Source organism: Bacillus cereus group sp. Bce019 (genome assembly GCF_051781745.1).
Lineage (GTDB): Bacteria > Bacillota > Bacilli > Bacillales > Bacillaceae_G > Bacillus_A > Bacillus_A cereus.
This window is the reverse complement of the sequence record NZ_JBPWJX010000020.1, coordinates 1-57,671: the sequence shown is the minus strand read 5'-3', so window position 1 is coordinate 57,671 and position 57,671 is coordinate 1. Positions and strand designations below refer to the sequence as shown.

Here is a 57,671-nt window from a genome sequence, read left to right as displayed (position 1 = left end):
TGATTTACTAATTGTTGATCGAAGGAGATGGATGCTCCGAACTCTTCAACCCACGCTTCCGCTTCTTCTGTAAAACGTCCGCCCCAAAGTTTGCTCACGCTTCCACCTTCTTTTGATTCACTTGGCTGTATACTTTCGTCGGTAAACCGAATAATGAAATGAATCCAACTGCTGCATCATGATTAAATTCGTCCTGAGCAGTATACGTTGCTAATTTTTCATCGTATAAAGAGTACTCAGATTTACGTCCTTCTACAATTGCATGACCTTTAAATAATTTCACACGCACTGTACCTGTTACATTCTTTTGCGTTTCTTGTAAAAATGCATGAAGCGCTTGTTTTAAAGGTGAGAACCATAAACCGTTATAAATAAGCTCTGTTATTTTCTGTTCAATCACTGGTTTAAAATGTGCTACTTCTTTTACGTGTGTTAAATCTTCCAACTCTTTATGCGCAGTGATTAACGTCATTGCTGCTGGGCATTCGTATACTTCACGAGATTTAATACCGACAAGACGATTTTCTACGTGATCAATACGTCCAACGCCGTGTTTTCCAGCAAGTGCATTTAACGTTTTAATTAATTCTGCAAGTGAATATGCAGTGCCATTTAAAGTAGTCGGTACGCCTGCTTCAAATCCGATTTCTACAAACTCTGGTTTATTCGGTGTGTCTTCTAATGCCAATGTCATCTCATATGCATCTTCTGGCGGTGCTGCCCATGGATCTTCTAAAATTCCACATTCGTTGCTGCGTCCCCATAAGTTTTGATCGATTGAAAACGGGCTATCTAAATTAATCGGAATTGGTACATCGTTTTCTTTTGCATAGGCAATTTCTTCTTCACGTGACCACTTCCATTCACGTACAGGTGCAATCACTTCTAAGTAAGGATTTAATGCTTGAATAGAAACTTCAAAACGAACTTGATCATTTCCTTTCCCTGTACATCCGTGTGCAACTGCAGTTGCGCCTTCTTGTTCTGCGATTTCTACTAATTTCTTCGCAATAAGCGGACGAGATAATGCAGAGACAAGAGGGTATTTCCCTTCGTATAATGTGTGTGCTTGCATCGCCATCAATGCATATTCGTTTGCAAATTCTTCTTGAACATCAATCATATATGATTTAATTGCACCTACTGAAAGTGCCTTTTCTTTTACAAATGCTAAGTCTTTACCTTCCCCTAAGTCTAAACAAAGCGCGATAATATCATAATTCTTCTCTTGTAACCATTTAATTGCAACGGAAGTATCAAGACCTCCGGAATATGCTAATACAACTTTTTTCTTCTTCATTTTGCATCCCCCTAAAGAATAAATATTCATTTTCTTTTATAATAATTCACACTTTACCACCTTTCACAAAATGTATCAAGAGTCATTTTCAAATTTTTTCAAACAATTTCGTCGAACTTCTTTCTGTTTTTATGTACAATATAAGCAGAAAAACGGGGGTGAACTTATGGAAAAATATTTCTTATACGATGAACATCTAGGAATTGAAATTCCACATTTACAAGAAGACTGGGAAGAAATCCCCGAAAAAATGCAACATGCTATTTTATTGAAATGGGAACAAGTTCGCGGAAAGATTCCTGATCGAATAAAAGAACTCGAGCACTCTATTAATGCAAAACAGCATCTTTTAAATAACGAAGAAGACTTCGAAGTTTCTTGTAAACTAAATTCAGAAATTGCCGATCTTGCTTCCATCATTAATGACCTTTGGCTTTGGTATCGACTCACTCAAAATGTATCTGAGGGGAAAGCACACCAATGAAAAAAGCATGCCCCTCAATAACTTTGGGTCATGCTTTTTTTGTCATAACATGATTTACAATATATTTCTTGTGCTGTTTTCGCCAAACATACATCGAATGGACCAACTAATATACTTCTTTCTTTCGGCAACTTTACAAAAGCAACAAGCTCTTCTTCATATTGAATTTTTTTCTGACATGAAATGCATATTAATTCTTTTCTTTTGAACATGTCTTTTAGCATACCTTCACTCTCCCCTTCATCTATCTATATTAATATACTCTCATAATAGTTAAGACTTGTAAAAAAATGACACATTCTGAATCGAATGATTCATATACTATGTACAAAAGGAGGTTTAAAACTTATGCGTGCTTTCGTTATTATCGCTTTAACTTTTTTAAGTGTGATTAGTTGGGATGCGTTTTTCAAAGATAAAAGTGATGAAAAGAACACAACGGAATAAAACCCTTTTTTTCTTACTTATTGGACAAACCGTTATAAACTGTCCAATCCTCCGAAATAACTTAGGCTTTTCTACAAAAATATTTAAACATAACATTTTTTGTAGATTCCCTCCGTTTATTGTCGGTTTCCATCCGCATACATTTTTTAAAAGTATGATATAATAGTATAAATCTTGAAGGAAGGGATTTTGATATCATGATCGCTCGAAGGAGCATGTGGCATCGTATTGACGAATCATACACGTAGCGTATTTTTCAGCTCAGATACTTTAGTCTAGCGAAAAAAATACGAGAGTGGGGAAATTATGATTGCCCGAAGGATAATTTGGCAAAAAAAAGACTCTTCTTACACATAGCGTTTTGTTTAGGACTTAATTGTTACTAACTAAACAAAACAAAGAAGAGCAGGATTGCTAAATGACGAATCCTACTCCACGTTTTGTTTAGTCGTTTTAAGACTTAAACTAAAACGAAGGTAGGGAGAATTGATGGACGAGAGGATTATTCGTTATTTCTTCAGCGACATATAGCGTAGTTAGTTTTTTCGTAAACTAACTGAAAGCTACATGTGAGCTCGTAGTTAGTTTACAACACAAAAAGGACTACTAACTACGGAAAGAAGGAATAACGATGAGGAACATCCAAAGTCGGCAAATTATTAAAGAAATTTTTATGGTTTTAATCGGTTCATTTATTTTAGCAGCAGCGCTATATCATATTCACTTCCAAAACCACTTAACAGAAGGTGGCTTTGTAGGAATTGCACTATTCATTCAAAACTTTTATGATATTTCACCATCTATTTCAACTGTATTAATGGATATCCCAATTATTTTACTGTGCGCTTCATTTTTAGGTAGAAAAATGGTTGGTTATTCATTCCTAGGTTCAATTTCATTCGGAGTATTTTATTCCTTTATGGAAAATTATTCTCCATTTACGGTAGATTTATCAAATAACTTATTTATAGCTGCAGTAGTTGGCGGTGCGTTAGCTGGTATTGGACTCGGTTTTATATTGCGATTTGGCGGTGCAACCGGTGGAGACGATATTTTAACAATTGTATTAAGTAAACGAACTCGTTTTACAATTGGGCAAATTTTCTTCGTCTTTGACGCGATTGTTCTTGCGCTTTCATTATATTATTTAAATTGGACAGAAATTGCTTTTACTATTCTTTCGATTGCCGTACAGGCAAAAACATTGGATTTAATTTATTATCCAAAAACAGAAAAAACAGCAGAAAAGCAGCCAGTATCTGTTCCAATGTCCAAAAAACATGCAACGAATTAAAAAAGCGAAAGGCTTCGGCCTCTCGCTTTTTTTATGCTCTTTTTTCTTTCTCGACTATATGGCGCACTTGATAAAATCTATTTGCAAATTCAGTAACGTTTCTTGTTAAACGATAATTCACTGTAGATCCAATTGCCATTCCAATTACCGGTATACCTTGGAATAATTTACGACGAAGAGCATAAATCGAAAATGTCTTCAAAATTTGTTTTAACACAACCTCAGTAGAAGCTGTTTGTAGCACTGCTTCGTCTCCTTCGTAAAAGAACGAATCTTCTTGCTCCAGCTCTTGCAATAAATTGTACCATGCATATTGCTGAAGTCTTCCTGGTAGTAATGACGCATGAAACACCTTTAACGCAAGCATCATTTCATACGGCTTGTTCACATCATGTCCAAATGATGTTGCAATAAGTTGGACTGCCTTCACATTTAACGCGATCATAACCGGAAAATCCGCCGTTAATAATAATAAACCTCCAGCACCTGTTGCCCCACCTTGTACAAATGAATATAGACGATGACGTGCTGTTTGCTGCTCTGCTATGTATGTTAATTGATCAATAGATAATGCTTTCAAATCTTCAAGCTGTTCAATCGATTCATCAAATAACCTTGATGTTCCTAAAATCCGATTACGTGCATCTAACTGTGCTTGTGAACTTTGAATAAATGCATGCAAATGAAAGAGCCATCCATCTGCTTTCGTGAAGAATTCTTTTCGCTTTTTCTCAGGTAATTTCGCAACTGTAGCATGTAACCATTTATCAAACACTTTTTGAAAATCGGTCGCTTCTTGCTCAACTAATTGCGCTTCCCATTCTTTTATATTGTCTAAAATGGCTTGTTCTCGCTTCGATCGCATCGTAACAACCACCTCGTTCGATTTTTTTCTATTGTAACATATTTCTACTTATTCTTTGCAAATATGCTTGTCTATCTTTATTCACATACCATTTTTGAATGGCATAAAATATTAACAAAAAGGATGAGATAAATCACATGAATCTATCCGATATAAAAAAAGAATATAATGCGGTATTCAGCTTAGGACAAAACTGCTGGCCCGCTTGGGCATTATATCAATTAGAATTATCACCATTTTTTGGCGTTATTGATTTTATGCTAAGTCCCTCATTAGAAAAAGTGAATGTATTATTACAAAATCGATTTGACCGCTTTTTAAATTTCGAAAATTTATCCTTCATCTCATTTTGGGATGATGATGCAAAATTAAGATTAAGGGACAACCTTTATGAAATTGACTCCTGTCATGACTTTAAAACAGATGTAAACACACCAACTTCTTGGCCTTCTTATACAGAAATTAAGTTAAACTATGAACATCGTATTAATCGTTTTCTAGCTACAATTGAAACGGCAGAATCCATATTATTTATTCGAACTGGAGGAACATATGAAGAAGCATGTTCCCTAGAACAAATTTTATCTCAAATCGTTACACATACATTCTCTGTCCTGTTACTAATTCCTGCCGATATACCAACTATCACCCAAGAAGATTGGGGATTACAACGTATTTGCGTTATGAAATGTCCTATTATGGATGTATACCAATACAATGAAGCATTTTGGAAAGACTTATTTGATGGAATTACAGTTAGACCGCACACTTAAATACACGATACTTTTATCACACCATACATTATAATCGTCCTTATACAAAACAAATAAGGAGTGATTCTATATGTATCCACGTGCAAAAGCTTTCGGTCTTGCTGTACATCAAGATCGCCTTCTCGTACAAGAATATTATACAGAAGGCGAAATATATTATCGTCCTCTTGGCGGTTCAATTGAACTTGGTGAAAAATCAGCACATACTGTTATTCGGGAGTTTAAAGAAGAGCTTCATACGGAGATAGAAATCACCAATTATTTAGGGTGTTTAGAAAATGTCTTTCATCTCGATGGAGACATTGGTCATGAAATCATTCAACTATATTCTTTGCGTTTATTAGACACGTCACTATATGAAATGAAAATATTAAATATACAAGATGAAGAAACAGTAGCGTATGCGAAATGGATTCCTATTACGGCATTCATTCAGAAAGAAAAAATATTATATCCAGATGGAGTTTTAAAATACATCCAAAAGAAAAAAGACGAAATCCTATAGGATCTCGTCTTTCTTTTCATATATTAACCAATATCTCCAAGACGTAATACGTCACGAGCAATCATAACTTCTTCGTCAGTTGGAATTACGATAATTTTTACTGGAGAGTGTGGGAAGCTGATGAATGCTTCTTCACCGAATACGTTATTACGTTTTGCATCGAAGTATACGCCCATGTACTCAAGGCCTTCTAATACACGCTCACGAATAATCGCACTATTTTCACCTACACCAGCTGTGAAGATGATTGCGTCTACACCTTTCATACGAGCAGTGTAAGAACCGATGTATTTGTGGATACGGCTTACGAATACATCAAGTGCTACTTTCGCACGGTGGTCGCCTTCTTCTTCTTTCGCAATGATGTCACGTAGGTCACTAGAGTAACCAGTAAGACCTAACATACCACTCTTCTTGTTTAATACGTTAACTACTTCTTCTACTGTTTGGCCTGTTTTTTCCATGATGTATGGAATTAACGCAGGGTCAAGGTTACCAGAACGTGTACCCATTGTTACACCAGCAAGTGGTGTGAAGCCCATAGAAGTATCGATAGATTTACCGCCTTCTACTGCTGCGATACTTGCACCGTTACCTAAGTGACAAGAAAGTAAGCTTAAGCTTTCAATTGGACGACCTAATAATTCAGCCGCACGCTCAGTTACATATTTATGAGAAGTTCCGTGGAAACCGTATTTACGGATGCCGAATTTTTCATAGTACTCATATGGTAAGCTGTATAGGAATGCAGATTCCGGCATTGTTTGGTGGAATGCTGTATCGAATACTGCTACTGCTGGTACGTTTGGTAATACTTCTTGGAATGCTTTAATACCAACAACGTTTGCTGGGTTATGAAGTGGTGCTAAATCGCTTAATTCTTCGATATCAGCTAACACTTCATCAGTAATTAAAACAGAGTCAGCAAATTTTTCGCCGCCGTGAACAACACGGTGACCGATACCGCCAATCTCATCTAGAGATTTAACGATTCCGTTTTCAGTTAACTTTTTAAGAAGCATATTAACTGCTACTGCGTGATCTGGAATGTTTGTAATTTCTTTTTGTTTTTCGCCATCTACAGTAATAGTGAAGATACTATCTTCTAAACCGATACGTTCTACTAAACCTTTTGTTAATACTGTTTCACTTGGCATTTCAAATAATTGGAATTTTAAGGAAGAGCTTCCTGCGTTAATCGCGATGATTTTTGACATCTAGTCTTTCGCCCCTTTTTCTCTTGGTAGTTGTGTGGATGTTTCCACAAACCGCTCGATTTTATCTGATCAAATTCACCAAATATGAAAACGTTTCATCATTAGCAAATTTTATACTCACGATTTTAATTTAAACATCGTCCGACATATATTTCAAGTGAAAAAATTGTAACACCAAGAAAAAATATATATTACAGATTTCAAAAAAATTCAGTTAAATCTTGTATATATTTAAAAATATGACATATTATATAAAACTGTACTACATGAATCACTAATGCTGTTACATATACCCAGCTTTATTTATGTGTTGCAAACCAAGTATTTAATTGATCCATAATGTCTTCCATCGCCTTCATGTTAGAGAATTTAGGCAACTCCACTAATAACGCCTGTTTTGGCATTGTTACATTAGCGCCTTTCTTTTGGAGAACAAATATACTTTTTGCATTTTTCTCGTTTTTAAACATGGAAACAGGAAGCTGTAATAACCCTTGAATAAAGCATGTTTCTTTAATAAATGCATGTAATTTTGGTGCCTGGTCACTTTCAAAAATGAAGTTTGGTACTAAGAAGAATAAGTAACCGCCCTCTTTCGTATGTTTCACACTTTGTTCAATAAATAAGTGATGGGCATACGACATTCCTTCATCTGCTTTTAATTTATATTCACTTGCACCGATTTCGTTTGGATAATAACCAACCGGTAAGTCTGAAACGACTGCATCAACTGGATCGATATAAAGTGGTGCTAGTCCATCTTGATGGAAGAATTCGATTGCATGCTTTTGTAAATTTGCATTTACTAAAGCAAGTTTAATTAGCACTTCATCCACTTCTACACCAAACCCACTCATTGTTAGTCCTTCTTTGGCGCTATTAAACACTGTAGTCATTAAATTACCTGTTCCAATTGCAGGATCTAAAACTGTGATCTCGTTTTGACCTTGCATAAATTTATGGAATAAGTAGCTCATGAACATTCCAACTGCATCAGGCGTCATTTCATGATTCGCTTGTACGCCTTCTTTCATTCCTTTTAAGATGGCTAACTGAAATGCTTTACGAATTTCTTCACCTTTATATGTTTCTTCATTAAACGTACTATATTCACGATTCAGCCTTTCAATTGCTGATTCGGATAATTCCTCTTGTAAAATCGCTCCCTCAAACAAGTTATCACCTGTTTCTACAAGCGCCTCTAAATATGTTACATCTAATTCTTTACGTAAAACTACCGCAGAAGAATCAAAAATAGAAAATAATGTTTCTACTGTCTGACTCACGTACATTCCTCCTTCTCTCTTTTACACATAACTTATATCATACCACAAAGTGATTTTTTCCAAAAAGAAAAAGCGACCTCCTGTAAAGAGCTCCCCTTTAGTTATATATGATATAACGTTTTTTCTCATATATCGATGCTGTTACAGAGCAATATATGAGAAAAAACGACCTCTTTATAAGAGGTCATTTTCATCACATTACTTCGCAGATTTAGCTGCTTCTAATGCTGCTTCATAGTTTGGATGGCTTGTACCTTCGCTTACGTATTCTGCGTAAACTACTTTGTCATTGCTATCTACTACGAATACTGCACGAGCAAGTAAACGAAGCTCTTTCATTACTAAGCCGTAAGCTTCACCGAATGAAAGGTCGCGGTGGTCAGAAAGTGTTACAACATTTTCTAAACCGTTTGCTGCACACCAGCGTTTTTGAGCGAATGGTAAATCAGCGCTAATTGTTAATACTTTCGCGTTTTCAATACCTGCTGCATCTTGGTTAAAACGACGAGTTTGTGCATCACACACACCTGTGTCGATTGAAGGTACAACACTAATTAATTTTACTTCACCTTTGTATGTTTCTAAACTTACTGGAGATAAGTCGTTTGCTAATACTTGGAAGTTTGGCGCTTGATCGCCAACTTTAACTTCTGTTCCAACTAAAGTCATTGGATTACCTTTAAAAGTTACGTTTGCCACTTGAAAATCCTCCCTTATTTAAACAAAATATGTACAATGTAAATGATAGTTTGTCCCTATCGATAATGCAAATAAAATCGCTTTATTTACAAAAAAATTAAAGAAGCTAACCTATTGATTAGCTTCTTTATTCGTTAAATTTGAAATTCAGGATCATCTTCTTTTCGTTTATCCATCATTTCTTTCACTTTATCAACAGCTTGTGGCGCTAATTCAATTATTTTATCGATGACGTGTGTTTGTTTATCTAAGTGCAATACTTTCACACCATCTCCATTTATAACAAGAAAGGCAACAGGATTAATAGAAACTCCTCCACCACTTCCCCCGCCAAATGGATGACGGCCTGAATGTTCTACTTTACCAAATTCACTTCCACCAGCAGCAAATCCGAAACTTACTTTCGAAACTGTAAGAATTACGCTTCCATCTGCCGCTTTAATTGGGTCACCAACAATTGTATTTACATCAGTCATTTGTTTTAAATGCTGCATTGCTGTTGTCATTAAACCTTGAATTGGATGGTCCATTCTATATCCCCCCTATGCTTGAACAGATTTTTCTGTCATACCAGATCTTTGTCTTCTCATAAATACGAGTAATTTGACGCCAGTTTTTATAGCGCGGAATATACGAAAAGATGCTGTTAACTCGCATCTTGATGCAAATCCTTTCCCTTGAAAAACTGGGGTAATTTCAAATTCTGGTACGTCGACAATATGCATATATTGTCCGACAACTCCAGCAGCCATACCTTTTGTCCCCCATGCATATCCAGTGACAATTCCAGTACTAGCTGCATCGCCTGCTCCAATTTGTGTATGCCATTTCCAACCATTGATTTTCACTCGTTTGAGAAAATCTTTAACAATAGTATGAACTTCTTGAAGCTTTTTTATCAGTTCACCAATGCTGTCAAGTTGCGCCATAATTTTATTATCGAGTCCGCCGTCCTCTTCAGCTTTTTCGATTTTCTGTCCTGTCTTTTTCTGCTGTTTTTCAATTCTTTCCAACACATCAAATGTATATCGAATCATCCATATTTTCACTTGAAGCAAACATTGCTTTTCCATTTCTGAATATAAAAATGTCACCTTAAGCTTTATTTTCGACAATAGTATAAACAAAATAAAAAGAAGAAGAATTATTATTCCAATTACGAGCCACTTCATACGTATCATCCTTTCACTCCGTACCCATTATCGACAAGTTTATTCATCGTTAAACAGAGTTTTATAAGATTGAATATAAAAATTTTTCTAAAAATAAAAAGGTATTTTGACAATTTATATCGAAATATATTATTTGAACATATCATCAGGGAACGGACTCTAATGATATGTAGCACGAAAAACAGAAAATTTAACTGCAGTGGAGGGATACATAATGGCAGATCGTCGCAATTTATTTTTCTTTTATGGTGATGACAAAGCAACGCTCGTTGAAAAAATGAAACCAATCTATCGTATTTTAGAAGAGAATGGATTTACCATATTAGATCATCCAAAAAATGCAAACGCTATCGTCAGTGTTGGAGATGATGCAACCTTCTTACAAGCCGTTCGTAAAACTGGTTTTAGAGAAGATTGCTTATACGCAGGGATTTCTACGAAAGATGAAATTTCTTTCTACTGCGATTTCCATATTGATCACGTTGATACAGCCCTTCAAGAAATTACAAAAAATGAAATTGAAGTGCGAAAATATCCAACAATTCAGGTAGATGTAGATGGCAGTACATCTTTCCATTGTTTAAATGAGTTCTCATTACGTTCTAGCATTATTAAAACATTCGTTGTAGATGTTCATGTTGATGATTTATATTTCGAAACATTTAGAGGTGACGGTTTAGTAGTTTCTACCCCAACAGGAAGTACTGCTTACAATAAATCATTGCATGGTGCAGTTGTTGACCCGCTTATCCCATGTTTCCAAGTAAGCGAACTAGCATCTTTAAACAACAACACTTACCGTACGCTCGGTTCACCTTTCATTTTAAATCACGAACGTACATTAACTTTAAAACTAAGACCAGACGGTAACGATTATCCTGTTATCGGCATGGATAACGAAGCGCTTAGCATTAAACAAGTGGAAAAAGCTGTTGTACGCTTAAGCGATAAACAAATTAAAACAGTTAAATTAAAAAACAATTCTTTCTGGGAAAAAGTACAGAGAACGTTTTTATAAGATTAAAATAACCGCAGAATTATGAAATTCCATAATTCTGCGGTTATTTATTTCCCCCGATTGACGCGAACAATACTCTCTTACTATCCGGCCGTTATTCTTGTCAGTTTTTGTCGGTAATTCGATATATTCCGAAAACCGCTCATATATTTTTACGCATCTTTTCTATAGACAACTTGGCCATCTATTACGGTCATTTCTGCTTGTACTTCTTTTATTTCTTCTGCCTCAATTTCAAAAATATTGCGGTCTAATATTGTAAAGTCTGCTTCATATCCTTTTGTAATTTGCCCTCGCTTCGCTTCTTTTCCAATTGCATAGGCACTTCCTGTTGTAAATAAAGAAACAGCCTCATAAACCGTTAATCTTTCCTCAGGCATATAGCATATACCGTCAATAAAACTTCTACGTGTAACAGCGCTATATATGCCTAGAAACGGATTTACTTGTTCAATGGGAGCATCTGAGCCACCGTTGCAGTGTAATCCTGCTTCCAGTAACGTCTTCCAAGCGTACGCATAACGAAGACGGTGCTCGCCTAGTTTTTCAATGACTGACGGAAAATCTGATGAAAGAAAGACTGGCTGTATATCGATAATGGCTTGCAAGTTTTTCATTCTTTCAATCAACTCTTCACGAGCAAGCTGACAATGAATGATGCGGTCACGTAACCCTTCTGCTGGTGGATATAATTCGAGTGCATCAATGACATATTCAAGCGATAAGTCACCGATAGTATGAATCGCAACTGGCATATGTAAATATCGTGCTTTCTTTACTAATTCCGCAAGTTCTTCACGTGAGAAAATCGCAACTCCATTTGTTTCCTTCGCATCTTCATACGGTTCACTTAATAATGCTGTTCTTCCGCCAAAAGAACCGTCAGAGAAAATTTTCATTGCCCCAAATTCAATATAATGTTCATTTTCATATTCTTTTCGTTCATGTGCTACTTCATGGTGAACGAGCAAATGGGCTTTAAATGGCATTTCTTTTATAACGTGAGAAAACGCATTATATGTTTTTCTAAAACCACCATAATAATTTAAATCTTCCGTATGCCCGCCAACAAGTCCGTATTTCCAGCAATCTTTAATCGCTGTTTGCAGAGCTCTTTGTAAATAAGCTTCATCAATTTCTGGCTGAACATGTTTAATTAATTCTTGCCCTTGTTCATATAAAAGCCCTGTTAACTTATTTGATGAATCCCTACCAATTTTCCCGCCTTTTGGATCTTCTGTCGCTTCTGTTATATTCGCTTCTTGCAGTATGTATGCATTCACCCATGTAACGTGACGACAAACTCTCTTTAGTAAAATGGGATGTTCTTTCGAAATTTCATCTAAATCACGCACGTGAACATCTTTTGTATCTGTAAAGTTATTTTCATTCCATCCTTCTCCAATAATCCAAGAGCCCTTTGGAGCTTCTTCCACTCGCTTCTGAACAAGAGTAAGCACTTCGCCATAAGATGTGCAATTTGATAAATCTAAACGAAGCAATCTCTCCCCATGCCCAATAAGGTGCATGTGGCTATCAACGAGACCTGGAATCATCGTTTTGCCTTTTAAATCGTGCAATGTAACCGCGGCATATTGGTTTTCTAACTCTTCTTTACTTCCAACATCAACGATCGTACCGTTTTCAATGTAAACAGCGTCCACTTTTTCATTTTCTTCTCTCACTGTGTAAATGGTGCCGCCATACCAAATTTCTCCCATATATCCCATCTCCTTTATTTTTTATTGTATAAAAAAAAGCACCATTTCAAAACATGGTGCTTTTCTAAAAATTACTTTTGTTCAGTAGTAGATGTTGTAACTTGCCATTCAATATTAAATTTATCTTTTACTTGTCCGTATGCTGGGCTCCAGAATGTTTCTTGAAGTGGCATGATAACTTCTCCACCTTCTTGTAACTTATCGAATACTTCTTTTGCTTTTTCTGCATTACTAATTTGAATTGCGATTGTTACTTGAGATCCGATTGCATGCCCTTGACCTGGGAATGTATCAGAAATCATAAGATCCGTATTACCAACTTTTAAAGTAGCGTGTAAAACGCGCTCTTTCGCTTCAGCTGGAATCGGGTATTCTGGATTTTCAGGCATGTCACCAAAAGTTTGCATAACTTCTACTTTTGCATCTAAAGCCTCTTTATAAAACTGTACAGCTTCTTGCCCACTACCATCTAAAACTAAGTACGGATTAATACCTAAAATCATACGGACACCTCTTTTTTAAATTTATAAAACCGAACTTTTGTTCGTTTTCATTTTATCATTGTTTTACATTTCATTCAACTATTTACTTCACTGTTTTCAAAATTATTTTGACGGAATCTCCATCTCTTGTTTTCTAAGTTCAATACGGCGAATTTTTCCAGAAATCGTTTTTGGTAGTTCATCTACAAATTCAATTTTGCGAGGGTATTTATATGGTGCAGTGAGTTCTTTGACGTGTTGTTGGAGTGTTGGAATTAATGTTTCTTCGTTCTTTTCTATATTCTCTCTTAATACGATAAATGCCTTCACGACACTTCCACGAATTTCATCAGGACTTGCGACAACTGCACATTCTCTTACGTAAGGATGTTTTACAAGTGCATCCTCTACTTCAAACGGCCCGATTGTATAACCAGAGCTAATAATGATATCATCGCCGCGCCCTTCAAACCAGAAGTAGCCGTCTTCATCTTTCTTCGCTTTATCACCTGTAATATAATAATCACCGCGGAATTGCATCGCTGTACGCTCATCGTCTTTGTAATATTGTTTAAAGAGGGCCGGCGTTTCAATGTGAACTGCAATATCACCAACTTCGCCTACTTTAACTGGGGTACCTTCCTCATTTACGATATCGACGTGGTTACCTGGCGTTGGTTTCCCCATTGATCCTGGTCTAATATCCATCCCTTTCATTACACCAACAAGTAATGTATTTTCCGTTTGCCCATAGCCGTCTCTCACTGTAATATGAAAGTGCTTTTTGAACGTTTCAATGACTTCTCTATTTAACGGCTCACCTGCCGATACAGCGCTATGTAATGCCTCTAAATTGTACTGGCTTAAATCTTCTACCTTTGCCATTAATCTATACTCAGTCGGTGTACAACAAAGTACATTCACCTTATTATCGTCTAATAAGTTTAGGTACGTTTTCGGTTCAAACTTACCGTGATATACAAACCCTGTTGCCCCTGATCCTAAAGTTGCTAAAAACGGGCTCCAAATCCACTTTTGCCAGCCTGGACTAGCTGTTGCCCATACAATATCATTCTCTTCAATTCCGAGCCAATTTGGAGCGCTCGTACGTAAATGAGCGTATGCCCACGCATGTGTATGAACGACACCTTTTGGATTTCCTGTCGTTCCTGACGTGTAAGATAAAAAGACCATATCTTCTTTATCTGTCTTAGCCATTTCTAACATGTCACTCTCTGTTTCTAACGCTGTTTTTAAATTAACCCATCCATCTACTGACTGCTCGCTCAGGACAAATTTTCGAAGAGATTCCATCGCTTCTATATCATCAAACTGCCTAATATACGGCTCATAGCTTACTATTGCTTTTACTTCTCCATGTCCAATTCGATATTCTATATCTTTTTTACGTAACATTTCCGAGCTTGGAATTACGACAAATCCTGCTTTAATAGCAGCAATATACGTCATGTACGCTTCAATTAAACGCGGCATCATAATGAGAAGCTTGTCCCCTTTTTGCAAACCACTTTTTATAAAAGCGTTTCCAATTTTATTCGCACCTTGCATTAATTCAGCGTATGTAACTTCCCTTCGATTCCCTTTATCATCTTGCCAAATTAAAGCTAACTTCCCTTTATCACCTGTATATTTCTCTATTTCAGAAACTAAATTATAAGACGGTGGCGCCAACAATTCTTCTCGCTTCATAAAATATCCTCCCTTTTCTTTATGCCTCCTTTATATAATAAAGAATTTTCTGTTAATTTTGAACCCTCTTCTTTTGACAAATTTTTCAGTTCTGTCGAATTAGTAAACGAAATTACATCGACTTACCGACAAATAGCGACACAACACAAAAAAAGAAAGAGCGGGAGAACCCGCTCTTTCTAAGCCATCATATGGGATTATTTTTGGAAACCGCCTAATTGTTGCTCAGCTAGTGAAACTAGACGTTTAGTGATTTCACCACCAACAGAACCGTTAGCGCGAGCTGTTGCATCAGCTCCAAGTTGAACACCAAACTCTTGAGCGATTTCGTATTTCATTTGGTCTAATGCTGATTCTGCACCAGGAACCGCTAATTTATTTGTGCTACGTGACATGTTATATCACCTCCTTGTGAGTATAGAGTGTGATAAATAACATGACTTCATACACGTTTTAGATATGGTAATTTATGGTTTTAGAAAAGTTCTTCAAATTTTTCTTCTTCCGCCACTACTTCTACCGTTTGTAATACCATTGTTTCTTTGTTCGCTACAGCTTCATCGATTAATGGTGTGAAATCATATTTCGCTTCAAAACGATTTGCTTTTTCACGCTTCGGCTTCGTCGCTGGGCTTGCTGGTGTGAATACTGTACAGCAATCTTCGTACGGACGAATTGAAATATCATACGTGCCAATTTCTTCCGCGATTTTAATAATTTCTAATTTATCCATCGTAATAAGTGGACGAATAACTGGGTAGTTTGTTACTTCATTAATCGTATGCATACTATCTAACGTTTGGCTTGCTACTTGTCCAAGACTTTCACCAGTCGTAATTGCAAGTGCGTTACGCTCCTCAGCAATACGTTCTGTAATACGCATCATCATACGGCGCATAACCGTCATTGAATAGCTAGATGGGATTTCTTTATTAATCGTTTTTTGCACTTCTGTAAACGGAACAAGGTGAAGCGTTACTCGTTTACAATACTTCGTTAACTCTTGCGCTAAATCGATTACTTTTTGTTTTGCACGCTCACTTGTGAAAGGTGGACTATGGAAGTGAACTGCTTCCACAGATACGCCGCGTTTCATCGTTAAGTAAGCTGCTACTGGGCTATCAATACCACCAGAAAGAAGTACCATTACTTTTCCGCCAACGCCAACTGGTAAACCGCCAGCTCCCATACGCTCATCGCACATGATATAGCTATAGCCACTGCGGATCTCTACACGTACATTTACATCTGGATTATGAACATCTACTGTAATATCTTCTGTATTTTCTAGAATGTGTCCGCCAATCTCAGGTAATAATTCCATCGTTCTCATTGGGAAATGCTTATAAGAACGGTGTACAGTAATTTTAAATGTTTTCACATCACCTTTTACTTGTAAGAAAGCTGCTAATGCACCTTCTTTAATGTCTTCTAATTCTGATGGTACTTTCATCGCTAAGTTAAACTTATGAATACCAAATACATCCTTCAATCTTTCAGAGACTGCTTCATGATCTTCACCATTTAACTGGATGTACATACGATCATGTGTTGCATCGATTTTAATATTTGGGAATTTTTTCAGTTTGAACTTCACGTTATCTTTTAATGTGCTTACAAACTTAGAACGGTTCTTACCTTTTGTCGTCATTTCTCCGTAACGCACTAAAATATATTCATATTTCAACATAATTTCTTTACCTCATCACTTCATATAATTTTGGCATCGTCTCTTTTACAATACCTTCAAATCGTTTTACTTCTTCCATTGTGTTTTCTGGTGCCAAACTAATACGAATAGCGCTTGTAGCTGCTGCATGCGGCACTCCCATTGACACTAACACTCTGCTCACTTCATTTGCTTTTGAAGAACAAGCAGATCTCGTTGACACATATACACCGTGTTCTTCTAAAGCATGAACGACTACTTCTGGTTTTAAACCAACAAATGATACATTTAAAATGTGCGGTGCTGCATATGCAAGCGACGTGTTAATCGTTACATCTTCCATCTCTTTAAAGAAACGAACAAGCTCTGCTTGTAAACTTTGCAAATGAGCTACCTTTTCTTTCACTTGTTCCATTGTCATGCGAAGTGCTTTCACCATCGCTACAATGCCAGGTAAATTCTCTGTACCAGAGCGATACTTAAGCTCTTGTTGACCACCTGATAAAATCGGATCTAATCTTACGCCATCGCGTACATAAAGAAGACCCGTTCCTTTTACACTGTGGAATTTATGTCCAGATATTGAGCAAAGATCAATATGAGAAGCATATAAATCAAGCGGTACTTTCCCTATCCCTTGTACATGATCTACATGGAATCTTATTTTCGGATGATTCGATAATAACGTTCCAATTTCAGCAACGGGCTGAATTGCTCCAGTTTCGTTGTTCACATGAATAATTGACACAAGAATCGTATCTTCACGAAGTGCTCGTTTCACATCTTCTACCGACACAACACCATGCTCGTTAACCGGTAAATATGTTACATCAAACCCGAGTTCTTCTAATTGCTTATATGCCTCAAACACAGACGCGTGTTCAATATTTGTTGTAATGATATGTTTGCCGCGCGAACGATTCCTCATCGCTATCCCTTTAATCGCAAGGTTATTCCCTTCCGTTCCACCTGATGTGAAAATAATTTCAGAAGGTTTAACACGAAGAAGCTGCGCTGCAATCGTTCTTGATTGTGTTAATAGACGCTCTGCCTCTCCTCCAAGCGAATGAATAGAAGAAGGATTACCAAAATATTTCCCAGCAACCGTCACGTACGATTGAAGAGCTTCTGGATATGGCTTCGTCGTCGCACTATTATCAAAATAGATCATCGTTCTTCCCCTTTCAGCGCTATCACATCGTATAATCATATCATAAATACGTGTCATTACGCTAAGACTACGCAAAGGTTCCATTTTATCTCGATTGGTGAAGGCTAATAATTGGCGAGGATGCCCTCCTATTACAGTTTCACTTTATCCCGCGTTAACGGGCAATAAGACTCTCACCTCAAAATCCAGTTAGAGCAAAGAAGTTAGATGGGAGATTAACTGCCCGTAAATGCCCGATTGGTGAAGGCTAGTAATCAGTGGGGATGAATCCTCCAACTGATTACAGTTTCACTTTATTTTGAAACGAATAACCTTGCTGTATTCCGCTATTCATTATAGCAACATCGCCTGCAAAATTACACAAAAAAACAAACCCTTTTATGAAAGGGTTTGTTCATTGTCTACATATTCAGCTATTTTTTGAACAACGCCAGGTTCAAGTTGCTCTAATACTGAAGCCGCTTGTTCTAAAGCTGCATCGTATTGGTATTCACGGAATAATTTCTCAGCATAATTTAAACTTTCTGCTAAGTTTTCATCATGACTACGGTAACGGTTACCGTACTGAATTAATTTTTCCACTAAATATGCTTGTCCAATTAACTCTTCTGTCATTTCAGCTACACCGTTCACAGTTGTGTATGCTTCTTCTAAACTGCTATTTACAGCGTTCATATTTAACGGCTTCACTTCTAATTGTTCATATACAGCTTGCATTGCCATTTGCCCTCTTTTTAAATCTTCCATAATACTCTCTGGAAGACCTGGCAAATTCGACTTTTGCATAAAGCGTTTCGTTTCGAAAATAGTGTTTCGCATTTCTTGTAACTTCTCACGTGCTTCAAATTCTTCTTTGCGCATCGCTTGCAGCATTTCTTTATATTCTGCATGAAGTACTTTTAACGTTTCACATTGCTCATAAACCTCTTCTAGTTCCTCACGAATAATAGAGAAGGCAATATCTTGTTCTGCAACGCGTAATTGTAGCATTTCAAAACGTTTCGTTAAAATGTGCATTTGCTTTTCAATTACTTTTTGAGACTCAATGTCTTTATCTTGTAACTGATAGCTTTGTTTCACAAGTTGTGTTTCTGTTTTCGTTTCAATCGTTTCGATACGCATTTCTTCTAAGTCATCGTAAACAGAAAGTGTTTTTTGCTCCACATAATGTCTCGCATGTACTTCTTGTTCCAATTGATCGTAGAAGCCATCTAAACGTGTTTTTAAATTTTCTACTTTTTCAGCCGCTTCTGTTATATGAAGCTCCTGTATATCCATTAAACATGTTTGTAGTTGTTTCGTCATATCGCGAACTTCTTTAGGGACTTCCAAATAATCTAATACATAACCTTGTCTTACCATATCATTATGTCCGTGTAATAAATCTTCCAGCTGAACTGGTAACGTCGCTTGACACTCTACCAATAAATCTGGAATTTGGTGAATAATGATTTCTAAATCTGCTAAACCTTCTTCCAAACTAATAACAATTTCTCTCGCTTTTAAATAGTCGCCATTGTTTGTTGCTTCTTCAAAGGTTTTAAATTTCTCAGATTCAGCGTCTAGCATCTCTTCGATTTTCTGCTCTGCTGCTCCATACATATGTCTATGAGCAAGAACACTCTTTTTCATACTACGATATGTATCACGTAACCCTTCAATTTCCGAGCTATTTTTCTCATGGCTTTCTAACAATTGCTGTAATTCATTTAAAATGTCAGTAATACGATTATCAGCGTCATCTAAACCACTTATGGATTCGTTCATCGCATGCTTTGCTTTTCGGAAGGAGAATTGCGAGGCGAATTTTCGCGCTTGCGCTAAATCTTTGTCAGCTTTCGGAAGGGTTGTTGATACAATTTCATCCCATTCTTCACGCCATTTACCAAATAGTTCTTCTGTTTGACCCGTCATGTTTAAATCTTTTACCCGTTTTAGTTCATCTGCCACAGGTTTATCTTTTATCTCTTGTTTCCACTGCTCCAGTGCTTCAATATCTTTATATGAACGATTTCTTATCACAAGCTCTATCATGAGCAGCACTAGAATAGAGCTTACTACAATGATAACGATCGTCAGGATAGAATCCATGCAAAAAAGCCTCCTAGTTATATCTCTTTTTTTGTCCGTTCCGTTTATGAAATGGAAGGCATTATGTATAAAAAGGGAATTCCCCTATATTTAACAACTAACAATGTACTAATCATACCATGTAATGGTTTGTTTTTGACCTAGTTTTTTTTAAAATTTCATGTTTCTTTCAATGTGATTGTAATCTTTCTCAATATTCCGCCTACCTCACTACCTATCCTCAAATAATTGTAATAACAAACAATCTTTCGTATGGGATACGAAATAAATTTTCCGCATGAGTGGTGGTTCAACAGAAATTACATGTACATTTCCTTGCCTTACAGACTGCTCTACTGCCCTTTCTGGAAGTAACGTGATACCAAGGCCAGCTTTTACCATTGCAAGCATCGGTTCTGCGTAAGATGTTTCCACAGCTATAGTTGGTTTTACACCTATTTCATGAAACATGTTCATAATCATTTTCCTTACATCACATATTTCTGGATATACAATTAATTTTTCATTGTGCAGCTCTTCTATTTGAATGACTATCTTCTCTTTGTACGGATGATTATTTGAAACGGCACAAACAATTTTCTCTTGTTGCACTTCTTTTATATACGTAGCACCTTCTACTACTGAATCGATGAACATCGCGTCAATCTCCCGCGCTTTAAATAAATCTCTTAATACTTCCGTATGCCCGATTTGCCATTCCACTTCGAACTCATCACCTAATATATTTTTACATTCTGATATGTAATGCTCCGCTAAACTCGGTAGTATACCAATTGAAAACTTCCGGTTCCCTTGATACCCCCTCATTTCTGTTTTCACTTCATTTATTTGCTCCAAAATCGGTAACATTCTTTTTATAAATAACTCTCCTGCCTCCGTTAACTCTACTCCTTGCGCAGAACGTTTAAGTAAAGTAACCTCTAAATCCACTTCTAACTTTTGAATTTGTTTACTAAGCGCTGGTTGTGATATATGTAAAATCTTACTTGCCTTTGATAAACTTCGCGTATGCTTCACTTCAATAAACGATCGTACTGCCTCCAAATCCATCGTACACACCTCTAACAAAAAGTTATAACCGTTATAAGAAATCGATATTTCCTCCTATAAACAATTACTCTTTATACTTATTTCATCAACTTACTATAACGAAATGTAAAGGGGAAAGATACTCTTGAACAAAAAACAAATGCTAATCGGATCCTTTCTATGCTTACTCGCCGTCACTGCCTGGGGATTTATGTTTCCTGTAATGGCAAATGCTCTGCAATTTATCGATCCATTCTTCTTCACAACGATTCGCTATGGATCAGCAGCTATTATTTTTCTTATTTTGCTATTAATTACTGAAGGAAAGACTTCACTCCGCTTAGAAAAAAGAACACTTTCTCTATTCTTTTACGGGACAGTCGGTTTCGCCGGGTATGGTTTTCTCGTTTTCTACGGACAACAACTTGCCGGACCTTCCGGAGCAATCCATGCAGCTATGATTCAATCCCTTATGCCACTGATTGCCTTATCACTGCAATGGATAACGAAAAATCGCCGCCCACAAAACTATACATTCCTTTGTATGTTCGTTGCATTACTTGGTGTTATGCTTGTCATTTCAAAAGGAAATATTGAATTACTATTTGGAGCTGCAAGCCACTTATCAACAAATATATTGATGCTATGCGGCGTTACTTGCTGGGTCATTTATACAAACGGGGGTGCTCGTTTTCAATCTTGGTCACCACTTAGGTACACGACATTAACTTGTTTATTTGGCTCCATTTCACTCATCGTTATTGTTACTTTCTTAACGTACACAAATATAGTTACTATGCCGTCACTGCGTACAGTTGTGAGCGTTCGTTTTGAGCTCTTTTATATGTCGATTATCGCAGGCGTTATCGCTGTATTTTGCTGGAATATGGGAAATCGCTATATTTCATCTATTAACGGCATATTATTTATGAATTTAGTTCCTATCCTTGCACTGATCGGTTCTATCTTTCGAGGTTATACAGTCGATAAAATTGAAATCGCTGGAGCTGCATTAACAATTATCGCGCTATTATGTAACAATTTATGGCAAAGAAAAGTAAACATAAAAATCCCCACCTCAGTTCGTTAGGTGGGGATTCTTCACATATGAACAGCTCTTGGCCATTCACGGTACATATTTGCCTTACATAATGCTTGTTCCATCCATTGCTCAATCTCTTTCGTGTACATTTCTATGAAAAATGTCTCAGACGGGAAAGAATGCAGTACTTCTGATATATATTGTGGATATAAAAACGGCATATTTATCATACCTTTTAATTGCGTCATAAACATTGTAAATGATACTTTCTGAAATTCTTGTTTCATTTGTCCTTGTCTAATCATTTGTTCTATATAATATCTTTCTTTAGAAAAATAAACGGTCATCACTTCACGAATTAATGTCGTATCAAGCGAAAGCTCTCGGTAGAAGAAACGTGTTAGTTCTCTATTTTCAAATTGATATCGTAAAATCCCGCGCACCATTTGCACCATCACATCTTTAGCCGACAAATACTCTCTCTGTTCAAACGACATTTCAATCACATGAATATATCCTTCTAAAAAATCAGTAATAAGCTGTTCTAATAAACCTTGCTTCCCAGCAAAATAATATGAAATATTCGCTACATTCACATCCGCTCGCTTTGCAATGTCTCGCACCGACGTTCCATCATACCCTTTCGTATTAAACAACGATATTGCCGCATCAATTACTTTTTGTTTCGTCTGCTTCATGCGCTCACTTCCCCTCACTGAACAGCTATAGTTTAAATTTCTTGACTTTTAAGACAAATTCCTTTAATTTTCTATCGACAAAGTCATGTGAAATACATCGTATTTTGCTAATATTTTACACATCTCGATAAAAAAGGAGCTGTTTCCATGTTTACTAAAGAAAGTTATGCAGGGTCTCGCGTGCAGCAATATGAGACAGTAATTAAACAACTGGATGCGTTATTAACTGGCGAATCAAACGTAGTCGCAAACTTATCAAATGCGTCCGCATTATTAAACCAATTTTTAGATCGCGTTAATTGGGTTGGCTTTTACGTAACAGAAGGAACTCAGCTTGTCCTTGGACCGTTCCAAGGAATGCCTGCTTGCGTACGCATTCCATTTGGACGAGGCGTTTGCGGCGTAGCAGCTGAAACGAAAACAACACAGCTTGTAGCAGACGTTCACCAATTCCCAGGTCACATCGCTTGCGATAGTGCTTCTAATTCAGAAATCGTTGTACCAATTGTGAAAGAAGGAGCTGTCATTGGTGTACTTGACATTGATAGTCCTGAAAAGAATCGTTTTGATGAAGTAGATCAGCGCTATTTAGAAAAGTTTGTGGAAACACTCCTAAAACATATGTAAAAAGAAAAGAGCGAGTTATCGATTTAGTACGCCCTGTACAAAACCGATAGCTCACTCTTTTTTCATTGATTTACAGTAGATATTTTCTTTAATGCCTGCTCTAAATCAGAAACGATATCCTCCCACGATTCTAAACCGACTGATAAGCGTATTAAATTATCGAAAATGCCCATTTCTTTTCTTAGTTCAGCTGGAATCGCAGCGTGCGTCATCGTTGCTGGATGCTGAATTAACGTTTCTGTATCTCCTAAACTCACCGCAATTGTAATAAAGTGAAGATCATTAATAAGCGCTTGCGTCTCTTCTTTTCCGCCTTTTACTGAAAAAGAAATAACACCGCCCCCGCGTTTCATTTGACGAGATGCTAACTCTCCTTCTGGATACCAAACATCTTCTACCGCATCATGTTTTCTTAAGAACGATACAATTTTTTCTGCATTATCACAATGACGATCCATTCTTACTGCTAACGTCTTTAACCCGCGTAATAATAACCACGCATCAAACGGCGCCATAATACCGCCGATATCCTTTCGCATCGGGCGAATCTTTTCGGCTAACGCTTTCGTTTTACAAATTGTTACCCCCGCTACAACGTCACCGTGACCACCAATATATTTTGTCGCACTATGCACAACAGCGTCACAGCCAAGCTCAAGCGGTCTTTGTAAATAAGGTGAACAAAATGTATTATCAACAATAACAAGTAAACCATTTTGCTTCGCAACCTGAATAACTTGTTTTAAATCGATTAATTTCATTGTTGGATTAATCGGTGTTTCAACGAAAATAAGCTTTGTATTTGGACGAATTTTATTTTCAATATCAACCTCTGTCTCCATCTCACAAAACGAATGCGTAATCATAAATTTTTCTTCTAACACTTCTAAAAAACCGTACGTACACCCATATAATCCATTTGAACAAATAATATGATCTCCAGCCTTTAAAAAACCGATTAAAGTTGCTGAAATAGCTGCCATACCAGATCCGAAGGCAAGTGCTTCTTCTCCTCCTTCTAACACCGCCATACGTTCTTCAAATAATTTCACAGTCGGATTTCCAAGCCTTGAGTAAATATAAGATGGATCCACTCCCGCAAAACTCGCCTCTCCTTGCTGCGCAGTCTCAAATGTAAATGTAGAAGTTTGAAATAAAGGTGGTGTTAAACTTCCTTTATGTTCCTCAGGTGTATAACCGTGATGAATTAACGCTGTCTCCATATGCTTCTTTTTCATAAAAACATCCCCCTTATGTTTTTATTGCCGCATATTCATCCATAAAAATTTGATGAACGTTTTCCCTCATTTTATGTAAGCGTTTTATTTGTGTTTCTATCTCTTCTTCTATATTGTTTTAAATTCCTTCTTATATTAATTTCCAAAATTTTTATGCATAAAACAAAAACGTACTCGCTTGACGAAACTCTGGGTAAAAGATATAATAGCGTTTGTGTAAAATAAAAAGGCAGCCTTGTAATGTGAGTTTATCGTTTGTATTTTGTTCCTCTACGGAGGTGTATCTCGTAACTCCCTGCTGCTGGAGCGAAGGTACATGAAAACAAAATGCCCGTAAATATCGATTACGTCTGTTTTTATTTTACGTAAATAAAAACATTTTTAAAGGAGGAGTCAACTATGGCTCGTTATACAGGTCCAGCTTGGAAACTGTCTCGTCGTCTTGGAATCTCTCTAAGCGGCACAGGAAAAGAATTAGAAAAACGCCCTTACGCACCAGGTCCTCACGGTCCTAACCAACGTAAGAAACTTTCAGAATACGGTTTACAATTACAAGAGAAACAAAAACTTCGTCACATGTACGGCATGACTGAGCGTCAATTCCGTCGCACATTTGACCAAGCAGGTAAAATGCCTGGTAAGCACGGCGAAAACTTCATGATCCTTCTTGAAGCTCGTCTTGACAACTTAGTTTACCGTATGGGCTTAGCTCGCACTCGTCGTGCAGCTCGCCAATTAGTAAACCACGGTCACATCATGGTTGATGGCGCTCGCGTAGATATCCCATCTTACCGTGTAAAACCTGGTCAAACTATCAGCGTTCGCGAAAAATCTAACAGCCTTGTTGTTGTTAAAGAAGCGATCGAAGTTAACAACTTCGTACCAGAATACTTAACTTTCGATGCTGACAAATTAGAAGCTACTTACACTCGTCACGCTGAGCGTTCTGAGTTACCAGCTGAAATCAACGAAGCATTAATCGTAGAGTTCTACTCTCGTTAATCTCGGTACTCTGCAAAGAGTATTATTAAAAGCCTTAGGAACCTTGTTTATCAAGGGGCCTGGGCTTTTTTTATTGAATATAGCCGATTATATGTATAAAAACAAAACAATGTAACAAAATAAAACTTAACCCTCTCTCTAGAATTTCATCCATTTTTTATCCACATTAATAAAAACCTCCCCCCTTCTTCTAACACTAAAAAAACACTACATTCTACCCCACAACTCATTTTTCTTTGCTGTACTCTCCTTTTGTTAACATGATTTTTACAACGTATTTATTTGTACATAATCTATACCTTCCCTTTTTCTATTTACATTCAACTTAAAAACCTCTTCATCACCCGAGCATCTGAATAAGATTAAAAAAACTTAATGAACAATTATCTCTTTAACTGCCGAATTATTAGAATATTCCATTTACAATCCCTTCCTTAAATTGGTATTATTTTCTTGTAAGAGGAGGGAAAGTTCATGTCTTTAAATATGTATCTCGGTGAAGTACAAGCTCAAACAGAAAGTATGAACTCTTTCTGTACCACTACTATTCAAGGTATGGAACAAATTATTCATTCTATTGACGCTTTTGCATTGGATACTGTTCTACAAGGACAAACATATAGCAGTGCAAAAGCATATTTCTTACAAACCTTTCGTCCCTTAGCACAAGGAATCATTTACTTATGCGAAGAATTAATCCGTCAGAATAATGCATTTCCAAATCAATTTCAATCACAAGTCGCTTCCACAGATGTAATCGAACAAGAGATATTAGAACAAATTCGAGAAATTGACCGAATGATAGCAAGTACGGAAGCAATCAATCAAGCTATGCCTATCTCGGGCATGGACGCTATAGTAAATCTATTTGCTGACATGAGGCGTAAACTTCAAGAAAAGCTAGAGCACCTATATGAATTTAATCAAACATCTAGTGATAACTATAATACAGCGATTCAATTAGCCGCTAGTATCACGACAGGTTTAGCTGAAGTACAAAGCGGAAAAGGTTTTAGTCCCGTCAGTGGTACATTTAGTACACAAGGGTTGAATATGGAATGGATAACCTCTATTCAAAAAATTGCAGAGGAAAGAGTCCAAGAAACCGAAATAAAAAAAGAAATTGAAGAAAAAATGGCTTTGCAGGAACAAGAAGCTAATAGACCGTGGTACCAAAAAACAGCTATTGGCGCTTGGGAATTCTTCCAAGGAATTTGTAATTCAGCTGCTGAAAACTTTACAGGCGTGGAATTACCAATGAGCAATGAATTAGAAAACAAAACAACCTTTCAAGCCGGAAATCTTGTGGGTAATTTTGTATCAGGGGTAGGATCTATTTTTGAAATTTTGGGCGGTATAGCTATTGTAACAGGATCAAATGTTGGAACCGTATTGTTAGAAGGAGTAACTTTCGGGGCAGCATCACCAATTGTTATCCCAGCTGATTTAGCTCTTACAACCGCTGGAGCAGGTGTTGCTACACATGGTACATTTGTATGGTATAATACCGTTCAAAATAGTATCGATACTTTGCAAAGGTTTCAATATTCTTTTGGTAAGTCTGGCGAAAGAGTTACGCAGACAGTAAAACCTAACTACAAAGACTATGTAAAAGCAGAGAAAGGACAAAGACCGCCAAATTTTACTCCTAAAGGAGCTAAGAGAGGTGGAGCTTTCAACGAAGCTAAGAGAGCAAGCGGTATTCCTGTTAATGAACAGCCAACTAAGGTGACACCAGCTGTAGATAAAAGAGGGAACCCTATTCTTGGAAGAGACTATCATTTCAAAGATGGTAAGATTATAAGAGAGCATTCAGGCGGTCATACTTATCCAGATGATCCATCTCAAAATAGAGGATCACATTTCAATGATGTACATGGGAATCATTATGACTATTAAAATTGAGGTGGTAAAATGAAGTGTTGGAATGAAGTAGAAGAAGATGCATTCTCATACTACAAATGGTTTAGTAAGGATGAAGCAATCAAAAGAGTCGGTAATTTACCAAATTTAAGTTTATTCAGTGTTAATGGCTCCATGTTATTTAGCTCAGATGAAAAAAAACAATTCAAAGAAGTATGTGGCACTGAAATCAAGCAAGTATTTATGAAACATGATTTGACTAATGTCTACAAATTCTACTTGCTTGCAGCTATTGAAATCAAAGACAAAAACTCTAAAATTGAAAAATACCGAAAGGTATGGAAAGCTCTTCAAACCAAATGGAAACTTGAGGGATTTAATAAGGGTCCAGAAGTTGAAATGGAAGTTGGAGGAACAACTTTCTACTCAAGTATTGCAGAGTTTTGTCTTGAGAAGCTTCCAGATGCCATTGAAATAGTTTCTAGTAATCCTAAAAGATTTACAATCATTGCAAGTAAAAATAATGATATAATTGCGGAAGAAAATGTTAGAAAAATCTTCAAAAAAGCATTTAATGAATATAACAAATGGAAAGATGAAATAGATTATTTTAACCTTTCCATTCATCTCTGCCCAAAAGATGATATAGTTTTTAGATGGGGAGATTCATTAGAGGAAGCGGAAATAGCTGCTATATTTAAAGGAGATATACTTACACTTTTAAATAGCTAACTGCAAAATCTTGCTAAAAATAACTATATTTCAATTAACCATCATAATATTTTAATAGAATTAAACTAAGAAAAATCCGACTCACAAAAGGTGGATTTCTTCATGTATCTAACATGTATACTGCTTTATTTGATCTAATATAAAAAATTAGGGAGGAGTAATTTTTGGCGTATTCTTTACAACCTGAAATACAAGCCAGCCTTACAAAAATTGATTTTATTCAGAGATATAAAGCATTATCAAAACAATTTCCAGATAGAGAAAACACATTTGAAAACTATGAAAACGAAAAAGCTATTGAAATATTTGAATCCCTTGGTTATAAAGCTCGTTTTATGAAAAAGGAAAACTTTTTTATTGTAGGTGAAGTAAAAAACAAAGATAGCTACGCCTTTAGATTTAACATCAGCTTAAAATATGGTGTTGCTGAATTAATTTGGGAAGCATGGCATAATGATGAAGTTAGAGTTGGAGACCCTTGGGACGTATTTATAAGATTGTTATCAAATGATATGGGAAAAGTACCCGTGTTATATTTCCACAGTTACGATGAACTCAAAGAAATCATGAAAATTGCCTTTGAAATGTACGAAGATTTTAAGCGAGAATTAATTCCTATTTATTCATAATTTAAAAAGCTACCGAAGACACCAAAACAGTTACTTCGAGTAGCTTTTATTTATATATATTAAAGTTATTTATTTTCCTCTTTTTGAACATATACATAAGCATCTTTCTGCTCTTTATGTATATCAACCTTCGAATTCTCTGCAAGCTGACCCGCATTTAGCAAAGAAAAAATAATCAACGCTTCTAGTGACATTTCGTTTTACCACTCCTTTCTAATTGTTATACGTTTATCATACCGCTTACATGTGATTTCCGTATGAACTCGAAAAGGAGATTAAAACAAAAAAAGCTTTGAGGAATTTCCCCAAAGCTTTTTATTTATTAGTAACGAATTAAGAAATATTTCTTCTTACCGCGGCGAATGATTGTAAATTTACCTTCGATGCGGTCGTTTTCTGTTACAACGTAGTCTAACGCTTGTGTACGCTCACCGTTTACGTAGATTGCGCCGTTCGTTACATCTTCACGTGCTTGACGTTTTGATGGAGAGATTTTGCTTTCTACAAGTAAGTCGATTAATACTGTATCTTCTGCAGTACGTTCTACAGATGGTACGTCCTTGAATCCTTGTTCGATTTCGCTTGCAGTTAGTTCTGCTACAGAACCGCTGAATAATGCAGCTGAAATTTTAATCGCTTGCTCTAATGCTTCTTCGCCGTGAACAAGTTTTGTCATTTCTGCACCTAATGCTTTTTGTGCTGCACGTTTTTCTGGTGCTTCAGCTACTTGTTTCTCAAGCTCAAGAATTTCTTCATGAGATAAGAATGTAAAGTATTTTAAGTATTTAACAACATCACGGTCATCTGTGTTAATCCAGAATTGGTAGAACTCGTAAGGAGTTGTTTTCTCTGGGTCTAACCAAATTGCGCCGCCTTCTGTTTTACCAAACTTCGTACCGTCAGATTTAGTAACAAGTGGAATTGTTAAACCGAATGCTTTCGCATCTTCTTCTGATTTACGGATTAATTCAAGACCAGCTGTAATGTTACCCCATTGGTCACTACCACCGATTTGTAGGCGGCACTTATGGTGTTGGTATAAGTTTAGGAAGTCGTATGATTGTAAAATCATATAACTAAACTCAGTAAATGAAATACCAGTTTCTAAACGAGATGCTACTGTATCTTTTGCTAACATATAGTTTAAACCGAAGTTTTTACCGATATCGCGTAAGAATGAAATTACATCTAAGCTACCAAGCCAGTCGTAGTTGTTAGCCATCGTTGCTGGGTTGTCCACGTTTTCAAACTCTAAGAAGTTTGAAAGTTGGTTTTTAATGCTTTCTGTGTAGTAAGCAACTGTATCTTTCGTATTTAATGTACGCTCTGCTTTTTTACCACTTGGATCACCGATCATACCAGTACCACCGCCAACAAGTGCGATTGGTTGGTGACCAGCTAATTGGAAACGACGTAACATTAATACTGGTAACATATGACCAATGTGTAAGCTATCTGCTGTCGGGTCGAAACCACAATATAATTTAACGCTTTCTTTTTCTAATAATTGCTCAAGGCCCTCAGCATCTGTTTGCTGATTAATTAGACCGCGAAATTCAAGATCTTGTAAAATACCCATATCCTACATACTCTCCTTTAAGTTCATTACTGGCGTGAAGGTTAAAAACATAAAAAAATCGCCCCTTCAAATAAGGGACGATTTTGATCATCGCGTTACCACCCTAGTTGCAGGCAAAAAAAGCCTACCACCTTATTTACATAACGGCTTAGCACCGTCTTTTCCCTTTTGAATACAATTCAATCGAAAAAAGATGCTCTAGGGGCGTAATTCGCGATCATCTATGTGCTGATTTTCACCGGCCATCAGCTCTCTAAAACAGGGAAATGATCACTACTTCTCCCTTTCCACGCTCAATTATTCATATACTTTTCTTTATACCATCATTTATATAGGCGTGTCAAATAGAGGTGGAATTTCACTTCTCTCCAATCCTTTACAACGTCGCAAGAAGTAATTTATTAGACATATAAAAGCCTCCCTCATCTATTCTTTTATAACTGTATACAGACGAGGAAGGCTCTTCGTTCAAATATTATTTTAGTTTTTTTATAATCTTTGCAGGATTCCCGCCAACTACTACATTATTAGGTACATCTTTCGTTACGACAGCACCAGATGCGATCACCGCATTGTCTCCAATTGTTACACCTGGATTAATAATTGCTCTTCCGCCAATCCATACGTTATCGCCAATTGTAACTGGTTTTCCGTATTCTGATCCGCTTATACGCTCTACCGGATCAAGCGGGTGCGTTGCTGTATAAATGTGAACACCTGGAGCTAACATACAGTTCACTCCGATTGTTACCGGGCATACGTCTAAAATGGTACAGTCAAAGTTCGCGTAAAAATTTTCACCGACATGAATGTTATAGCCGTAATCACATCTAAAAGAAGATTCAAGATGAATATTATCTCCTGTCGTTCCGAATAATTCTTTTACGATTTCGCTACGCTCTTTCAATTGCTCTTCTGGCGTATCATTTAATTTTCTCGTTAATATACGTGCTTGCTCTCTTTCTTGTACTAAAACTGGATCAGCCGGTATGTACATTTCTCCTAGTATCATCTTTTCCTTTTCTGTTTTCATCATACTATCCCCTTTAACTTATATATATGAGTTCATGATATCATAAAAAAGAAAGGCCTGAACATTTTTCGTTCAGACCTTTCTCTCTTAATCTTCCATCGTTGATAAGTCACCTGTTGGTAAATTCAGCTCCCACGCTTTTAATACGCGGCGCATAATTTTACCACTTCTCGTTTTCGGTAATTTATCTCTAAATTCAATTTGTCGTGGCGCTGCATGAGCTGCTAGGCCTTTCTTTACAAATTGACGAATTTCTTCTTTTAATTCATCAGATGGTTCGTATCCTGCTCGAAGTGCGATAAATGCTTTAATAATTTCGCCGCGCACCGGATCAGGAATACCAATTACACCAGCTTCTGCAACAGCAGCATGCTCGATTAATTTACTTTCTACTTCAAACGGACCAACGCGCTCACCTGACGTCATAATTACATCGTCAATACGTCCTTGGAACCAGAAGTATCCATCTTCATCCATATAAGCAGAGTCACCTGATACGTACCAATCTCCCGGCATGAAATAAGATTCATATTTTTGCTGGTTATTCCAGATCCCGCGCATCATAGATGGCCAACCTTTCGCAATTGCTAAGTTACCCATTGTGTAAGGAGGCACTTCATTTCCTTCATTATCAACAATCGCTGCTTTCACACCTGGAATTGGTTTCCCCATTGAACCTGGACGGATTTCCATACAAGGGTAGTTACAAATTACTTGTCCACCTGTTTCTGTCATCCACCACGTATCATGAATACGAAGTCCAAATGCATTCATACCCCAGCGAATTACTTCTGGATTTAACGGCTCACCAACGCTTAATACGTGACGAACTTGTGATAAGTCATATTTTTTAATTGCGTCTTGTCCAGCTCCCATTAACATACGGAATGCTGTTGGTGCGCTGTACCAAACCGTCACACCGTAATCTTGCAGTGCTTCATACCAAGCTTCTGGACTAAAGCGTCCACCTAAAATAACATTTGACGCTCCAACTAACCACGGTGCGAAAATACCGTAAGCTGTTCCAGTTACCCAGCCCGGGTCAGCAGTACACCAATATACATCGTCTTCTTTTAAATCTAATACCCACTTCGCCGTTTGATAGTGCTGAACCATTGCGTTTTGCGCATGAAGCACACCTTTTGGCTTACCAGTAGAACCAGACGTGTAATGTAGAATCAAACCGTCTTCACGGCCTAACCATTCAATATGTAATTCTTTTGAAGCTTGTTCAAATAACGGATTGAACGCTACCGTTTTACCGCCTTCTTCTACATTATCTCCAACAAGGAAAACTGTTTTTAAAGCCGGTAAATCATTTAATGGTACGCGCTCTAACAATTCAGGCGTTGTAATTAACACCTTTGCTTCGCTATCTTCTAAGCGATCGCGAACTGCGCCTTCCATAAATGCTTCAAATAGCGGTCCAACAATTGCTCCTAATTTCACTGCACCTAAAAGTGCGAAATATAACTCTGGAGAACGTGGCATAAAAATAAAAACGCGATCGCCTTTTTCTACATCGCCATAGTTCTTAAGGACGTTTCCTGCTTTATTAGAAAAATCCTTCATTTCCTTAAATGTATATTTCTCTTTTCGCGATCCATCTTGATAATAAAGAGCTACTTTATTCTTTCGATCGGATTTCGCATGCTTATCAATTGCCTCATACGCCATATTTACTCGGCCTGTTTCATTCCAAGTAAAGTTTTTATTAACCTCTTCCCAGTTAAAATTCGCGTATGCCTCATCATAATTCGGCAAATTATTTTCTCCTTTAATGACAGGAAGCGTTTCTACTTTCATACTTTACATCCCCCTCCTATGTATTCTATTATCTATTATAATGACATTATTTAAAATTTTCAGTATATTTGTTGATTTTTAGACAAATTTTTAATGACAAATTTCGATTCACATCGCATATATTATAAAGTACGATATTAATAGATTCACAAACCCTCAAGGTGGTGAGCAATACATTGATTCATAAAAAAATATATAATGCTAGAAACTTAAAAACAGCGAAAGGCACTTTAATTATTGAAGGTCCTGTCTCTACACATAACTTAGAAATGTATGAGTTTCATCCAGACTTAATTGCGTTTCGTCCTGCCGAGCAACAATATAAAGCAATTGTCGAAATTTCTAAATTACCAGAAGCTCGTCTCATTATTGCTAGACATGACCAAACAATTGTTGGATATGTTACATACTTGTATCCTGATCCACTTGAACGATGGTCAGAAGGAAAAATGGAAAACTTAATTGAGCTTGGGGCAATTGAAGTAGTCCCAGCCTTCCGCGGGAGTTCTGTCGGAAAGAACTTACTAGAGGTTTCTATGATGGACGATTATATGGAAGATTACATTATATTGACGACTGAATATTATTGGCACTGGGATTTGAAACAAACAGGATTGAATGTGTGGGAATACCGAAAAGTAATGGAGAAGATGATGAATGCTGGCGGGTTACAATGGATGGCTACAGACGATCCTGAAATTTGTTCACATCCTGCCAACTGTTTAATGGTCCGCATCGGTAAACGCGTTGATACGGATTCTATTCAAGCTTTTGATCGTCTACGTTTTCACAATCGTTTTATGTATTAATAAAGGGGGCAACTGGAATGATTGTAGAAGAAATTATGAATCAAAATGTAGTTACATTACATCCAAACGATACAATCGAAACAGCAATCCGAACGATACGCACGAAAGGCATTCGGCACATTCCAATTGTCGATCAAAATAATCACGTCGTAGGCATTATTTCTGATCGGGATGTAAGAGATGCAAGTCCGTCTATTCTAGATGAACAAGTTTCACTCGATATGCTACAGCAACCGCTCGAACTTATTATGAAACATCCTGTTATGACTTGCCATCCTCTCGATTTTGTTGAGGAAATTGCTACTTTATTTTTTGAAAATAAAATTGGCTGTCTTCCTGTTACAAAGGCCGGGAAGTTAGTTGGAATCATTTCTGAATCTACAGTATTACACACGTTAGTAAAATTAACAGGAGCACATCAACCAAGTTCGCAAATTGAAATTCAAGTAAAAAACGAACCTGGTATTCTTGGAAAAGTCGTTGCTATTTTTAGTGATTTACAAATAAATATCGTGAGCGTTCTCGTCTATCCAGCAAAAGATGAGAATGATAAAGTACTCGTTTTCCGCATTCAAACGATGAATCCTCTAAAAGTGATTGATGCACTTGAAGCAGAAGGCTACCGCGTATTATGGCCAAACATCATGGGGATGCAGGCATGAGTAGCGCGTTTATTTATTCGGATGACTTCCGGGGCTATTCATTTAGCCCTGATCATCCTTTTAACCAACTGCGCGTCACACTTACGTATGATTTATTACAAAAGGGCGGTTTCATCTCTCCCTCTCAAATCATCTCACCACGGACGGCTACAGATGAAGAAATCGCCTACGTTCATACAGAGGAGTACATAAATGCGGTAAAACGTGCTGGAGAAGGAAAGTTAGAAAAATCAATTGCAATGACATATGGACTTGGAACAGAAGATACACCGATGTTCCCAAATATGCACGAAGCAAGCGCATTGCTCGTTGGTGGTACATTAACAGCTGTCGATGCTGTTCTTTCTGGGAAAGTAAAGCACGCTCTCAATTTAGGTGGCGGCTTACATCACGGCTTTCGCGGCAAAGCATCTGGCTTTTGTATTTATAACGACAGTTCTATCGCAATGAAATATATTCAAAAGAAATACGGTTTACGCGTCTTATATATTGATACAGATGCTCATCACGGTGATGGCGTACAGTGGTCGTTTTATGATGACCCTAACGTATGCACAATTTCATTACATGAAACTGGTCGCTATTTATTTCCTGGAACTGGCGCTGTAAATGAACGCGGACAAGGTAATGGCTATAGTTATTCTTTTAACGTTCCACTCGATGCTTTTACAGAAGATGAATCGTTCTTAGAATCATATCGAACTGTTGTAAAAGAAGTTGCAGCGTACTTTAAACCGGATATTATTTTAACGCAAAATGGTGCTGACGCACATTATTATGACCCACTTACGCATCTTTGTGCGACAATGAATATTTACCGCGAAATACCGAAGCTCGCTCGTGAAATTGCTAATGAATATTGCGACGGTCGCTGGATCGCTGTCGGTGGCGGTGGCTATGATCACTGGCGCGTCGTTCCAAGAGCTTGGGCACTCATTTGGCTCGAAATGAACAACATCCAAAACATCTCAGGTTATCTCCCTCCAGAATGGATTGAAGCTTGGAAAGGACAAGCAGAAACAGAACTTCCCCTCACATGGGAAGATCCAGACAACATGTATAAACCTATCCCCCGTAAACCAGAAATTGAAGAAAAGAATGCATTAACTGTAGCGAAATCCCTTGAAATTATTCGGAATAATATGACAAAATCTTTATACTAAACGAAAAGGAGGCTCGTTTTTGAATAGCCTCCTTTTATTTAAAGCTTGCTATTATTGTCGTTTTCTGTCGGTAAGTCGATATATTTTAATAATCGCTGATATATTTCGAATTGCGCCGATATATTCTAATAATCGCTGATATATTTTTATGTACTAATGGATTTTATGAGGAAAGGTCGTGATATTATGTGGATATAACAAATGATCCACACGAAACGTGGCACATTTGAGCTTTTTACTAAAGGCAGTGGCGAACCGCTTTGTATTACACATCACTATTCACAATTCAATGAAACTGGTGATTACTTTGCGGATGTTTTCACTTCTACGCATCGTGTATTCCTCATTAATTTACGAGACGTTGGTAACTCGTTAAAAGCCAATTCAGAAAAAGAATTAAGCATGATTGAAACGATTCACGATTTAGAAGCTATACGAGAAGCTTTACAACTTCCAACATGGCATTTCGCTGGCCATTCAACAGGTGGTATGCTTGGACTTTTATATGCAATTACATATCCACATTCCTTACAATCATTAGTCGTGGTCGGAACCGCAGCAAGTAACTACACCGAAACACCCTTTTGCATTTATCACCCAGCACATCCACAGTTTCATTATATGCAAAAACTCATCGAAAACTTAAAAAACCCTCACCTTACAGATGAAGAACGGAAAGAACTAGCTACTAAGAGAACAAAATTATCATTGTATAAACCAGAAAACTACAACTCTTATTTTTGTAAACCAATCAATAAAACAATTTCCGTTAGCCGGATGAATGCTTTCGCCAATGAATATCCTTCATTTGATTTAAGAGAGAATTTACCTTCCATCCAAACAAAGACACTTATTATATGCGGAAGATATGATGTACAGTGCCCAATTCAGTATTCTATCAAGATGCATGATGGGATACGTAATTCTATCTTCATTCCATTTGAAAACAGCAACCATTATCCTTTTTTAGAAGAGGCTACTCAGTTTACTTCTACTACTCAAACATTTTATAAATCGTTAGTACCGTTATTATTAAGAAAACCTAAACACTGACAAAAAGCTCACAGCCTCTATAAGACTATGAGCTTTTTTCAAAAGAAATATTTCACACTAAAAACAACTAAAAAAATACAAGAAATAACAACTAAACCCACATCAAGTAATACCGACTTTTTATCTCTATCTTTTAAACTTACCTTAGAGCTAGAAATGCTTTTAATTACCCAAAAGATCGCAAAAAAGAACCAACCGAAATGATTATTCGTAGAATCTTCATCATAAAACATTTGTATTGCACCAATAATCAATAAGATAAGTACGATATTAGTTCCAATCTTTAAAGCCTTGTTTGATTTATTATCTTTTAATATATCCCCCAACATATAGCACGCCCCTCATGCTCTCCTCTGTTTTGTTTCTCTTTACATTTTAACATAAATTACCTATTCCTTCCTTTTCATTCGAATAACATACAAAAAACCTGCCAATTACTTGGCAGGTTCCCTACACATTAAAACGATAACCAGCTCCCCATACTGTTTCAATATATTGCGGGTGGGCAGGATCTCTTTCAATTTTTTCACGTAGCTTTCTAATGTGGACGACAACAGTGGCTAAATCACCAGCGGAATCTAATCCCCAAATGCGTTCAAATAACTGTTCTTTATTTAATACTTGGTTTGGATGTGTGACAAAGAATGTTAATAAATCAAATTCCTTCGTTGTAAATGCCACTTCTTCATTGTTTATAAAAACTTTTCTCGCTCGTTGATCGATAGAAATTCCGTGAATATATAACGTATCACGTTGCTTACTTACATTTCCTAATAATCTTTCATAACGGGCAATATGCGCCTTTACTCTTGCGACTAATTCACTCGGGCTAAACGGTTTCGTTATATAATCATCCGCTCCTAATCCAAGTCCGCGAATTTTATCTATATCTTCTTTTTTTGCTGAAACAAGTAGAATCGGAATATCTTTTACAGCACGTATTTGTTTACAAATTTCGAATCCGTTCATTTTCGGGAGCATAATATCTAAAATAATTAAATCATATTCTTCTTGCAAGGCTATTTGTAAACCTGTTTCTCCTGAATGCTCTACATCAACTTGGAAATCATTAATTTCTAAATAATCTCGCTGTAATTCTGCAATACTTACTTCATCTTCTATTAATAAAATTCTTTTCAATTTACTCACCACATTCCTCTACTTTTTCTAATGAGAAGAAAATGCTTGTGCCTTTACCAAGCTCGCTTTCCGCCCAAATTTCCCCGCCATGTTCTTCAACAATTTGCTTCGCTATTGCTAAACCAAGTCCACTTCCACCTGTGCTAGAATTCCGCGATTGCTCTGCACGATAAAAACGTTCAAAGATATACGGCAATGTATCAGCTTCTATACCTGATCCGTTGTCCATCACTTTCACAATAACTTTATTATTATCACTCGATACTGTTACAGTAATTTTCTTCTCTTCTTTATCCATGTATTTCACACTATTATGAATTAAATTTGATATCACTCTATTTATTTTTTCACAATCAGCCGTTACATATAGTGTTGATGCATGTAATTGTAAGTTAACTTCTATACCTTCTTTACTTAAATCCATCTGCATCTCTTCTATTAATTCTTGCATAAACGTATTTAATTCAACTGTTTCAAACTGGAATGGAACCCGATTCAAATCGAGCTTCGAAAACAAAAAGAGTTCATCAATGAGTGTGTCCATATGTTTTGCCTTCGTATGGATAGTTGTTAAATACTTATCCATTTTTTCTGGCGTATTTGCTACCCCGTCCTTTATTCCTTCTACATATCCTATAATTGATGTAATCGGTGTTTTTAAGTCATGAGAGATGTTTGAAATAAGCTCTTTTCGATTTTCTTCATACTGTGTTTGCATCTCTATCGATTCTTTTAATCTCTTCCTCATTTCCTCAAACCCTTGATTTAATTGCCCTATTTCGTCGTGTGATGTAATTGGTATTTGAAAATCTAAATTTCCTTCTTTAATTTTCTCCGTTGCGCCTTTCAATACAAAAATTGGTTTTATTACACTTCTTGAAACGAAGTAACTTAATAATCCAATGAGTAAAATGGCTAGTAGTAAAAGCGATACGAATAAGATTGGAAATAATTTTTGTGTAAGATCTACAAATGAACTTTGCTTTTTTAATACAAATATACTTCCCTCTTCTTCCTGAGGAAAATAAAAATCAAACTTTACATATCGATAAAATGTATCGCCTAGTTCCGTTGTACCACGACTATTAATATTTGCTGATTCAAATTTCGGAAGGGCTTCTTTTAAAGAAACACTTTCAAATACGTTTGAAGCATATGAAAGTGTTTCTCCTTTTCTTACTACTATTTTCACACCCTCTTTTTCTATTGCTGAGACAAACGACTCATCTAACAATTGAGATTGATGCTGTTTGGCTGCTGACTTCAACTCAAGATAGGCATTCTCTTCTTCTGGTGTAAGCGGCTTTTGAATATAAGAACTTTTATAGAAATTTTTCACTGCTTCCAAGTCACCTGTTATCGAAAAAACGATTAAAAATCCCGCGACTAATATAAGCGTAATGGAAACGAGGATAACAGCAATATAAGAAAATAAAAACCTTGTTTTAATAGACATATCTTAAATCCTCACTTTATCAAACCTTATTATTTATAAGCATAAAAATATATGTTCAATTACTCAAGCGATTTTATAGTAATTTTAGCGTCAGTTTATAAAAATTTAATGTTCCTATTTTACAGTTGAAATTAGGAGGTTGAAATTCCATGTTCAAAAAAACATTCAGTATGATATGTTGCGTAATTTTTTTACAAGGATGCTCGCAAGAACAAGAAGTAAAAAAGGAGATGATAAACATGGAGACTGCACTACTAGCAGCCACTGAAAAAAATGAAACGAATACTGTTATATCTTTACTAAAACAAGGCGCAAATATAAATGCGACGGATAGTCAAGGACGCACTCCGCTTATGATTGCTACATACAAAAATGATGTAAAAACCGCAAAGGCACTTATCGAAGCTAGTGCTGACGTAAATATCCAAGATGACATGAAAAATAATCCCTTTCTATACGCCGGTGCGGAAGGTTACTTAGACATTTTAAAATTAACAATTGATGCTGGTGCAGATCCTACGATTACAAATCGTTACGGCGGAACAGCTCTTATCCCAGCCTCAGAACATGGCTATATTGACGTTATAAAGGAACTCCTCACTCGAACAAATATTGATGTAAATCATGTAAATAACCTGGGATGGACAGCTTTAATGGAAGCCATCGTACTAAGTAACGGAAACGAAACACAGCAACAAGTCATTCGCCTTCTTATTGAGCACGGTGCAGATGTAAATATTCCAGACAATGATGGTGTTACCCCGTTAGAGCATGCTCGCGCTCATCACTTTGAAGAGATAGAGAAGATTTTGTTAGAAGGCCGTAAGTAAAAAGCTAATTTTTGCCTTCCTCCCCCACCCTATGCTACATTTAAGCCGTTACATTACTATTAATAGGGGGGAATAAACATGAACAAACCTAAAATTGGGATGATTGGACTTGGAAGTATTGCGCAAAAGGCCTATCTTCCAACACTTACAAAAGAAACTGATTGGAATTTTGTAGGGGCGTTTACACCTAACGCAGAGAAAAGAAAACAAGTTTGCCAGCAATACCGAATTCAAGACTTTCATTCTATTGAAATGTTAGCTTCGGAATGCGATGCAATCTTCGTTCATAGTTCAACTGCATCGCATTATGAAATCGTTTCTGAACTTCTAAAAAAAGGGATCGACGTTTATGTTGATAAACCGCTAGCAGCTACAGTGGAACAAGCTGAGCAACTAGTCGAGTTGAGCGAGAAGTATAACCGAAAATTAATGGTCGGATTTAATCGCAGATTCGTTCCTATGTATGTCGCTGCCAAAGAACAGGCTAATGATATTTCATGGATTCGAATTGAAAAGCATCGTACAAATAAAGTCGGGCCATATACGTACGACTTCACTATGTTAGATGATTATTTACACATTGTAGATACCGCTCGCTGGTTAGCTAATGATGACCTTAACGCCGTTCACAATATGATGCAAATCAATGAAAAGAATGAACTTCTTTACGGACATCATACATATACAACTCCAAGTGGACTGTTACTTTCTACCGCAATGCATCGCCATGCCGGTACAAATTTAGAACAAATTGAACTTGTAACGCCAGGGAAAATCATTCGCGTAAAAAATATGAATACATTTGAAATTGAACAGGAAAACTCAGTTTCACAAAGTGGTTCCCCATCATGGGATACGACGTTAAAACAACGTGGTTTTGAAGATGCTGTTCATCATTTTATTGAGTGTGTACAAGGCGATACAAAGCCTGTTGTAGATGGATTAGAAGGATTAAAAACGCAGCAAATGCTACAATCTTTACTAGATGATGTAAACAAAAATTAAAACGGATACATTTTTCAGAATTTACTTTCATTCCCATTCCCTCTTTATTTCTCTCGTAAATTTCTATAGAATATGTTGATAGGAATTATAAATTTCATAATGAATCGTGGAAAGGATGGGATTAACACATGTGGAACGAGTTTAAAAAATTCGCTTTCAAAGGGAATGTAATCGATTTAGCTGTCGGGGTTGTAATCGGTGCTGCATTCGGTAAAATCGTTAGTTCTTTAGTAAAAGATATCATCACACCATTACTTGGTATGGTATTAGGTGGCGTTGACTTTACAGATTTAAAAATTACATTCGGTAAATCATCTATTATGTATGGTAACTTCATCCAAACTATTTTTGATTTCTTAATTATTGCAGCTGCTATCTTTATGTTTGTTAAAGTTTTCAACAAACTAACATCTAAAAGAGAAGAAGAAAAAGAGGAAGAACTTCCAGAACCAACAAAAGAAGAAGAACTTCTTGGCGAAATTCGCGACTTACTAAAACAGCAAAACTCTTCTAAAGATAGAGCATAATTGAACGGATAAAAAGGCATGTCCCCTTGGGACATGCCTTTTCTATATGCTATAACGTTTCCGAATTCATATGAATAAATAAAATAATACCAGCAACCATAAGTACCATAATGCTACCTGCAAATAGTGTAATACCAATAAACATTAAACTTGTGCTCATATCTACTGATACACTTTCAATAAAAATAGAAATTACATACGTGATAAGGGCAATTCCTGCAAGAATACTTCCTGGAACAAATCGCTTTAAACCATTTTGTTTTAACGTCATATATGCAAAAATAGCAGTCATACAAAGCGTAATTATCCAAAGAACGATCATCTCTTTTCCCCCCTCACAAGCCTTTTCTTTCTATTATACATGACATTGCCCTATAATAGTTATTTTTACACTTATGTGACATATAACAAGGAATAACCCAAACTGTAGCGAAGGCATTACAACATGCACTTACACAATAAGGAGGGGTCCATTTGGAATATGCTACTACAGGGGATTTGGAGCTAATCGAGCGATTTGATTATGTTACCATTGATTTAGACAAACAGTTTTTTTACATTGAAGTTGTACATCTAAAAAGTAATAAAGCTGTACTAAAAATATCAATTAACTTAGAAAAAGACGAAACGGTGGTAGAGGAGAATATAATTCAGTACGATACTTTGCATATAAACGCATTATTACAAGGATTAAAATGTGTTGCGCAAACATGTATTGATCACAATTTAAGCAACCAAGAAGAGCTGTTCGCATTTCTAGAAGAAAATTAGTCACAATTTAAAATGGTTATTTTTTCTATTAATTGATATAATTATCATATATAAATATTCTTTATAAGGGAGTGTTCATAATGATTTGGATTTCACTAATCGTATTAGCCTATTTCATCATTCTCGTTCCGATACAGTATAACTACATTAAAATACTCAAAGAAAAACAGAAAAAAATGAATATGTCACAAAACGAATTATATGACAACATGTCTTATGAAGAATCCCAAGTACATTACCATTATCAAAGTAACCTATTTACAATACCTGCTTCGCTTGTCGCAAGTATTATTTATAAAGTGAAACATGCATCATAATCTGTACGCTGTAAAATTATTATTTGAGTCTGTTCATTCTGGTAAGCCTGATTCTACGAAAATTGATGAGCATTATGAAGAGAATCACGATACACTTTTTGAAGAAAGTATTATTCTTGTTAAAGCAAACAGTTTGGAAGAAGCTCATGCACTAGGTGAACAAATCGCTATACAGTCTGAGCATACGTACGATAATATGTACGGCGAGCAAATAACATGGACGTTTCGAAAACTATTGCATGTGTTTGAATTAGACGATACACCATTTGAAACTGGAAAAGAATTGTATGCAAGATTTTTACACGTTAAGAAAGGCGAAATGGTAAATGCAGTCGTACAAAAATACTATCCTGAATACGAATAAAAGCTCACAGCAATCGCTGTGAGCTTTTTTATACTTACTTCGTTGAATCTCTAAATTGGATACGGTGAGGTAAGATAACAGTGTGATCTTCCACTTTTTCTTTGTTCATATACTTTGTTAATAGACGCATTGCTACTGCACCGATATCATACATCGGTTGAACAACTGTTGAAAGCTGCGGACGAACCATTAATGCAAGGCGTGTATTATCGAAACCAAGTACTTCTACGTCAGTTGGTACGTTTAATCCAGCGTCTTGTGCTGCATGGATTACACCTAGTGCCATTTCATCAGAAGATACGAAGATTGCTGTTGGCTTTTCATCATTGCTCCAAAGCTTTTCGAATGCTTCGATACCTGAGTCATATGTGTAATCTCCATCGATTACAAGATTTTCATCATATGAAATACCTGCTTCTTCTAAAGCTTTTTTGTAACCTTGTAACTTCTTCGCGCTTCCCGCTTTATCAATGAAAGGACCAGAGACGAAACCGATACGTTTATGTCCTTGCTCGATAAAGTGCTTCATTGCATCATAAGCTGCTTGTGTATAATCAATATTGACTGATGGCGTTTCATTTTGCTCATCAAATGATGCTGCTAATACAATTGGTACTGGAGATTTTTTAAATTCTTCAATGTGAATGTCTGTAATATCTTCACCCATGAAAACAATTCCGTCCACTTGTTTTCCAAGCATCGTATTTAATAAATGGAACTCTTTCTCTTTGTTTTGGTCAGAGTTACTTAAAATGATGTTATATTTGTACATTGTTGCGATATCTTCAATTCCACGAGCTAGTTCTGCATAAAACGTATTTGAGATATCAGGAATAATAACACCTACTGTAGTTGTCTTCTTACTTGCTAGTCCACGTGCTACCGCATTTGGGCGGTATCCTAAACGATCAATTGCTTCTAATACTTTCTTTCTTGTTGTAGGCTTTACATTTGGGTTACCGTTCACAACGCGTGATACGGTAGCCATTGAAACGTTCGCTTCACGCGCTACATCATATATTGTTACGTTCATCTCATCGCACACTCCTTCTATTTTTGTTATCTATTTTTATGTATCGGTTACTTGAATGAAAAAAAGACATCAACTCTATTTGCAGATGCCACCAATCGTCCCGAGTTCTTCCTTTTACTAATGATACGATAAAAACGCAGGCTCATACAATATTTTCCCGCAAAAGTTTCGAAAAAATTCGCTTCTTTTCTCGTATTTTCGTATTTTTTATGAAAAAAGGGCATTTTTTGTAAAAAAATAGATGTTTCCTTAGTAGAAATCTTATTTTAAGCAGTACGATAGTAAATGAAATTTATATCGGCGATTTTTCGAATATATCGACTGTAACTCGAAATATATCAGCGATTTTCCAAATATATCGACCGCAACTCTAATTATATCAGCGATTTTTTAAATATATCAACTTACCAAAAAAAATCGACAATGACAGTCGCTATACAATAGGAGAAAGCTGTTCCAAAATGCCTTTTTGGAACAGCTCATTAAAAGTTTTTATAATTTACTTCCAAATGATTTTAATTCATTCATAAAATCATTGAACTGCGGTATATTCATTTGTTGCGCTGCATCAGATAAAGCTACAGCTGGATCTGGATGTACTTCAGCCATAATTGCGTCTGCACCAATTGCCATCGCTGCTTTTGCAGTTGGTAAGAGAAGGTCACGTCGCCCTGTAGAATGCGTTACATCGACAACGACAGGTAAATGTGTTTCTTTCTTTAAAATCGGCACAGCGGAAATATCAAGCGTATTACGCGTCGCTCTTTCATACGTGCGAATACCTCGTTCACATAAAATAATGTTCCCATTTCCCTTTGCCATAATATATTCTGCCGCATTAATGAATTCTTCAATCGTTGCTGATAGACCACGTTTTAATAATACTGGTTTATTCACAGCACCAGCTGCCCTTAGCAAATCAAAGTTTTGCATATTGCGAGCGCCAATTTGAATAACATCAACGTAATCTAATGACATCTCAATATCATTCGGATTTAAAATTTCACTAATAACAGCCAAATCATATTCATCTGCTACCTGGCGCAAAATTTGTAATCCCTCTAATCCAAGACCTTGAAAATCATACGGTGAAGTACGTGGTTTAAACGCACCACCACGCATTAATTTCAGACCTTGCCCTTTCATTGCTTCAGCAACTTGACGTACTTGTTCATAACTTTCCACTGCACACGGTCCCATAATAAAATGCTGATTTCCGTCACCAATTTTTTCACCATTAATTTCAACAATCGTATCTTCTGTTTTTTTCTTACGAGAAACAAGTAATGCTTTACGATGATCGTCTTCTTGTAATTCTAAACCAGCTTGAAAAATTTGTTTGAAAATATGTTGTAAAGTCGAAGTTTCAAATGGACCATTATTATTCTCTGCAATTAAATCCAGCATATTTCTTTCACGTACAGGATCAAAACGTTTCACACCTTGTACTTCTTTTAAATTACCAACTTCTTGTACGAGACGACCTCTTTCGTTTAGTAACTCTAATATTTGTAAATTAAGTTGATCAATTTCAGAACGTAAACGACCTAATTGTTGTGATGCCATAAGAAAGCCACCTCTTTCAAATTCCTATATGTTACTTTTTTAAGATAATTTATTATAGCTGATACATATACGATTGTCACACGATATACAGCAAGGAATTACTATCAAAAAACATTATATATTTTCATTTAAAATAAAAAAAAGACAGTTTACATACTGTCTTTTTTTACAAGAAGGAAACAAACGGTTTATCACTGTTTTTCTCTTTTATAATAACGGCCTCAATTTTACTCTCGGACTTGATCTGTAATTGTACTTTCGCATCTTTAGGCAATTTGTCTAACATGCCTTGAGCAGCCAATTGGGTAAGAGCCATTAATTCTGTTTTACCGTTATATTTAATAACAATATTCATATTTAATGTATCCATTTGATCTTTCTTATAAGAAACTTTAGCGTTGACTGGAATAAAATCTCCATTAGAAAAACCTTTTATTTCCTTAGCAAAGTTATTTATTTTTGTATTATCTTCTCCATGTGCTTGTGTAAATTCATCAGAAGGATATGAATACGACTTTTCATCGATCGTACTCCAATTTCCAAGGTTCGTATCATTCTTTTGAACAGTAGCACTAGCAATATACGTACCATTTTTTAAAGAACTTGTACTTTCTTGCTTAAAGATAGCAAACGTAATTGGAGATTTGTTATATTTATCATTTTTGTTAATAGCTTCAATAAGTTGTTTAGCAACTTCAGTCCCTTTAGACATAGCCTCTTCATTCGATACACTTGAAGACATAGCTAAGCCAATCATAACACCAGATAAACTTAATTCATTTGAATTCTGTTTTCCGAAATAATCTTGTTCTATAATATTTGTCAAAACTGGCGCTTCTACTTTCGCAACTAGTTCATCAATTAGTTTCTCTGGAATATACTGGTTTAATTGCAGTACGTGACTCTCTGTATCAAATTGCTGCGTTGCAATATTTATTAAACCATTTTCATACTCTGCTAAATCTAATTTAGAATTTGTTTTTATATTAGCTGTATTAATAACCTTTTGTTCTTTTAAAGGAATAACAGTTCTATAATAATCTTTAGAAACAGCAGTTCTCGGAATCATACTTTTTTCTTTTGTATCTTTTTGTATAACTTCATCCTTCTTACTAATCGTATTACTATTGTTACTACAAGCTCCCAGTAATAAACTTACGACTGCGAAGGATAATGCCATTTTCTTCATTACTTAAAACCTACTTTCAACAATCTAGTTATTTAGTTTGAACTATTAATAGTGTACCACTAAATATATTTCAACAAAAACAAAAAAAAAGAAGCAAGCACCTTTAGCTTGCTTCTTTTTACTTTATATTCTCTTCTAAAGCATCTTTTTTAATATTCCAATGAGATGTATTCCATACTACCATCCCATCTTTTATGTATAACACTTGTGGTGATTCATGTCTAATACTGTATTGTTCTGCAACACGATTTGACACATCTCTCGCATCTTGTACGTATAAGTAATACGCTGGTACTTCTCTTTCTTCGCTGCAATACGCTTGAAATTCTGTGTATGCACCGTGACTAATTGGGCATGTCGTACTGTGTTTAAAAAGAACATACGGCTCGTTCTTTTCTACTAAGACTTCAAGCTCTTCAATTGTTTCAAGTTTTGTCATATTCATCACGATTCACCTCTCATACGAAATCTAGAGCGTTTCTCTTTCTTTTCAGCTTTTTTCTCAATTCTTTCTAATTTACGCTCTTCTTTTTCAACCTTCTTCTCTTGTCTCGACGCACGGTAATGATTGTATACTTCAATCGCCGCACTGCTCCACTGTACAACTTGCGCTACTTTATCAGCGTTATTTTCAATTTCGTCCGTTACAGAGTCTGATACATTACGAAGCTTCGTATTTAAAGATTGGATTGTCGTTCCAATCCCATCTACACCCGCTACCACTTTATTTAATGACTGTGACTTCTGTTGAATATCATCAGCTAACGCATTCGTTTTATGTAATAATTGCTCTGTCTCTACGCTAATTCCTTGCATTTGTTTTTCTAAACCTTCTAACGTGCTTGCAACGTTTTCTAACGTCTTCTGAACCGATAACAACGTTCTGCATACATACACTACTAATACTGCGAAAGCAACCGCGATAATAGCCGCACTTACATATAAAAGAACTTGCATTTCATCACTTCCTTTATCTTTTTCATACTTTCCCCTATTATACAATCATTTTCCGTTTCATTCTAATCCCTATCTCATCATTAGAATTTTCATACTTATTCGTTAACTGTAACATAAATCATTCAACAAATTCCACTAAGTAGGTTACAATAGGAGAGGATACATAATTAGTAGGGAGGCTTTACATATGAAAGATCCACGTATTGAAAAGTTAGCATACAATTTAATTAACTACTCTATCCGCTTACAAAAAGGTGAAAAAGTATTAATTGAAAACTTTGGCTTACAAAAAGAACTTGTAACTGCACTTGTAAAAGAAGCATATGCAGCTGGTGGTTTCCCATTCGTCTCTTTAAAAGATCATCAAGTAGATCGCTCTTTATTAATGGGTGCTACTGAAGAACATTTCGAACAAATCGCTGCATATGAAGCAAGCGTAATGAAAGACATGGACGCTTATATCGGCCTTCGCTCTGGCGATAATATTAATGAACAAGCTGACGTTCCAAGTGAGCGTATGAAAGTTCATGGCCAAACAGTTGGTAAAAAAGTTCATAGAGACATTCGCGTTCCAAAAACACGCTGGGTTGTTCTTCGCTACCCAAATGCTTCTATGGCACAGCTTGCTAAAATGAGTACAGAAGCTTTCGAAGACTTCTACTTTGAAGTATGTAACTTAGACTACGGTAAAATGGATAAGGCGATGGACAGCCTTGTTACATTAATGAATAAAACAGATAAAGTTCGTTTAACTGGTCCTGGAACTGACTTAACATTCTCTATTAAAGACATTCCAGCAATTAAATGCTCCGGTCATTTAAACATTCCAGACGGTGAAGTATACTCTGCACCAGTTCGTGATTCTGTTAACGGTACAGTTTCTTACAACACACCATCTCCTTACAACGGTTATACATTTGAAAATGTACAACTTAAGTTCGAGAACGGCCAAATCGTTGAAGCAACTGCAAACGATTCAGAACGCATTAACAAAATCTTCGATACAGACGAAGGCGCACGCTACGTTGGTGAGTTCGCAATCGGCGTAAACCCATACATCTTACATCCAATGGGAGACATCCTATTCGATGAAAAAATCGATGGCAGCTTCCACTTCACTCCTGGACAAGCTTACGACGATGCATGGAACGGTAACAACTCGAACATCCATTGGGACTTAGTATGTATCCAACGCCCTGAATACGGCGGCGGCGAAATTTACTTTGACGACGTACTAATCCGTAAAGACGGGCGCTTCGTTGTACCTGAATTAGAAGCTTTAAACCCAGAGAACTTAAAATAATGAAAAACGCTCGGAATTATATCCGAGCGTTTTTTTATTATCCTCACTCTATATCGAGCTACTGTTCTTACTTTTTGTTTGCTGAAAATGAAAATAATATAAAAGTGCCACTGCGATAGTACCTATTAATATTGGTACATATAAAGGCAGGTTCCATTTCATATTTATCCTAGTGCAGATAGCAAACACCAGCATAATTTCCAAGCAAAAAAAGGTTTTATATATTTCATTTCTTCCCTACCATTTCTATTTTCACATGTGGATTTTCTTTCTCTATAAGCGCCAAGAATTCATCCATATTTTGCGGCATCGCAACCATATGTACTTTATATGCATTCGTCGTAATTTCAAGAGACTTTCCGACCTGACGTATAATTCTCACATCTTTTAATACAATATCATCATTTAAAATACCGTACTTTAATACGCCATTTTCTACTTTATGTTTTTTAATAAATACTTCCCAAACGAGTGGTACATTTACAATGAAGCATAAACCCATCCCAATCAACGCTGACATCCAATGCGCTTTATTAGTGAAAAGCATGACAATTGGATATATAAACATAAAAACTAACGTAAGGCAAACGAAAATGACTACTGACTTACTTCTTTGAATTGGAAAGTTCATACCTACCCCCCTAACCCAAATTATACCACTATTTCCATTTTAATTCATAGAAAAAGGCCATTTCTAAATGACCTTTTACACAATGTACCTATAAAATTTCTTATCTACCTGTAGCACCGGAAAGTTTTTCGGCAACTCGTCTATACTCACACTTTGAAAATCATTCTTTTCATAAAAACGATGTGCCGCTAAAAATTTTACTGTTGTTCCTAAGTAAATATCTTTCAATTTTTTATCCTCAGCCCATGAAATTGCTGTTTGAAGCAACATATGTGATGCACCCCATTCTTTTCCGCGAAACTCTTTTTGTACGAACATTTTTCTTAGCGCTACTTGATGATTCTCAATATCTAATAAAGCTACTGTTCCAACTACTTTACCATCATAAATTGCTACCCAAAAGTTTCCGTGATCCTTTTGATAGAATGTTTCTATTTCAAGTAAATCAGGTTGCTCTTCTTTCGTAATTGAAACATTATACTCTTTTTGCTGAATATGAACGATAAGATCTACTACTTCCTCTTGAAACGTACTTTCATATGGAACAATACGAATCTTCTCGTTCATCGAATCTCTTTCCATTCTGAAGCTAGTAAACTATATACAGCGATATCATGAAAATGATCATATAGCCATTCTTCATCTCGTAAAATACCATCTAACTTAAATCCTAAACGTTCTGGAATTGCGCGGCTTTTCGCATTTCCAACACCGCACCGAATTTCAATTTTATTCAGCTTTAAATTTTCAAATGCATAGTGAAGTACAGCCTTTACGCTACGCGTCATAATATCTTTCCCGCCAGCATCTTCTGCAAGATAATACCCAAGACTCGTCGCTTTCTTCCCCCAGCTCACTGGATGAATGCCTACCATCCCAACGAGCTTTCCTTTGTAACGTATACCACTTTCAAAACCGTCTCCCTCTGCAAACTTCTTTAACCACATCGGAAAAATTTCATCATAAGCATCAGCAGATTTTGTCCCATCTACCCAAGGGAGCCATTTCCGTAAATGATTACGGTTTTGATCTAATAATTGATATAATTCCTCTTTATGATGTTTTTCTAGTAATTGTAGTTCGATTTCGTCATCTACTCGGAGTGTGAACATGTTTTTTAGTCCCCTTTTTAGTTTTCTTATTATTCTAACATTTTTAGATGTAAAAAGTTAAATATTAACACTTTCTTTTGATTTTCTTTGTATAAAACCAGAAGAATACGATACTCCCGTAATAACTAATATCATTCCTACAGATTGTGCAGATGTTATATTGACTCCTTCAATAAAAGAAATAAGTATTGTAACAACAGGCACTAGATTAAAAAATAAAGATGTCCTTGCTGCACCAATTTGAGCAATTCCATTATTCCACCATAAGTAACCAAGCACACTCATTCCAATTGCCATAAAGAGAATTGCTCCCCATGCCAACAAAGGAATTTCTAAAACTGGTACTATACTTTTTTGTGTAGAAGATATGATAATAAAGGCAAGTGCACCAATAGTCATCGTATATGTCGTCGTTTGTATTGGATTACCAGTTTTAATAAACCGTCTGCCTAGCACGCCGTATAACGCCCAGCAAATATTCCCTAATAAAATATAAAAATCCCCTTTTGAAAATGATAAATGTTGTAGTATTGTAAACGAACCTTGTGTAAGTACAAAAACAACGCCAATTAGTGCAAGTAACATTCCAATAGCTTGGCGCTTCACAATTTTCTCTCGTAAAATGACACTTGCTAACAGCGTCGTAACGAGAGGATTTGTCGCCATAATAAGTGCACCATTAACAGCTTCTGTATATTTCATTCCTAAAAAGAAAGAGAAGTTAAAGCCGAATACACCAACAATACCTAGGAAAAGATAATAGGTCCTATTCTGCATCCATACTTCCAGATCAAAATCTTTTCGTATTTTTAACAAACATAACATCACAAATGCAGCAATCCCAAAACGCCATGCTGCTATATGAATTGCTTCGAAATACTGCACCGCATATTTCGAAGCATTAAATGTCCCACCAGTAAATATCGCAAAACCTAATAACTGCGTATATACTTTATTTTTCATTGCCGGCCTCCAAGTCCTTTTCTTCTAGAAAACCGTAATAAATTTCTAACTTCTCCTCCGTTAGCTGAACAACTTTTTGCAATTGTTCCTGCTGTTCTTTTAATCGCTCCAAGTGCGTTGTTAAAATGGAAATTCTCTTTTTTACTTTCGCTGGTACTTCCTCTTTCTTCTGCCTAATTTCCTCTATAATGCACCCATCACTTGCAAACTCAGCCATCTCTTCTAATGACATCCCAGTTTGTTTTAATGAATATAAAAATTTTAATAAACGTACATCGCCTTCTGTATATTGACGAATACCGCTATATCGCGTTGGTGGTGGTAATAAACCTAATTTCTCATAGTAGCGCAAAGTGTGAATGCCCATCCCTGTTAATTCTGCTACTTCACCGATTTTATACATGTTCTCTCCCCCTTGTTTTTACATTTTCATCTTACAACCTAGAGTTAGCTCTAGGTCAATACATAAATAAAAGTTGAACACAACAAAAAAGACGCACAGCCAAGCTATGCGTCTTTTCTATTATTTCTCTGCAACTTGAACTTCTTTTACGTAAGCCGCTTCGAATTTTTGGATGTCACCTGCGCCCATGAAAATTAGAACGCCGTTTTTATGTTTCTTTAATACATCCGTTGTTGTATCTGTAATTAATTCTGCACCGTCAATACGCTTTTGCAGATCTTCGATTGTTAATTCACCTTTGTTTTCACGTGCTGATCCGAAAATATCACATAAGTATACTTGGTCAGCTTTGCTTAGGCTTTCTGCGAACTCATCTAAGAACTTTTCTGTACGTGAGAATGTATGCGGCTGGAATACAGCGACAATTTCACGCTCTGGATGTTTTTGACGAGCTGCTTCAATCGTTGCATTAATTTCTGTCGGATGGTGCGCGTAGTCATCGATGATTACTTGCTCTCCCATCGGCTTTTCATTAAAGCGACGTTTTACGCCTTCAAAAGTTGTTAATTGATGTTTTACTGCTTCTACATCAACATTTTCATAATGGCAAAGCGCGATTACTGCTAACGCATTTAATACGCTGTGATTGCCGTATCCTGTAATTTTGAACGTATCATAGTACGTGTTACGAACGAATACATCAAATATCGTACCATCTGTTCTCTTTTGAATGTTGCGTGCTTGGAAATCATTATCTTCTCCAAATCCATAGAAAATAACAGGTACTTTCGCTTGAATTTTTTGAAGTTCTTCATCATCTCCACATGCAATAATGCCTTTTTTCACTTGCAATGCCATCTCTTGGAATGCACTGAATACATCATTGATGTCTGCAAAATAATCTGGATGATCAAAATCAATATTCGTCATAATTGCATAGTCTGGATTATAAGACAAGAAATGACGACGATACTCACAAGCTTCAAATACAAAATACTTACTATTTTCTACCCCATGCCCTGTTCCATCTCCAATAAGGTAAGATGTTGGGTGTGCACCTTGCATTACATGGGCTAACAAACCTGTTGTTGATGTTTTTCCGTGTGCACCAGTTACAGCAACACTTGTGTATTGGCTCATCAGGTCACCTAAGAAATGATGGTAACGATGGACTGGGATGTTTAATTCTTTTGCTGCTACGATTTCTTCATGCGTATCAGGAAATGCATTTCCTGCAATAATCACTTGTCCTTCTTCTACATTATTCTTATCAAAAGGAAGGATCGAGATACTACGCTTTTCCAACGCTGTTTGTGTAAAGAAACGCTTTTCATAATCAGACCCTTGAACAGTATGCTTCATATCATGAAGAATTTGCGCTAATGAACTCATTCCTGTTCCTTTAATTCCTACAAAATGGTAAACTGTCATCTTAAAGAACCTCCAACATTTCGAACTAATACAACGGCCTATCTATAAGACAGTATATGAATCTTTTCTTATTTTGGTAATCATCATACATTTTTGATGTAGTGAAGTTATTCTTTCCCTTCACTTATCAGGATAAACTCGTACGTACTTCTTTATATGTCCATAATAAGTCCATTATAGCAAAAAAGAAGCCGCTATACTATGATAACAGAAAAACTGATAGGGTCAATCACCTATCAGTTTTTCTCTCTTTTACATCTCTTCTCTTTTTTCTAATTGAACACGCTCTAAACGTGGGTTTGGACGATATTTACGACCAGCTTTTGCTTCTGGTTTCCCATTTAGTTCTACATTATCACCAGTAAAGCCAATATTCATTTTTAATAAGCTACTTCCTACCCCGTATATGTCAACAGGTACGTTTTGAGCTTCAAATTCACGAATACGCTTCTCATCAAATCCACCAGTTACAACGATGTCTACATGCTGGAATCCTTCTTCATCAAGTGCTTTACGAAGTGCGAATACAAGCGATGGGTTTACACCACGTGGATCGAATGTTCCAAGTACTTCTGGGTGGCGAATAAAGTATTGATCAATCATCGTGCGGGACGTATCTACACGTACACCTTTTAATGTTGATCCAAATTCACGCGCTACGCGAAGTGCATCTGTAATAACATCATTATTGTAATCAATTAGTACAACTAATTCATCTTCTGGGAATTTCTTATGATATGCTTTTGCCGCTTCCACAACATCACCATTAAACATTTGAATTAATGCGTGAGGCATCGTCCCCATACCACTTTTGCCCCACCATTCATTCATCGCATGCGTCGCTTGTGCGCTCATACCTCCGATGTATGCTGCATAACCGTCACCAGCTTGTTGTGTATAATGATCATCACGGTCTCCCATGAAAATAACTGGTTTTTCTTTATCTACGCTACGCGCAGCTTGGACAACGTTATATACGTTTGTCGCAACCGATGTACGACGAGCTAAAATCCCATCAATGACACCTTCTAAAAATCCGAAATTTTCATAAGGACCATGAATTGTTAACACTGTTTCAAATGGACTAATTTTATCGCCATCTTTTAAAGAGTTAATTTCAAGTTCCTCAGGATTTTTAGCGAATGTTTGTAGCAATGCAATTACTTCATCCGTTCCGCAAAGAACTGCATTTTCCTTTTGGAAAAATTGCATCGTTACAACACTTTTCGGGCGAAATTCTTCGATGATTTCTCTAGTTTTTAAAAAGTAAACGGCAGAGAACCAACCTTCTCCAACACGTTCGTCAAATTTAAATGTTTTATTTGTTAGTCTATTTATTTCACCTTTTAATTTTAATTCAATTTCTTTCATGTCGCTTTACTCCCTACTTTACTATCCAACATTTTCTCTTAGTATACAGCAAAACCGTTTACTATACATTTGTTTCCTGCATAGCGGCAAATTCATCCTCAGAAATAAGGACATCTCTCGGTTTCGTTCCTCTACCTTCAGAAATAATTCCTTGCGATTCCATCTCTTCAATGAGACGTGCCGCGCGATTATAACCGATGCGGAATTTTCGCTGTACAGAAGATGTGGACGCTCCCCCTTGTTCTACAACAAATTGACATGCATCAAGGAACAATTCGTCTTCCGACTCAGCTTGTTCTGTTTTCGCTAATAAATCCTCTTGCTTAAATAAGTAATTCGGCTTCATTTGCTTTTTCACATGATCAACTGTTTTTTCAATCTCATCATCCGATACGTATACACCTTGTACACGAACTGGTTTAGATGTACCGTTCCCTAAGAATAACATATCACCACGGCCAAGTAATTTCTCCGCGCCCCCAATATCAATAATCGTACGCGAATCAACTTGAGATGATACAGTAAACGCAATACGCGTTGGAATGTTTGACTTAATTAAACCTGTAATAACATCTACAGATGGACGCTGCGTCGCTACTAATAAATGAATACCACAAGCACGTGCTTTTTGCGCAATACGACAAATCGCTTCCTCAACATCACCAGGTGCTACCATCATTAAATCGGCTAACTCGTCAATGACAATAACGATATAAGGTAATGTCTCTCCTGGAATTTCTCGCTCACTTACAATCGTATTGTAGCGAGTTAAATCACGAGCACCTGCGTGTGCAAACAATTCATAACGGCGTTCCATTTCCTCAACTGCCCATTTTAATGCAGCTGTCGCTGCTTTTACATCCGTAATAACAGGTGCTACAAGATGCGGAACAGAATTGTATGGTGCAAGCTCAACCATCTTCGGATCAATTAACATTAACTTCACTTCATGTGGTTTCGCTTTATATAAAATACTCGTTAAAATCGCGTTAATACACACACTTTTACCTGAACCCGTTGCACCCGCAATAAGTCCGTGCGGCATTTTTCGAATATCCGTTACAATTGGGTCCCCTGAAATATCAAGTCCAAGCGCAACAGTAAGCGGTGATTCACTCTTTGTGAATACAGGACTTCTTAAAATTTCGCGAAGAAATACTGGCTTGCTTTCTTTATTTGGAACTTCAATTCCAATTGCACTCTTCCCTGGAATCGGCGCTTCAATACGAATATCTTTCGCAGCTAAACTTAACTTAATATCATCACTTAAGTTTGTAATTTTATTTACTTTCACACCTGGGTCTGGCTGTACTTCAAAACGAGTTACCGCTGGCCCTTGCGATACATTAATAACATGTGCGCCAACGTGAAAATTATTAAACGTTGTATCTAATAATTCTTTCTGCTCCTCTAACCATTCTGTATTATCTAACGCTGATTGCTGTGGAATCGACAACAGTGCTAATGGTGGAACAGTATATGTCGGTGGTGTATGCAATACATTTCGCATATCGTTCTCTCTTTGATTTACAACATATGCTTTCTCTTGTACTTCCGTACTTGAAATTGGCTTTTGTACTTGCTCTACCACTACTTGCTGCATTGGTTGCTCTTCCACTTGTGGTTCTGCTACTACTTGCTGCACTGGGCGTTCTTCCACTTGTGGTTCTGCTACTACTTGCTGCACTGGGCGTTCTTCCACTTGTGGTTCTGCTACCTCTTGTTGTACTGGCTTATTCTCTACTCGTACATTAGCAGAAGGCTGCATTGCATTTGCTCTAGCTGCATGTCTTTCCATTAATCGTGTTCTATCTTGTTTCAACATAACAACATTAAATGGTACATGGCGCTTTTTCTCACGTTTTGGTTCTTCTTTTTGTACAACTGGTTGCTCTTCTGCGATTGGTGTTTCTTCTACAACTCGTTGCTCTTCTACGACTGGCGCTTCTTCTACAACTCGTTGCTCTTCTGCGACCTGTGCTTCTTCTACAACTCGTCTATTTTCCTCTGTTTCTGCAATTAAAACATTCGCAAAGCTTTGAACATCTTTCTTCGTTTGTTCATCAGCCTCAGCAACATGTATGAATTCACTCTTTTGTTCAATTGCTTCATCTTCTTGCTGAATTTCCTCAAGTGCTACAAATGTCTCTACTACAGGCGCTTTTGTTTCTGCAATCACTTCTGTTTCTTCTGCTTCCGCAATTACTTCCACTTCTTCTAGCTCTTTCGCTTCTGCAATTACTTCCACTTCTTCTGACTCTTTCGCTTCCGCAATTACTTCCACTTCTTCTGACTCTTTCGCTTCCGCAATTACTTCCACTTCTTCTGTTTCCATAACTACTTCTTCTGGCTCTTTCGTTTCCGCAATTACTTCCACCTCTTCTGACCCTTCTGCTTCCACTTCTTCAGGTGCCTCTGTTTCCATAACTACTT

62 protein-coding genes, 1 pseudogene and 1 other annotated feature (1 of these 64 running past the window's edge) are annotated in these 57,671 nt (G+C 36.6%); of the genes and pseudogenes, 22 read left to right on the top strand and 41 right to left on the bottom strand.

Annotated elements, in window-relative coordinates; genetic code table 11:
- Together argH and ACS2QP_RS22300 are read right to left on the bottom strand one after the other, a co-directional pair.
- Positions 1–98 carry the start of an argininosuccinate lyase gene (argH, locus tag ACS2QP_RS22305; RefSeq protein ID WP_000041247.1) on the bottom strand. The gene continues 1,291 nt to the left of window position 1, outside the view, so 98 of the gene's 1,389 nt are visible here — the first part of the coding sequence; it begins with the start codon at positions 96–98; its stop codon lies off the left edge, out of view.
- Positions 95–1,300, bottom strand: coding sequence for an argininosuccinate synthase (locus ACS2QP_RS22300; RefSeq protein ID WP_000727588.1), 1,206 nt, complete (start codon positions 1,298–1,300; stop codon positions 95–97). The genes argH and ACS2QP_RS22300 overlap by 4 nt, the downstream gene beginning before the upstream one ends.
- Before the next feature lie 166 nt (positions 1,301–1,466).
- Between ACS2QP_RS22300 and ACS2QP_RS22295 the strand changes: the two genes are divergently transcribed.
- Entirely contained in the window at positions 1,467–1,784 is a 318-nt protein-coding gene (locus ACS2QP_RS22295) for a radical SAM protein (protein ID WP_332283947.1), read from the top strand.
- Between the two features lie 14 nt (positions 1,785–1,798).
- On the opposite strand, the gene ACS2QP_RS22290 is transcribed toward ACS2QP_RS22295, so the two are convergent.
- On the bottom strand, positions 1,799–2,008 hold the full coding sequence (locus tag ACS2QP_RS22290) for a hypothetical protein (RefSeq protein WP_000910274.1): 210 nt from the start codon (positions 2,006–2,008) through the stop codon (positions 1,799–1,801).
- An 854-nt stretch (positions 2,009–2,862) separates the two neighbouring features.
- Between ACS2QP_RS22290 and ACS2QP_RS22285 the strand changes: the two genes are divergently transcribed.
- Positions 2,863–3,525 (top strand): YitT family protein, encoded by a 663-nt coding sequence (locus ACS2QP_RS22285; RefSeq protein ID WP_001244515.1) that lies wholly within the window; start codon positions 2,863–2,865, stop codon positions 3,523–3,525.
- Between the two features lie 31 nt (positions 3,526–3,556).
- Here the strand turns inward: ACS2QP_RS22285 and ACS2QP_RS22280 are convergent, their stop codons facing one another.
- Positions 3,557–4,390 (bottom strand): EcsC family protein, encoded by an 834-nt coding sequence (locus ACS2QP_RS22280; RefSeq protein ID WP_001256850.1) that lies wholly within the window; start codon positions 4,388–4,390, stop codon positions 3,557–3,559.
- Between the two features lie 137 nt (positions 4,391–4,527).
- Here ACS2QP_RS22280 and ACS2QP_RS22275 point away from each other — a divergent pair, with 137 nt between their 5' ends.
- Both ACS2QP_RS22275 and ACS2QP_RS22270 read left to right on the top strand, forming a co-directional pair.
- Positions 4,528–5,163 (top strand): DUF1796 family putative cysteine peptidase, encoded by a 636-nt coding sequence (locus tag ACS2QP_RS22275; RefSeq protein WP_001053729.1) that lies wholly within the window; start codon positions 4,528–4,530, stop codon positions 5,161–5,163.
- 70 nt (positions 5,164–5,233) lie between these two features.
- Positions 5,234–5,668, top strand: coding sequence for an NUDIX hydrolase (locus ACS2QP_RS22270; protein WP_000283500.1), 435 nt, complete (start codon positions 5,234–5,236; stop codon positions 5,666–5,668).
- Between the two features lie 23 nt (positions 5,669–5,691).
- Here ACS2QP_RS22270 and ackA read toward each other — a convergent pair whose 3' ends face one another.
- The 5 genes from ackA to ACS2QP_RS22245 all read right to left on the bottom strand — a co-directional run bounded on the left by ackA (position 5,692) and on the right by ACS2QP_RS22245 (position 10,051).
- Positions 5,692–6,885 carry an acetate kinase gene (gene ackA / locus ACS2QP_RS22265; protein WP_000034575.1) on the bottom strand — a complete coding sequence of 398 codons (1,194 nt, stop codon included), beginning with the start codon at positions 6,883–6,885 and terminating at the stop codon, positions 5,692–5,694.
- A 299-nt stretch (positions 6,886–7,184) separates the two neighbouring features.
- On the bottom strand, positions 7,185–8,171 hold the full coding sequence (locus ACS2QP_RS22260) for a class I SAM-dependent methyltransferase (RefSeq protein ID WP_000084367.1): 987 nt from the start codon (positions 8,169–8,171) through the stop codon (positions 7,185–7,187).
- A gap of 198 nt (positions 8,172–8,369) precedes the next feature.
- Entirely contained in the window at positions 8,370–8,870 is a 501-nt protein-coding gene (tpx, locus tag ACS2QP_RS22255; RefSeq protein ID WP_000024525.1) for a thiol peroxidase, read from the bottom strand.
- A gap of 134 nt (positions 8,871–9,004) precedes the next feature.
- Entirely contained in the window at positions 9,005–9,400 is a 396-nt protein-coding gene (gene ytfJ, locus ACS2QP_RS22250; protein ID WP_000350003.1) for a GerW family sporulation protein, read from the bottom strand.
- Positions 9,401–9,412: 12 nt separating this feature from the next.
- On the bottom strand, positions 9,413–10,051 hold the full coding sequence (locus ACS2QP_RS22245; protein ID WP_002164419.1) for a DUF2953 domain-containing protein: 639 nt from the start codon (positions 10,049–10,051) through the stop codon (positions 9,413–9,415).
- Positions 10,052–10,256: 205 nt separating this feature from the next.
- Here ACS2QP_RS22245 and ACS2QP_RS22240 point away from each other — a divergent pair, with 205 nt between their 5' ends.
- A complete protein-coding gene (locus ACS2QP_RS22240) occupies positions 10,257–11,060 on the top strand; it encodes an NAD kinase (RefSeq protein WP_000785177.1) in 804 nt (267 codons plus the stop codon).
- Between the two features lie 152 nt (positions 11,061–11,212).
- Here ACS2QP_RS22240 and ACS2QP_RS22235 read toward each other — a convergent pair whose 3' ends face one another.
- The 8 genes from ACS2QP_RS22235 to ACS2QP_RS22200 all read right to left on the bottom strand — a co-directional run bounded on the left by ACS2QP_RS22235 (position 11,213) and on the right by ACS2QP_RS22200 (position 20,954).
- On the bottom strand, positions 11,213–12,781 hold the full coding sequence (locus tag ACS2QP_RS22235; protein WP_438882857.1) for an amidohydrolase: 1,569 nt from the start codon (positions 12,779–12,781) through the stop codon (positions 11,213–11,215).
- Positions 12,782–12,852: 71 nt separating this feature from the next.
- Positions 12,853–13,284 carry a VOC family protein gene (locus tag ACS2QP_RS22230; RefSeq protein ID WP_000600350.1) on the bottom strand — a complete coding sequence of 144 codons (432 nt, stop codon included), beginning with the start codon at positions 13,282–13,284 and terminating at the stop codon, positions 12,853–12,855.
- A 102-nt stretch (positions 13,285–13,386) separates the two neighbouring features.
- Positions 13,387–14,973: an acyl-CoA synthetase MbcS gene (gene mbcS, locus ACS2QP_RS22225; RefSeq protein WP_000817773.1), complete on the bottom strand. Its 1,587-nt coding sequence runs from the start codon at positions 14,971–14,973 to the stop codon at positions 13,387–13,389.
- Positions 14,974–15,170: 197 nt separating this feature from the next.
- Positions 15,171–15,368, bottom strand: a complete 198-nt coding sequence (locus ACS2QP_RS22220) for an alpha/beta-type small acid-soluble spore protein (protein ID WP_000091639.1) — start codon at positions 15,366–15,368, stop codon at positions 15,171–15,173.
- 80 nt (positions 15,369–15,448) lie between these two features.
- On the bottom strand, positions 15,449–16,663 hold the full coding sequence (thiI, locus tag ACS2QP_RS22215) for a tRNA uracil 4-sulfurtransferase ThiI (protein ID WP_000922337.1): 1,215 nt from the start codon (positions 16,661–16,663) through the stop codon (positions 15,449–15,451).
- A gap of 7 nt (positions 16,664–16,670) precedes the next feature.
- Positions 16,671–17,813, bottom strand: coding sequence for a cysteine desulfurase family protein (locus ACS2QP_RS22210; protein ID WP_438882856.1), 1,143 nt, complete (start codon positions 17,811–17,813; stop codon positions 16,671–16,673).
- 378 nt (positions 17,814–18,191) lie between these two features.
- The gene (ezrA, locus tag ACS2QP_RS22205; RefSeq protein WP_000377303.1) at positions 18,192–19,904 is read right to left on the bottom strand and encodes a septation ring formation regulator EzrA; all 1,713 of its coding nucleotides are present in this window, start codon (positions 19,902–19,904) and stop codon (positions 18,192–18,194) included.
- Between the two features lie 210 nt (positions 19,905–20,114).
- On the bottom strand, positions 20,115–20,954 hold the full coding sequence (locus ACS2QP_RS22200; RefSeq protein ID WP_438882855.1) for a LysR family transcriptional regulator: 840 nt from the start codon (positions 20,952–20,954) through the stop codon (positions 20,115–20,117).
- A gap of 124 nt (positions 20,955–21,078) precedes the next feature.
- Here ACS2QP_RS22200 and ACS2QP_RS22195 point away from each other — a divergent pair, with 124 nt between their 5' ends.
- The gene (locus tag ACS2QP_RS22195; RefSeq protein ID WP_153581592.1) at positions 21,079–22,023 is read left to right on the top strand and encodes a DMT family transporter; all 945 of its coding nucleotides are present in this window, start codon (positions 21,079–21,081) and stop codon (positions 22,021–22,023) included.
- An 11-nt stretch (positions 22,024–22,034) separates the two neighbouring features.
- Here ACS2QP_RS22195 and refZ read toward each other — a convergent pair whose 3' ends face one another.
- Positions 22,035–22,673, bottom strand: a complete 639-nt coding sequence (refZ, locus tag ACS2QP_RS22190) for a forespore capture DNA-binding protein RefZ (RefSeq protein ID WP_153581591.1) — start codon at positions 22,671–22,673, stop codon at positions 22,035–22,037.
- Positions 22,674–22,820: 147 nt separating this feature from the next.
- Between refZ and ACS2QP_RS22185 the strand changes: the two genes are divergently transcribed.
- Positions 22,821–23,300, top strand: a complete 480-nt coding sequence (locus ACS2QP_RS22185) for a GAF domain-containing protein (protein ID WP_000494342.1) — start codon at positions 22,821–22,823, stop codon at positions 23,298–23,300.
- 62 nt (positions 23,301–23,362) lie between these two features.
- Here the strand turns inward: ACS2QP_RS22185 and megL are convergent, their stop codons facing one another.
- Complete coding sequence (megL, locus tag ACS2QP_RS22180; protein ID WP_153581590.1) at positions 23,363–24,538, bottom strand: methionine gamma-lyase; 1,176 nt, start codon at positions 24,536–24,538, stop codon at positions 23,363–23,365.
- A 399-nt stretch (positions 24,539–24,937) separates the two neighbouring features.
- Between megL and rpsD the strand changes: the two genes are divergently transcribed.
- The 4 genes from rpsD (at position 24,938) to ACS2QP_RS22160 (ending at position 28,764) form a co-directional block, all read left to right on the top strand.
- Positions 24,938–25,540: a 30S ribosomal protein S4 gene (rpsD, locus tag ACS2QP_RS22175; RefSeq protein ID WP_000135317.1), complete on the top strand. Its 603-nt coding sequence runs from the start codon at positions 24,938–24,940 to the stop codon at positions 25,538–25,540.
- Positions 25,541–26,014: 474 nt separating this feature from the next.
- Positions 26,015–27,439, top strand: a complete 1,425-nt coding sequence (locus ACS2QP_RS22170) for a T7SS effector LXG polymorphic toxin (protein WP_438882854.1) — start codon at positions 26,015–26,017, stop codon at positions 27,437–27,439.
- Between the two features lie 15 nt (positions 27,440–27,454).
- Positions 27,455–28,135 (top strand): hypothetical protein, encoded by a 681-nt coding sequence (locus tag ACS2QP_RS22165; protein WP_063537685.1) that lies wholly within the window; start codon positions 27,455–27,457, stop codon positions 28,133–28,135.
- Between the two features lie 164 nt (positions 28,136–28,299).
- Positions 28,300–28,764 (top strand): hypothetical protein, encoded by a 465-nt coding sequence (locus ACS2QP_RS22160; protein ID WP_063537687.1) that lies wholly within the window; start codon positions 28,300–28,302, stop codon positions 28,762–28,764.
- 65 nt (positions 28,765–28,829) lie between these two features.
- Here ACS2QP_RS22160 and ACS2QP_RS22155 read toward each other — a convergent pair whose 3' ends face one another.
- The 4 genes from ACS2QP_RS22155 to acsA form a co-directional block, all read right to left on the bottom strand.
- Positions 28,830–28,958 carry a hypothetical protein gene (locus tag ACS2QP_RS22155; protein WP_000050940.1) on the bottom strand — a complete coding sequence of 43 codons (129 nt, stop codon included), beginning with the start codon at positions 28,956–28,958 and terminating at the stop codon, positions 28,830–28,832.
- Positions 28,959–29,086: 128 nt separating this feature from the next.
- Entirely contained in the window at positions 29,087–30,343 is a 1,257-nt protein-coding gene (tyrS, locus tag ACS2QP_RS22150; RefSeq protein ID WP_438882853.1) for a tyrosine--tRNA ligase, read from the bottom strand.
- A 70-nt stretch (positions 30,344–30,413) separates the two neighbouring features.
- Positions 30,414–30,642, bottom strand: a binding site (T-box leader).
- 176 nt (positions 30,643–30,818) lie between these two features.
- Positions 30,819–31,379, bottom strand: a complete 561-nt coding sequence (locus ACS2QP_RS22145; protein ID WP_002026426.1) for a maltose acetyltransferase domain-containing protein — start codon at positions 31,377–31,379, stop codon at positions 30,819–30,821.
- Between the two features lie 84 nt (positions 31,380–31,463).
- Positions 31,464–33,182 (bottom strand): acetate--CoA ligase, encoded by a 1,719-nt coding sequence (acsA, locus tag ACS2QP_RS22140; protein WP_000862049.1) that lies wholly within the window; start codon positions 33,180–33,182, stop codon positions 31,464–31,466.
- 176 nt (positions 33,183–33,358) lie between these two features.
- On the opposite strand from acsA, the gene acuA reads away from it, so the two are divergent.
- The 4 genes from acuA to ACS2QP_RS22120 all read left to right on the top strand — a co-directional run bounded on the left by acuA (position 33,359) and on the right by ACS2QP_RS22120 (position 36,869).
- The gene (gene acuA, locus ACS2QP_RS22135; RefSeq protein WP_000581388.1) at positions 33,359–33,991 is read left to right on the top strand and encodes an acetoin utilization protein acetyltransferase AcuA; all 633 of its coding nucleotides are present in this window, start codon (positions 33,359–33,361) and stop codon (positions 33,989–33,991) included.
- Between the two features lie 17 nt (positions 33,992–34,008).
- A complete protein-coding gene (locus tag ACS2QP_RS22130; RefSeq protein WP_000634583.1) occupies positions 34,009–34,653 on the top strand; it encodes an acetoin utilization AcuB family protein in 645 nt (214 codons plus the stop codon).
- Entirely contained in the window at positions 34,650–35,816 is a 1,167-nt protein-coding gene (acuC, locus tag ACS2QP_RS22125) for an acetoin utilization protein AcuC (RefSeq protein WP_017674370.1), read from the top strand. Before ACS2QP_RS22130 ends, acuC begins: the two co-directional genes overlap by 4 nt.
- A gap of 201 nt (positions 35,817–36,017) precedes the next feature.
- Complete coding sequence (locus tag ACS2QP_RS22120) at positions 36,018–36,869, top strand: alpha/beta fold hydrolase (RefSeq protein ID WP_438882852.1); 852 nt, start codon at positions 36,018–36,020, stop codon at positions 36,867–36,869.
- A gap of 38 nt (positions 36,870–36,907) precedes the next feature.
- Here the strand turns inward: ACS2QP_RS22120 and ACS2QP_RS22115 are convergent, their stop codons facing one another.
- From ACS2QP_RS22115 to ACS2QP_RS22105, 3 genes are all read right to left on the bottom strand, one after another.
- On the bottom strand, positions 36,908–37,198 hold the full coding sequence (locus ACS2QP_RS22115; protein WP_098851859.1) for a hypothetical protein: 291 nt from the start codon (positions 37,196–37,198) through the stop codon (positions 36,908–36,910).
- 121 nt (positions 37,199–37,319) lie between these two features.
- On the bottom strand, positions 37,320–38,009 hold the full coding sequence (locus ACS2QP_RS22110) for a response regulator transcription factor (protein WP_153581576.1): 690 nt from the start codon (positions 38,007–38,009) through the stop codon (positions 37,320–37,322).
- A gap of 1 nt (position 38,010) precedes the next feature.
- Positions 38,011–39,465, bottom strand: a complete 1,455-nt coding sequence (locus ACS2QP_RS22105; RefSeq protein ID WP_153581575.1) for a sensor histidine kinase — start codon at positions 39,463–39,465, stop codon at positions 38,011–38,013.
- Positions 39,466–39,614: 149 nt separating this feature from the next.
- Between ACS2QP_RS22105 and ACS2QP_RS22100 the strand changes: the two genes are divergently transcribed.
- The 3 genes from ACS2QP_RS22100 to mscL all read left to right on the top strand — a co-directional run bounded on the left by ACS2QP_RS22100 (position 39,615) and on the right by mscL (position 41,827).
- Positions 39,615–40,295 (top strand): ankyrin repeat domain-containing protein, encoded by a 681-nt coding sequence (locus tag ACS2QP_RS22100; protein ID WP_326263000.1) that lies wholly within the window; start codon positions 39,615–39,617, stop codon positions 40,293–40,295.
- Between the two features lie 78 nt (positions 40,296–40,373).
- Positions 40,374–41,300 (top strand): Gfo/Idh/MocA family protein, encoded by a 927-nt coding sequence (locus ACS2QP_RS22095; protein WP_001039693.1) that lies wholly within the window; start codon positions 40,374–40,376, stop codon positions 41,298–41,300.
- Positions 41,301–41,428: 128 nt separating this feature from the next.
- The gene (mscL, locus tag ACS2QP_RS22090) at positions 41,429–41,827 is read left to right on the top strand and encodes a large-conductance mechanosensitive channel protein MscL (protein WP_000267003.1); all 399 of its coding nucleotides are present in this window, start codon (positions 41,429–41,431) and stop codon (positions 41,825–41,827) included.
- A gap of 49 nt (positions 41,828–41,876) precedes the next feature.
- Here the strand turns inward: mscL and ACS2QP_RS22085 are convergent, their stop codons facing one another.
- The gene (locus ACS2QP_RS22085) at positions 41,877–42,149 is read right to left on the bottom strand and encodes a DUF3917 domain-containing protein (RefSeq protein WP_000636589.1); all 273 of its coding nucleotides are present in this window, start codon (positions 42,147–42,149) and stop codon (positions 41,877–41,879) included.
- A gap of 152 nt (positions 42,150–42,301) precedes the next feature.
- Between ACS2QP_RS22085 and dhp61 the strand changes: the two genes are divergently transcribed.
- The 3 genes from dhp61 to ACS2QP_RS22070 all read left to right on the top strand — a co-directional run bounded on the left by dhp61 (position 42,302) and on the right by ACS2QP_RS22070 (position 43,279).
- Entirely contained in the window at positions 42,302–42,598 is a 297-nt protein-coding gene (gene dhp61, locus ACS2QP_RS22080) for a protein Dhp61 (protein ID WP_000455469.1), read from the top strand.
- 80 nt (positions 42,599–42,678) lie between these two features.
- Positions 42,679–42,915, top strand: a complete 237-nt coding sequence (locus tag ACS2QP_RS22075; protein WP_438882851.1) for a DUF3949 domain-containing protein — start codon at positions 42,679–42,681, stop codon at positions 42,913–42,915.
- A gap of 1 nt (position 42,916) precedes the next feature.
- On the top strand, positions 42,917–43,279 hold the full coding sequence (locus tag ACS2QP_RS22070) for a DUF4288 domain-containing protein (RefSeq protein ID WP_061457778.1): 363 nt from the start codon (positions 42,917–42,919) through the stop codon (positions 43,277–43,279).
- Positions 43,280–43,313: 34 nt separating this feature from the next.
- On the opposite strand, the gene ccpA is transcribed toward ACS2QP_RS22070, so the two are convergent.
- The 5 genes from ccpA to ACS2QP_RS22045 form a co-directional block, all read right to left on the bottom strand.
- On the bottom strand, positions 43,314–44,312 hold the full coding sequence (ccpA, locus tag ACS2QP_RS22065; protein ID WP_001103297.1) for a catabolite control protein A: 999 nt from the start codon (positions 44,310–44,312) through the stop codon (positions 43,314–43,316).
- A 492-nt stretch (positions 44,313–44,804) separates the two neighbouring features.
- Positions 44,805–45,878, bottom strand: coding sequence for a bifunctional 3-deoxy-7-phosphoheptulonate synthase/chorismate mutase (locus ACS2QP_RS22060; RefSeq protein WP_000168209.1), 1,074 nt, complete (start codon positions 45,876–45,878; stop codon positions 44,805–44,807).
- A gap of 166 nt (positions 45,879–46,044) precedes the next feature.
- The gene (locus ACS2QP_RS22055) at positions 46,045–47,067 is read right to left on the bottom strand and encodes a CamS family sex pheromone protein (RefSeq protein WP_000738025.1); all 1,023 of its coding nucleotides are present in this window, start codon (positions 47,065–47,067) and stop codon (positions 46,045–46,047) included.
- 118 nt (positions 47,068–47,185) lie between these two features.
- Entirely contained in the window at positions 47,186–47,512 is a 327-nt protein-coding gene (ytxJ, locus tag ACS2QP_RS22050; RefSeq protein WP_001057469.1) for a bacillithiol system redox-active protein YtxJ, read from the bottom strand.
- Positions 47,512–48,024, bottom strand: coding sequence for a DUF948 domain-containing protein (locus ACS2QP_RS22045; protein WP_001197720.1), 513 nt, complete (start codon positions 48,022–48,024; stop codon positions 47,512–47,514). The genes ytxJ and ACS2QP_RS22045 overlap by 1 nt, the downstream gene beginning before the upstream one ends.
- A 187-nt stretch (positions 48,025–48,211) precedes the next feature.
- Here ACS2QP_RS22045 and ACS2QP_RS22040 point away from each other — a divergent pair, with 187 nt between their 5' ends.
- On the top strand, positions 48,212–49,327 hold the full coding sequence (locus ACS2QP_RS22040) for an aminopeptidase (RefSeq protein ID WP_000654729.1): 1,116 nt from the start codon (positions 48,212–48,214) through the stop codon (positions 49,325–49,327).
- Positions 49,328–49,375: 48 nt separating this feature from the next.
- On the opposite strand, the pseudogene ACS2QP_RS22035 reads toward ACS2QP_RS22040, so the two are convergent.
- The 9 genes and pseudogenes from ACS2QP_RS22035 to ACS2QP_RS21995 all read right to left on the bottom strand — a co-directional run.
- A pseudogene (locus tag ACS2QP_RS22035) lies at positions 49,376–49,557 on the bottom strand (hypothetical protein).
- A complete protein-coding gene (locus tag ACS2QP_RS22030) occupies positions 49,554–49,958 on the bottom strand; it encodes a PH domain-containing protein (RefSeq protein ID WP_001010643.1) in 405 nt (134 codons plus the stop codon). Before ACS2QP_RS22030 ends, ACS2QP_RS22035 begins: the two are co-directional and overlap by 4 nt.
- A gap of 75 nt (positions 49,959–50,033) precedes the next feature.
- Entirely contained in the window at positions 50,034–50,525 is a 492-nt protein-coding gene (locus ACS2QP_RS22025; RefSeq protein WP_061457774.1) for a GNAT family N-acetyltransferase, read from the bottom strand.
- Positions 50,522–51,070 (bottom strand): GNAT family N-acetyltransferase, encoded by a 549-nt coding sequence (locus ACS2QP_RS22020; RefSeq protein WP_438882850.1) that lies wholly within the window; start codon positions 51,068–51,070, stop codon positions 50,522–50,524. The genes ACS2QP_RS22025 and ACS2QP_RS22020 overlap by 4 nt, the downstream gene beginning before the upstream one ends.
- A gap of 57 nt (positions 51,071–51,127) precedes the next feature.
- Complete coding sequence (locus ACS2QP_RS22015) at positions 51,128–52,033, bottom strand: DMT family transporter (protein WP_438882849.1); 906 nt, start codon at positions 52,031–52,033, stop codon at positions 51,128–51,130.
- A complete protein-coding gene (locus ACS2QP_RS22010) occupies positions 52,023–52,436 on the bottom strand; it encodes a MerR family transcriptional regulator (protein WP_000276605.1) in 414 nt (137 codons plus the stop codon). The genes ACS2QP_RS22015 and ACS2QP_RS22010 overlap by 11 nt, the downstream gene beginning before the upstream one ends.
- 120 nt (positions 52,437–52,556) lie before the next feature.
- Positions 52,557–53,867: a UDP-N-acetylmuramate--L-alanine ligase gene (gene murC / locus ACS2QP_RS22005; RefSeq protein ID WP_000219468.1), complete on the bottom strand. Its 1,311-nt coding sequence runs from the start codon at positions 53,865–53,867 to the stop codon at positions 52,557–52,559.
- Positions 53,868–54,119: 252 nt separating this feature from the next.
- A complete protein-coding gene (locus ACS2QP_RS22000) occupies positions 54,120–55,238 on the bottom strand; it encodes a nicotinate phosphoribosyltransferase (RefSeq protein WP_000658370.1) in 1,119 nt (372 codons plus the stop codon).
- Positions 55,239–55,299: 61 nt separating this feature from the next.
- Positions 55,300–57,671, bottom strand: a 2,372-nt coding sequence (locus ACS2QP_RS21995; protein WP_438882848.1) for a DNA translocase FtsK, incomplete at its 5' end; no start/stop codon positions are given.

What these genes read in the sequence shown, in the direction of transcription:
- ACS2QP_RS22300 (WP_000727588.1), bottom strand. Translation starts at nt 1,300, where the DNA reads ATGAAGAAGAAAAAAGTTGTATTAGCATATTCCGGAGGTCTTGATACT.
- ACS2QP_RS22295 (WP_332283947.1), top strand. Translation starts at nt 1,467, where the DNA reads ATGGAAAAATATTTCTTATACGATGAACATCTAGGAATTGAAATTCCA.
- ACS2QP_RS22290 (WP_000910274.1), bottom strand. Translation starts at nt 2,008, where the DNA reads ATGCTAAAAGACATGTTCAAAAGAAAAGAATTAATATGCATTTCATGT.
- ACS2QP_RS22285 (WP_001244515.1), top strand. Translation starts at nt 2,863, where the DNA reads ATGAGGAACATCCAAAGTCGGCAAATTATTAAAGAAATTTTTATGGTT.
- ACS2QP_RS22280 (WP_001256850.1), bottom strand. Translation starts at nt 4,390, where the DNA reads ATGCGATCGAAGCGAGAACAAGCCATTTTAGACAATATAAAAGAATGG.
- ACS2QP_RS22275 (WP_001053729.1), top strand. Translation starts at nt 4,528, where the DNA reads ATGAATCTATCCGATATAAAAAAAGAATATAATGCGGTATTCAGCTTA.
- ACS2QP_RS22270 (WP_000283500.1), top strand. Translation starts at nt 5,234, where the DNA reads ATGTATCCACGTGCAAAAGCTTTCGGTCTTGCTGTACATCAAGATCGC.
- ackA (WP_000034575.1), bottom strand. Translation starts at nt 6,885, where the DNA reads ATGTCAAAAATCATCGCGATTAACGCAGGAAGCTCTTCCTTAAAATTC.
- ytfJ (WP_000350003.1), bottom strand. Translation starts at nt 9,400, where the DNA reads ATGGACCATCCAATTCAAGGTTTAATGACAACAGCAATGCAGCATTTA.
- ACS2QP_RS22245 (WP_002164419.1), bottom strand. Translation starts at nt 10,051, where the DNA reads ATGATACGTATGAAGTGGCTCGTAATTGGAATAATAATTCTTCTTCTT.
- ACS2QP_RS22240 (WP_000785177.1), top strand. Translation starts at nt 10,257, where the DNA reads ATGGCAGATCGTCGCAATTTATTTTTCTTTTATGGTGATGACAAAGCA.
- ACS2QP_RS22235 (WP_438882857.1), bottom strand. Translation starts at nt 12,781, where the DNA reads ATGGGAGAAATTTGGTATGGCGGCACCATTTACACAGTGAGAGAAGAA.
- ACS2QP_RS22230 (WP_000600350.1), bottom strand. Translation starts at nt 13,284, where the DNA reads ATGATTTTAGGTATTAATCCGTACTTAGTTTTAGATGGTAGTGGGCAA.
- mbcS (WP_000817773.1), bottom strand. Translation starts at nt 14,973, where the DNA reads ATGAAGCGAGAAGAATTGTTGGCGCCACCGTCTTATAATTTAGTTTCT.
- ACS2QP_RS22220 (WP_000091639.1), bottom strand. Translation starts at nt 15,368, where the DNA reads ATGTCACGTAGCACAAATAAATTAGCGGTTCCTGGTGCAGAATCAGCA.
- thiI (WP_000922337.1), bottom strand. Translation starts at nt 16,663, where the DNA reads ATGTTGAAATATGAATATATTTTAGTGCGTTACGGAGAAATGACGACA.
- ACS2QP_RS22210 (WP_438882856.1), bottom strand. Translation starts at nt 17,813, where the DNA reads ATGATCTATTTTGATAATAGTGCGACGACGAAGCCATATCCAGAAGCT.
- ezrA (WP_000377303.1), bottom strand. Translation starts at nt 19,904, where the DNA reads ATGGATTCTATCCTGACGATCGTTATCATTGTAGTAAGCTCTATTCTA.
- ACS2QP_RS22200 (WP_438882855.1), bottom strand. Translation starts at nt 20,954, where the DNA reads ATGGATTTGGAGGCAGTACGATCGTTTATTGAAGTGAAGCATACGCGA.
- refZ (WP_153581591.1), bottom strand. Translation starts at nt 22,673, where the DNA reads ATGAAGCAGACGAAACAAAAAGTAATTGATGCGGCAATATCGTTGTTT.
- ACS2QP_RS22185 (WP_000494342.1), top strand. Translation starts at nt 22,821, where the DNA reads ATGTTTACTAAAGAAAGTTATGCAGGGTCTCGCGTGCAGCAATATGAG.
- megL (WP_153581590.1), bottom strand. Translation starts at nt 24,538, where the DNA reads ATGAAAAAGAAGCATATGGAGACAGCGTTAATTCATCACGGTTATACA.
- rpsD (WP_000135317.1), top strand. Translation starts at nt 24,938, where the DNA reads ATGGCTCGTTATACAGGTCCAGCTTGGAAACTGTCTCGTCGTCTTGGA.
- ACS2QP_RS22170 (WP_438882854.1), top strand. Translation starts at nt 26,015, where the DNA reads ATGTCTTTAAATATGTATCTCGGTGAAGTACAAGCTCAAACAGAAAGT.
- ACS2QP_RS22165 (WP_063537685.1), top strand. Translation starts at nt 27,455, where the DNA reads ATGAAGTGTTGGAATGAAGTAGAAGAAGATGCATTCTCATACTACAAA.
- ACS2QP_RS22155 (WP_000050940.1), bottom strand. Translation starts at nt 28,958, where the DNA reads ATGTCACTAGAAGCGTTGATTATTTTTTCTTTGCTAAATGCGGGTCAG.
- tyrS (WP_438882853.1), bottom strand. Translation starts at nt 30,343, where the DNA reads ATGGGTATTTTACAAGATCTTGAATTTCGCGGTCTAATTAATCAGCAA.
- ACS2QP_RS22145 (WP_002026426.1), bottom strand. Translation starts at nt 31,379, where the DNA reads ATGATGAAAACAGAAAAGGAAAAGATGATACTAGGAGAAATGTACATA.
- acsA (WP_000862049.1), bottom strand. Translation starts at nt 33,182, where the DNA reads ATGAAAGTAGAAACGCTTCCTGTCATTAAAGGAGAAAATAATTTGCCG.
- ACS2QP_RS22130 (WP_000634583.1), top strand. Translation starts at nt 34,009, where the DNA reads ATGATTGTAGAAGAAATTATGAATCAAAATGTAGTTACATTACATCCA.
- acuC (WP_017674370.1), top strand. Translation starts at nt 34,650, where the DNA reads ATGAGTAGCGCGTTTATTTATTCGGATGACTTCCGGGGCTATTCATTT.
- ACS2QP_RS22120 (WP_438882852.1), top strand. Translation starts at nt 36,018, where the DNA reads ATGATCCACACGAAACGTGGCACATTTGAGCTTTTTACTAAAGGCAGT.
- ACS2QP_RS22115 (WP_098851859.1), bottom strand. Translation starts at nt 37,198, where the DNA reads ATGTTGGGGGATATATTAAAAGATAATAAATCAAACAAGGCTTTAAAG.
- ACS2QP_RS22105 (WP_153581575.1), bottom strand. Translation starts at nt 39,465, where the DNA reads ATGTCTATTAAAACAAGGTTTTTATTTTCTTATATTGCTGTTATCCTC.
- ACS2QP_RS22100 (WP_326263000.1), top strand. Translation starts at nt 39,615, where the DNA reads ATGTTCAAAAAAACATTCAGTATGATATGTTGCGTAATTTTTTTACAA.
- ACS2QP_RS22095 (WP_001039693.1), top strand. Translation starts at nt 40,374, where the DNA reads ATGAACAAACCTAAAATTGGGATGATTGGACTTGGAAGTATTGCGCAA.
- mscL (WP_000267003.1), top strand. Translation starts at nt 41,429, where the DNA reads ATGTGGAACGAGTTTAAAAAATTCGCTTTCAAAGGGAATGTAATCGAT.
- ACS2QP_RS22085 (WP_000636589.1), bottom strand. Translation starts at nt 42,149, where the DNA reads ATGATCGTTCTTTGGATAATTACGCTTTGTATGACTGCTATTTTTGCA.
- ACS2QP_RS22075 (WP_438882851.1), top strand. Translation starts at nt 42,679, where the DNA reads ATGATTTGGATTTCACTAATCGTATTAGCCTATTTCATCATTCTCGTT.
- ccpA (WP_001103297.1), bottom strand. Translation starts at nt 44,312, where the DNA reads ATGAACGTAACAATATATGATGTAGCGCGTGAAGCGAACGTTTCAATG.
- ACS2QP_RS22060 (WP_000168209.1), bottom strand. Translation starts at nt 45,878, where the DNA reads ATGGCATCACAACAATTAGGTCGTTTACGTTCTGAAATTGATCAACTT.
- ACS2QP_RS22055 (WP_000738025.1), bottom strand. Translation starts at nt 47,067, where the DNA reads ATGAAGAAAATGGCATTATCCTTCGCAGTCGTAAGTTTATTACTGGGA.
- ytxJ (WP_001057469.1), bottom strand. Translation starts at nt 47,512, where the DNA reads ATGAATATGACAAAACTTGAAACAATTGAAGAGCTTGAAGTCTTAGTA.
- ACS2QP_RS22045 (WP_001197720.1), bottom strand. Translation starts at nt 48,024, where the DNA reads ATGCAAGTTCTTTTATATGTAAGTGCGGCTATTATCGCGGTTGCTTTC.
- ACS2QP_RS22040 (WP_000654729.1), top strand. Translation starts at nt 48,212, where the DNA reads ATGAAAGATCCACGTATTGAAAAGTTAGCATACAATTTAATTAACTAC.
- ACS2QP_RS22030 (WP_001010643.1), bottom strand. Translation starts at nt 49,958, where the DNA reads ATGAACTTTCCAATTCAAAGAAGTAAGTCAGTAGTCATTTTCGTTTGC.
- ACS2QP_RS22025 (WP_061457774.1), bottom strand. Translation starts at nt 50,525, where the DNA reads ATGAACGAGAAGATTCGTATTGTTCCATATGAAAGTACGTTTCAAGAG.
- ACS2QP_RS22020 (WP_438882850.1), bottom strand. Translation starts at nt 51,070, where the DNA reads ATGTTCACACTCCGAGTAGATGACGAAATCGAACTACAATTACTAGAA.
- ACS2QP_RS22015 (WP_438882849.1), bottom strand. Translation starts at nt 52,033, where the DNA reads ATGAAAAATAAAGTATATACGCAGTTATTAGGTTTTGCGATATTTACT.
- ACS2QP_RS22010 (WP_000276605.1), bottom strand. Translation starts at nt 52,436, where the DNA reads ATGTATAAAATCGGTGAAGTAGCAGAATTAACAGGGATGGGCATTCAC.
- murC (WP_000219468.1), bottom strand. Translation starts at nt 53,867, where the DNA reads ATGACAGTTTACCATTTTGTAGGAATTAAAGGAACAGGAATGAGTTCA.
- ACS2QP_RS22000 (WP_000658370.1), bottom strand. Translation starts at nt 55,238, where the DNA reads ATGAAAGAAATTGAATTAAAATTAAAAGGTGAAATAAATAGACTAACA.